The organism is Paenibacillus sp. LS-5 (assembly GCF_056121505.1).
The window spans coordinates 1-55,096 of the sequence record NZ_JBWAVA010000024.1; the positions used below are offsets into that span (position 1 = coordinate 1).

Consider the following 55,096-nt stretch of genomic DNA (forward strand, 5'->3'; position numbering starts at 1 on the left):
ATTGGTATTTAGAAAGAGCGATTGCTCATTTTGAAACATCTGACGAGAATTTGCATTCTCTATTTTGGATCTCACTTTCGTGAAATCCCACTCACTCGTTGTTCAGTTTTCAAAGATCAATGTCTTATTTTTCTTCATCGTCGCTTGTCAGCAGCGACCTTTATAATATATCACAGCGACCAAACATTTGGCAAGTACTTTTTTGAAAAAAGTGTTTTTCGTTTTTCCTCACCACTGGCTACTCTTCATTACATAGAAAAGGAGCGCGAGATATAATTTATCACAGCAGCTCCCTTTTAGTCAACCTCTTTAATTGAAATCGAACTTGCTAATGTTTGGACTGTGAATAACGTCCTCCCCATGCATACTTGGACAGCTCTTTCTGCGGAGCAAAACGAGCATACATCCGGAATACAGTTTTATATCGATTGGCTATGGCATGCCTAATATTTTGGTCCAAGCGTTGATCACTTAAATCAAGGAGCATTTCATCAAGCTCTTTACGAAGAACATAATCCAGCTCCTTGCACTCTTTTTCATTGAACAACATTCCCAACATATGCTTGGCCTCCTTCATCAATTTTAATTCAACAAAGTCCTTTAAATGACGCTACTTGTGCTAAAGAAGAAAGTCCATTGTTTGGGGAAAGCTGCGTTACATATCCACTTACACTAGATTAACCGGAGCATCGCATCTATAACCATAATTAAGAAAATCTTCTGTATGGCTTGCTTTCCTACAATGAAAGGCTTTAATGTTATGCTCATTTCTCTGAATTTTTATGATAATAATGAAAATGTAATTGTACTTTCAATGACCGCTGCTACAAACAGTAGAATAACAATCCAGATGGAAGCTCTTAAGGTTTGGCGCATAAAAGCTGGCCACACACCGCTTCTCTGTTCTCTTGTGGCTGCTGAACTGAATAAATCGGAGATTACATTCCAGCCAAACTGCAGGCCAAATGCGCACGCGATGATAATTGCCGGGATTTCAATAATCCCATGCGGCAATAGTCCTTTTACGATAAGGTCGAACAAATCCGATCCCTGCAATAACGACAAATGAATCAGATAACCAATCACTCCGCCATTTATCAATAAAAATAATGCAGGCAATATTCCAAATAGGGCACCTAAAAAGATTATGAGTACACCTTTGATGCTGTTGTTCAAAAATATAAATTGAAAAAAACTCCATTGTGGATGTGGCGACTCCTTGAGGCTACCACTGATTTTGCTCAAACCTTCTAATTGCTCTGATAAAAGCTTTTGCAGGCTGCCGGTGCCGATCCAACCGATAATCCCTCCCGCCACAAACAATAAGATAGCAAGTAATAATGCTTTACGAATTCTTGATACATCTCTTGCGAAAGCGGGGAAAGACAGCATAATTACCTCCTGAAAGTATAATGGACATATCTAAGGTCATAAGCGCCCTGTACGAGCATACATTTAGAACAAACAAGCATTTCGCATGGGAGAGGAGCGCTAATAATATGAATTCTTTTTATGTATTCAGCGGTAAGAAGATTAAACGGTTCATCTATATCTTTGCCGCTGCGCTTCTTGCTGCCGGTGTCGTCTATGTCGAGAGAGGCAATATTACCGTTTTTTCGGAAACAGCCCCTTCCGCCATTTACAGCGTACCGACAGAGAAGAAGCTCATCGCCTTAACGTTTGACATTAGCTGGGGAGAGAAACGGCCCGAACCGATTCTGAAGGTGCTCGAAGACAAAAAGGTAGATAAAGCGACCTTCTTCCTCTCGTCCCCCTGGAGCAAAACACATCCCGAAATTGTCACCAGCATTAAAGACGCCGGTTATGAAATTGGCAGCCATGGCCACAAGCATGTGAACTACAGTACCTTGAGCAATGAAGAAATAAAGACCCAGATTACGACCGCTCATACAGTGCTGACCGAACTTACCGGCAAAGAGCCAAATTTGATCCGGATGCCGAATGGCGATTTTGACAAAAGAGTGCTTCAGGTTGCAAGTGATCTGGGCTACAAGGTGATACAGTGGGATACAGATTCGCTGGATTGGAAAAACATCGGTGTAGACAATATTGTGAACCGTGTGACCAGTAAGGCCCATCCCGGGGATATCGTGCTTTTGCATGCCAGTGATTCCTGCAAGCAGACCCATGAAGCCCTCCCGCAGATTATAGACAAACTCCGTAGTCAAGGTTATGAATTTGTCACAGTGTCTGAGCTGATTAGCCAAAGCAGCGCCGAGGGCAAGGAAGTTCGCGATTCCGCCATGCTAAATGAAGGTTTAGAGGATGCTGCCGGTATGTAAATACCCAGGTTCATACCAGCAGTCCTTCTTTGGTCAGTCGAACATCCTAATGTCGTGGGGAAATGAGTTCTGAAATATCGGGTGTGGGGTCATCCAGCTTCGGATAGCTCAGATCCAGGCTCTCCAGCGTCTTAACAACAATGGCTAAAGCCAGATAATTGCGATACCACCGGTGATTGGCCGGAATCCAATACCAGGGTGTTGCATCACTACTTGTCTCCCTAAAAACATCTTCGTATGCTTCCTGATAATCATCCCAATATTCCCGCTCCTGCAGATCACTGGCATCAAACTTCCAATGCTTGGTCGGGTCCTGCAGCCGTTCCTGAATCTTTTCAAGCTGCTTATCCTTGGAGATATTCAAAAAGAGCTTGATGATCGTTGTCCCTTCTTCCGCCAGCATGGCCTCAAACTCGCGAATGTAGCGAAAGCGGCGCTTCATTTCTTCTTTTTTGAGATTTCCATGCACCCGGGGTACAAGAACATCTTCATAGTGCGAGCGGTTAAATGCGGCAATATAACCCTTGGGAGGCGTCTTCATGTGCACTCTCCACAGGAAATCATGAGCTTCTTCCTCCAGGGAAGGTTTCTTGAAGCTGGTGACCATAAATCCTTGTGGATTAATACCGGAGAAAATATGCTTGACGGTTCCGTCTTTCCCACTGGAGTCCATACCTTGAAGGATAACTAGCAGGGAGTGCTTTTTCTGGGCAAAAAGAATATCCTGCAGTTCAGCGAGACGTTCTTTAAGCTTTGCCATTTTGGCTTCTGCTTCTTCTTTTGATTTAAAGTCCCCGCTCTCATCGGGGTCAAGATGCTTCAGGACAGATTCCTTTGTGTCTTTTATCATATAGCGCTTGATGTTCATATATTCCCTCCTAGTGGTCTTCAAACGGTTTTTAGTTATGTACACTGTTCTTAAAGATTAACCTGCTGCTTCCGTTTTTAATCGTAGCTTGTATCTATTTCAACAAAACCCCGTCTTCTCTTAAATGAGTAGCGGGGTTATTTGCTGCATAGCTTTATGAGTGTTTGGGTTTCAGAATCCGGTGTAGCATCAAGATTTGGTATGCATTACAGGCAATGAGCGGAACCACAATAAAAACAGTGGCACTGTCTACTCCGATTCGGAGTACACCAATGATCTCCACGATGGTGATAGCTGTCAAAAAGAAAAATGTCGGAATCCAGGCTGATCTATTCGTACTCCGTACTTTGAAATAAGCGACAATAACTGCAGTAAGCAGAATGCCGATACCCAAAAGCAAATCAGAGAGTACATTTCGGCCTCCACCCACGAAGGTACGCAAAAAAATCAGTTCAAGCAGGGCAAGCAAAGATAGAATGATCTGGATATATTGCCAGGCCTTTCGCGGGAAGACCCCGATTCCCATATAGTTCAGAATAAGATACGCAAAGAATCCAAGTTGAGCGTAAACGCTCACAAGCATGCCATAACCAAGAAGTATAAGCGGATAGATCAATGAATCGGCAGTACTTTTGAAATCGATCCTACCGTTAACTACTTGCAGAAGTAGCCCGGCAACAACGGCCCCTCCCGCCCCGATCAGAAGCGTGGTCCAGAACAAATAAAACCATTTCCTTATATTCAGCCTTTTCACCTCCCACATGTCAGATTTATTTTACCAAGCTTACCGTCAAAAAACCATTGCAAGCACAACATAAAAGCCCACCTCTGCGGCATACTACATGCAGGAATCCTATAAAGGAGGGCAGCACCAATGAAGTGGAGAACCTTGTGGACCGGAAGCTTGTTGCTAAGCATGGTTATGACCTTGACGGCTTGTGGCAGTGAACAGAGCGGTTCCTCTTCTGGACAAGTCAGTTATAAGGAAATGAAGACTATGGTTGTAGATATATTGAAAAGCGAAGAGGGAAAGAAGGCAGTCGAGGAGGCACTATCCTCTTCAGGCTCTGAGGGAAGCAGCTCCAGCGGTCTTAGCATGAAAATGATGCCTCTGCAAACCACCGAGCAAATCCGGGTTGCTGTAAAGGACACGATCACTGCACCCGAGTATCAGAAAGAAATTGAAAAAATCATGACAGATCCACAGTTCGCCGGAGACTTCGCAAAAGCAATTAATACCCAAAGCAAAGAGCTCCACCTTCAGTTGATCAAAGATCCGACATATCAGAAATCCGTTGCTGAAATTATGAAATCACCCGAAATGATGAAGATGTTCCTTGATCTTACCAAAACGTCCGATTACCGCAAGCAATCCATGACCATCATGCAGGAAGCAATGCAGAACCCGCTCTTCCGTATGGAGGTACTTGATCTCCTTAAAACAGTGGTTCAAGACGAATTGCAGCCTAAGGTTGAAAAAAAGGATTCGGGTAAAGATCAGGGAAGCGGTGGAGACAGCAAGGATGGTAGCGGTGATTCAGGATCATAACTCTAAAAAAGAGGCCTTCCGGATCAGTTCGGAATCAGCCTCTTTTTTGGGTTATCACTCACTGTTCATATTTGGCAATCAGCTTGTCAGCCATCCCAGCAAATAATTGTGCAGTAGCTGTCTCAGCCTTGTATACAGACGGCGAGAAATCCGGTTCAGAAATATGATTGTCCGGTGCACCCAGAGGGATCTGGGCCAGCAGCTCTGTATGAAGGGTTTCCGCCAATCTCGCTCCGCCTCCACGGCCAAAGATGTAATCCTTCTTCCCGCAGGAGGAACATTCATAATAAGCCATGTTCTCAATGACCCCAAGAATCTCGTGGTCAGTCTGTAGCGCCATAGAACCCGCTCTTGCTGCTACAAAGGCAGCTGTCGCATGTGGGGTAGTAACAATGATCTCCTTACTGTGCGGCAGCATCTGATGGACATCAAGTGCTACGTCACCTGTACCCGGTGGCAGATCGAGCAGCATGTAATCAAGTTCACCCCAGCTGACATCGCTGAAGAACTGGCGAAGCATTTTGCCGAGCATCGGTCCCCTCCAGATAACAGGGCTATTCTCACGGATGAAAAACCCCATAGACATGACTTTTACTCCAAAACGTTCCACAGGAATAATAGTTCCTTCTTCCACAATCGGGCCTTCTTCAATTCCCATCATATCGGGAATGCTGAATCCATAGATGTCAGCATCAATCAGTCCGACTTTCTTGCCTTTTCTAGCCAGCGCCACTGCCAAATTAACCGTGACAGTCGACTTACCAACGCCGCCTTTGCCGCTGGCAACTGCGATGAAGTTCACACCTGAGTTCTCATTGATCAGGTCATGCCCCTCCAGGCCCGCTGCATGCCCTTTTAAAGAGTCTCCCTGTTGTAATTGGGGTTTGTCCTCCGTGCTCTCTCCGCGAAGAATAGCGCGCTCATAATCAGTGGCATCACGCAGCCGGATATGAATATTGCCCGCTCCTCCCTCAGTTAGCAAGTCACGCACACTTTGCTCAAGCTCCATACGGCTTTTCTCTTCGGTATCCAGACACACGATCGACAGTGAGATCCGGTCTTCTTTGACCATGATATCGCGAATCAGCTGTAATTCGATAAGGCTTTTTCCGGATTCCGGGTCAGTAAGCGGCTGCAATAATTCCTGAATTTGTTCCCTGGTCAGCATGGAAAGCACCTCTATTTCCTACCGGATGGGTAAGATACCGGTATTTTTGATCCATTATACATTACCTTTCTGCAAAAGCGTAGTAACCACTCAAGGCCGTTCAGAAGCGTATCGCAGAATCCCGCGATATATGCCGGTGGCAACCTTCCGTTGGTAGACCTCATCCCCTAACAAAGCTGATTCTTGAGGATGGGATAGAAAACCGACTTCCACAAGCGCAGCAGGCATTTTTAGAGCTTTTAACAAATAAACAGTATTCACGGTTTTCGCCACCCTGTCCGTGTTCTCTAGTGTGGTTCTGAGCTCATCCTGCACAAAGTCTGCCAATGCTTTGTTCCCTTCATTGTTCGGATAATAGAAGGTCTGTGCTCCGCTCCAGCGTCCTGAAGGCACACTATTCATATGCACACTTATAAACAGGTCAGCCCTCTTCTCCTCAATACTTCTTACACGTTGCTTCAGATCTTCTGTCTTGCGTTTGGAGTAGCCTTTGGTATCTTGCAGGGCCAAGTCATAATCCCCTTCCCGGGTCATCATCACTATCGCTCCTGACTGCTGCAGATAATCCCGCAGGTATAGAGCAACCGAAAGGTTGATATCCTTTTCAATTAACCCCTCCCGGCTAACTGCCCCACCATCAGGGCCCCCATGGCCTGCATCAATAGCAATTGTTTTACCGGACAATGGCAGGCTCCAGTAATTCAACGTTTTGGCAGTTGGCATATCATAAGCAATAATACAGATCATGACTACTAGCAAAACAGCACCTACCATACTTTTTTTGATGCTGCTCCATGAAATCCAGACCGAGACTTTCCCTTGCTTTCGGCCAGACATAACAAAGACCCCCTCGTCCCGATAGATTCTACTCATCTATATGGGACAAGAGGGCCAATTAGTACTGGCTCTTAGGATTCAGTAATGACTTCTGCGGACATTCCCTCGATAAGAATTTCAGCTACCTCTGGACGCGTGAATTCCGGAGGCGGACATTTCCCATCTCTCAGTAGTGCGCGTACCTTCGTGCCGGACAGGGTCAAATGCTGATCGCTTGGGTGCGGACAGGTCTTACTGGAAGCCATATTGCCACATTTTACACAAAAGAAACTGTGTTCAAAGAACAATGGGGTGATTCCCAGCTCATCTGCCGTAAAATTCGAGAAGATCTCTTGCGCTTCATAAGTGCCGTAATAATCACCTACACCCGCATGATCCCGACCGACTATAAAATGAGTACACCCATAATTCTTACGAACCATGGCATGAAAAATCGCTTCCCTCGGTCCGGCATAACGCATAGCAGCGGGGAATACACCAAGAAAAGTACGGTTTTCTGGATAATAGTTCTCCAATAGTGCAAGATAGCTCTTCATGCGTACATTGGCTGGAACATCATCAGATTTGGTCTCCCCTACCAGAGGATTAAGGAAAAGTGCATCCACAACCTCCATAGCGCACTTCTGGATATACTCATGTGCCCGGTGCACAGGATTGCGCGTCTGAAACCCTACAACGGTTCTCCAACCCTTATCCGCAAAGATTTGGCGTGTCTCTGCCGGATCAAAATAAAATTCTCCAAATTTCTCAGGCTGAGGACGATTCAGAACTGTAATGGGTCCCCCCACATAAGTGGCCGGTCTAGCCAGCAATTTGCTCACACCAGGGTGCGCGGGATCCGTTGTTTTGAACACATTCTTCGCCTCAAACTCCTGATCTACTTTATATATACTTTCAATATCAAGCAGTCCATAAACAACTCCATCCTCCTCACCAATCAGCGCAACTCTATCGCCCACGGCAAGACTAGAAACCACTTCATCTTCTACGGCCAATGTAACAGGGATACTCCATACCGTGCCATTGGAAAGACGCATGCTTTTGACTACAGAGTGGTAATCTTCTTCATTCAAAAAGCCCGTAAGCGGAGAAAACGCCCCTACTCCTATGAGATCTAAATCTGACAAGGTCCATCTATTCACAGTAACTGGTTTGTAGCCTGAAGCCTCCTGAAGCAGTTCTTCTCTCTGTGCCCCTTCAGCTACACGCTGAATAAGTGTTCCTCCATGAGGAAGTATTGAAGTCATCTATGCTCTCTCCTTCTGTGCAATTCGATTTCCACCCTTATTTATGCAATCCGCATTCCGTCTTGTCCGAACCCGCCCATCTTCCTGCACGTGGATCTTCACCTGGCATTACCGCCCGTGTACATTGCTCACAGCCGATGCTCGGGAAATTGCGGTCATGTAGAGGGTTATACACCACATCATTCTCGCGAATATAGTTCCATACATCCTCTGTAGTCCAGTTGGCAATCGGATTAAATTTGACAAGACCGAACTTATTATCGTATTCGACTTTTTTGGCATTGGCACGCGTTGGAGCCTGATCACGACGAATCCCTGTAATCCAGGCATCATATTGCGAAAGAATCCGGGTTAACGGCTCTACCTTGCGGATTGCACAGCACTGGTTAGGATCAGTATTCCATAAAGCCTCTCCATACTGCACAGCTTGTTCCTCAGGGGTAATCTGGGGTGATACCCGGACGAATTCCATACCGTATTTATTTGCCATTACATCTCTTGTCTCATAAGTTTCTTTAAAGTGATAATCTGTATCCAAATAGAAAACATCTGTTGAAGGACTAACTTTCTGGATCATATCTACAAGTACTACATCTTCTGCACCAAAGCTGCAGGCAAAGGTTATATTAGGAAAAGTTTCAACGGCCCAACGTATGATATCCTCAGGTGTTGCGTTCTCCAATTCCTCAGCCTTCACTCTGATTAATTCTTCTTTCTCCAGTAAGTTCATTATTATACTCCTCCATCCTGATATCTCACAAAATACTGAAACATCCATTTCCGTTAATCCCAACTAATCTTATATGGAATAGTATAATGCATTCAGAACTGAAGTCAATGCTTTTATCCATTTTGGGTGAAAGTTTTAAAAGAAGATAAACTCATGCAGCTACTCAAGCATATTCGGACAAAAAAAGGGGCCCTACCGGAAATCGGCAGAGCCAAGATAGGCATGAAATATACATACTAACTCGGGATATGTATAGAATAACGCGGAAATATTAATAGAATATTTGAACTGATGGGGAATTGAATTAAATGTAAAAGAAAAGCCTCCGACCGCGAGGGCCAGAGGCTTGAATTCCTTGATATACAAGAGATATTAACGTTTCGAGAACTGTGGAGCGCGACGAGCGGCTTTGAGGCCGTATTTCTTACGTTCCTTCATACGTGGGTCACGAGTCAGGAATCCAGCTTTCTTCAAAGCTCCGCGATACTCAGGATCAACCTTAAGCAATGCACGGGAGATCCCGTGACGAATTGCTCCAGCTTGACCGGAAATGCCGCCACCATGTGCAAGAACGATTACATCGTAGTTGCCCAGAGTTTCAGTCAGGTTCAAAGGTTGTCTTACGATCATTTTCAGTGTTTCCACACCGAAATATTCGTCCATCTCACGTTTGTTAATGACAATGCGTCCTTCACCCGGTACAAGGCGAACACGTGCTACCGAATGTTTACGACGACCTGTCCCATAGTATTGTACTTGTGCCATGAAACTGTCCTCCTCTATTCTTATCCGCGAAGTTCGTAAACTTCAGGTTTTTGTGCTGCATGTGGATGCTCAGCGCCTGCATATACTTTGAGTCTCAGCTTCATGTGATCCCCTTGACGAGTCTTAGGAATCATACCGTGAACTGCGAATTCAATCATACGCTCAGGTTTAGTCTTGATCAGGTCTTCTGCAACAGTGACTTTCAAACCACCTGGGTGCATCGAGTGACGGTAGTATTTCTTGTTTTGCATTTTCTTACCGGTCAGGTGAATCTTCTCAGCGTTGATAACAATTACGAAATCTCCAGTATCAACATGTGGAGTGAATTGCGGTTTGTGTTTGCCACGGATCAAAGCAGCGGCTTCGCTTGCCAGACGACCAAGTGTTTTGCCTTCGGCATCAATGATGTGCCAATTGCGTTCAACTTCGTTCGGCTTCGCCATATAGGTGGTACGCATGAATGTTTCCTCCTTGTTCTCGTACGAAAATCATCTGTTTCGTATATCTTGTTTCTCATTGGATTACAATTATGTGAGTTAAGAAAAGCTTGTTTGTTGGCATTTCCTTGATCGGGGCTGTGGGATAGCCATCAAGAAAACACAACTTTTATATTACAGCATAAACATAACTAGTGCAAGTGATTTATTACATTCCTTGATTTTTTATTTAAACAAAAACAGAATGTCTAGATCCCCGCTTCATCATATTCTACGCTCCATAGGGCCAATCCATTAGCCACAGCAGTAGGTCCCGCCGCCGCACGGTCACAGGCTGCCAGAATACCAGCAACCGCCTCCGCCCGAATCTTACCTTCACCCACATGAACCAGAGTTCCCATAATTATACGTACCATGTGCTGCAGAAAGCCGCTACCTGTTATATAAGTGTGAATAACTCCCTGATCTGGAGATCCGCTGCGGCACATACTATAGTCTACCTCCATATGAGCTTCAAAAATCGTCCGGACATGGGAAGTCTTTGTAGACTTCCTGGATGCAAACGATGTGAAGTCATGGGTACCAACAATAGCGTACAGGCCTTGCTGCATAGCCGGAATGTCCAGCTTCACTGGATGATGATACTGCCAGCGACGCTGGAACGGGTCAGGGAACCGGTTGCCGTTAATCGTATAACGATAGGTTTTACGCTTGGCACCTCTACGAGAATGGAAATCAAGAGGAACCTCCTGTGCTTCGGTGACCACAATATCCTGCGGAAGCCGAGCATTCAGAGCCAGACACCATCGCTCAAGTGGAATCTTAGAAGAAGTCAGGAAGTTAAACGGTTGACCATAAGCATGTACACCTGCATCAGTCCGTCCTGAACCCGTTATTTTGAGCTTCTCACCGGTCAGATGCAGTATTGCATGTTCAATATGGTCCTGTATCGTATTGCCCTGAGGCTGGGTCTGAAAGCCATCATAGAGGGTACCGTCATAATTGACCTTCATCAATAGATTACGCATTCCGTTCTTCCTTTCAGCGGCTCCATACTCCATAAGCATTGTCTTCAAAAAAAAAGAGCCCCGGCGGGAGCTCCTTCTAGTCTATACAAGGTGATTCCCGCGGATATTGTACAGCAGGGCCTAAATGCCCCTGCAGCACAATAACTTTAAATACTTCTCTGCCCATACTACATAAGTGCATGTGCGTTAAGGGGTACATCCGGAAATCATAACTTGTAATCCTACGCGCGGTCTACCAGTTCAAGATAAACCATAGGCGCAGCATCGCCACGACGAGGTCCCAGCTTCAGGATACGAGTGTATCCACCTGGACGCTCTGTGTAACGAGGAGCAATGTCAGAGAACAATTTTTGGATTGCATCCTGTTCACCGTCTACAGTCTCACGGCGGACAAATGCTGCTACTTGACGACGAGCATGAAGATCGCCTTTTTTCGCTTTAGTGATCAGCTTTTCAGCGATAGAACGAACTTCTTTCGCTTTAGCTTCTGTTGTTTGGATGCGCTCATAAAGAAACAGATCCGTTACCATGTCCCGGAACAACGCTTTACGCGCACTGGAATCACGGCCCAACTTTTGGTATGCCATTTGTTTTCCCTCCTTTACTCAAGCAATCTGCCAGCTATTCTTCTGTACGGAGTCCCAGACCAAGTTCCTCGAGCTTCTCTTGAACTTCTTCCAAAGATTTGCGGCCCAGGTTGCGGACCTTCATCATATCTTCTTCAGTTTTCGTAGTCAGCTCTTGCACGGTATTAATACCGGCACGTTTGAGGCAGTTGTAAGAACGCACAGAAAGATCAAGCTCTTCGATTGTCATCTCAAGCACTTTTTCTTTTTTGTCTTCTTCTTTTTCAACCATAATTTCGGCGTCTTTCGCTTCATCCGTAAGACCTACGAATAAAACGAGGTGTTCGTTCAAAATTTTGGCTCCAAGGCTAACAGCCTCTTCCGGTCTGATACTGCCATCCGTCCAAATTTCCATCGTCAGCTTATCGTAGTTGGTCACTTGACCTACACGAGTGTTGTCGATGCCATAATTCACACGGGAGATAGGCGTATAGATGGAATCCACCGGGATAACTCCGATGGGCTGATCGTCACGCTTGTTACGGTCCGCTTGGACGTAACCACGTCCACGGCCTGCAAAAATTCGCATGTGAAGTCTCGCACCAGGTCCCAGCGTTGCAATATGAAGATCCGGGTTCAGGATCTCAACATCGCTGTCCGCACGGATATCACCTGCGGTAACGATGCCTTCACCTTCAGCATCAATCTCGAACACTTTCTCTTCGTCTGAATGGATTTTCAGGGAAAGAGCTTTAAGGTTCAGAATGATTTCCGTCACATCTTCCATTACGCCAGGAACGGTCGAGAACTCATGCAGAACGCCGTCAATTTGGACCGAAGTCACTGCGGCTCCCGGAAGGGAGGAAAGCAAGATCCGGCGAAGCGAGTTCCCCAGAGTCGTGCCATATCCACGTTCCAGCGGTTCAACTACAAATTTCCCATAGGTTCCATCATCGTTGGCTTCTACGGTCTCAATCTTCGGCTTTTCGATTTCTATCACGAGTGTACCCCTCCTTCAAACGTCGCTCCTATATGAAACTGTCACCCATCAGGTGCATCATGTAGTATGCCTAAACACCTATTATTAGCAGATGCGTCAGAATTATACCACAATCACAATTCTGATTTCACTATACGCGACGACGTTTAGGCGGACGGCATCCATTGTGAGGAACCGGTGTTACGTCTTTAATGAGGTTTACTTCAAGGCCAGCGGCCTGAAGGGAACGGATGGCTGCTTCGCGGCCCGCGCCCGGTCCTTTAACCATAACTTCAACGGACTTCATGCCGTGTTCCATAGCTGCTTTTGCTGCAGTTTCGGCTGCCATTTGCGCTGCGAATGGAGTCGATTTACGGGAACCTTTAAATCCTTGACCGCCGGAGCTTGCCCAGGAAATTGCATTTCCGTGGGGATCCGTGATCGTAACGATAGTGTTGTTGAACGTGGAACGGATATGTGCCACGCCAGACTCGATATTTTTCCGGTCGCGACGTTTAGTACGTACGACTTTTTTCGGTTTAGCCATTGTCTCTTATCACCTCTTCTTATTTCTTTTTGTTTGCTACCGTACGACGCGGGCCTTTACGGGTACGGGCATTCGTTTTAGTACGCTGACCGCGAACAGGCAATCCACGACGATGACGAACACCGCGGTAACAGCCGATCTCAGTAAGACGTTTAATATTCAAGGAAATTTCACGACGAAGGTCACCTTCAACCTTAACTTCTTTGTCGATCGTTTCACGCAGTTTGCTGACTTCATCTTCCGTCAAATCACGGACACGTGTGTTAACGTCAATGCCTGTTTCATTAAGAATTTTCTGGGAAGTCGTTTTACCGATTCCGAAAATATAAGTCAAGGCGATCTCAACGCGTTTATCACGTGGCAAATCCACTCCAGCTATACGAGCCATTTTACGCTACACCCCCTTCTTAACCTTGTTTTTGTTTGTGTTTCGGATTTTCGCAAATTACCATAACAGTCCCTTTGCGGCGGATGACTTTGCATTTCTCGCAAATGGGCTTCACAGAAGGTCTTACCTTCATGTTAATTACCTCCTCAAAGTTTTGCGAAGCAAAACTTTTGTTGTAGTTCCCATCTATTTACGGTAAGTTATACGACCTTTTGATAAATCATAAGGCGATAACTGCACGACCACTTTGTCTCCGGTAAGGATACGGATAAAGTGCATCCGCAATTTCCCGGACACATGGGCAAGTATTTGATGACCGTTCTCAAGCTCTACCTTAAATGTTGCATTCGGCAACGGTTCAATGACCGTACCTTCCACCTCAATGACATCTTCCTTAGCCACAGTTAGTCTCCTTTCTCATAAGCACTTTTTCCAGCTGGTGCACCATACTTCATAACTGCAAAACGCAGCTTTCCGTTCGTGACCCGGCCGGTTTCTTCCAAACTGTTCACAATCTCACTGCTGATGAAGGGTATGAGCTCCAAATGCTGAATATTCTTCTTCTTCGGCGCATCAAACTTGCGTTTGTCTCCATCGGCAATATATACAAATCTGCTATCAACAACTGCGATAACAACGGCAGCCTCTCCGGCATCTTTACCTTTGAGAATTCTCACGATTTGACCAATCTGCGGGCTGCTCCCAGTATTCACGTGAAGATCACCTACGCATTCAGTTTAGTGAAAATTTCCATGCCGTCCGGCGTAACTGCTACTGTGTGTTCAAAGTGAGCACACAATGAACCATCTACCGTAACGACCGTCCAGTTATCTTCCAGTGTTTTGACATATCTATCCCCTGCGTTTACCATCGGCTCAATCGCGAGCACCATACCCGGTTTCAGACGTGGTCCGCGGTCCGTTATGCCATAATTCGGAATTTGCGGTTCTTCATGCAGTTCTGCCCCAATGCCATGACCAACATACTCGCGAACAACGGAGAACCCGGCGTCTTCGATGTATTGTTGAATAGCATGGGAGATTGTAAACAAGCGCACATCCGGTTTGACTAACGCCAGTCCCGCGTACAAGGAGCCTTCCGTAACGTCCAGCAGACGCTGAGCGTGTTCGGAAATGCTGCCAACCCCGTAAGTCCAGGCGGAATCACCGTGATAACCGCGGTACTCTGCACCAATGTCCAGCGTAACGATATCGCCTTCGACCAGTTTTCGCTTACCCGGAAATCCATGCACCAATTGTTCGTTGACTGAAGCGCAAATGCTGGCAGGAAAACCGTTGTAACCTTTGAAAGACGGCACAGCACCTTGACTGCGAATGTATTGATCGGCGATTCTGTCGAGTTCTCCTGTTGTAATGCCAGGCTGGATAGCCTCAGCTATCAAACGGTGACTCTCGGCAACAATTCGACCAGCTTCCCTCATAAAGGCAAGTTCCTGCTCGGATTTACAAATGATCATTACATTAACCTCTCAGCAAAGATACGATTTCGGAAGAAACGACATTGATTTCGTTTTCCCCGTTCACCTGACGCAAAAGACCTTTATTGTCATAAAACGCAAGCAGTGGCGCTGTCTTGTTGTCATACTCATCCAGACGCTTGCCTACACTTTCTTCATTGTCATCCGGACGTTGATACAATGCACCGCCATCAATGTCGCAAATGCCTTCTTGCTTCGGCGGGTTGAAAATCAAATGGTAGGATGTTCCGCAAACGGTACAGATCCGGCGTCCGGTAAGACGCGCCATCAGTAGTCCACGGTCCACATTCAAGTTGATTACATGATCCAATGATCGATTCAAGCGGCTCAAGATTTCTTCCAGCGCTTCCGCTTGCGAAAGGGTTCTTGGAAATCCATCCAATAAGAAACCTTTTTCGCAATCGGACTGCTGCAGCCGTTCTTCAACAATGCCAATGGTCACATCATCAGGTACAAGCAAACCTTGATCGATATAAGATTTGGCCTTAAGTCCTACAGGAGTACCTTGCTTGATTGCCAAGCGGAAAGCATCACCTGTTGAGATATGAGGTATACCCAATTCTTTTACAACTACAGCAGCCTGTGTCCCCTTGCCTGCCCCAGGAGGGCCCATGAATAAAATGTTCACGATTTCTCTTCTCCCCCCAAAAGTTCGCCACCAAGCAAGAAACAGCACAATAGGTGCCGGGAAGTCTGTGAGGCTATGCTTCACCGGAACCTATCGACTATTTATTGATGAAGCCTTTGTAATGGCGTTTGATCAATTGGCTCTCGATCTGCTTCATCGTATCCAGTGCTACACCAATTACGATCAGCAGTGAGGTACCACCAATCTTAACCGAACGGGGTAGACCGGACAAGTTACCAAAGAATACCGGAAGGACAGAGATCAGAGCCAGGAAAATCGCACCTGACATAGTCAGACGAGACATTACCCGAGTCAAGTATTTCTCAGTCGCTTTACCTGGACGAATGCCTGGGATATAGCCACCGTTCTTCTTCATATTATCAGCCATTTGCTGCGGATTCATCTGAACAAACGTATAGAAGAACGTAAATCCGATGATCATGATCACGTAAAGGACCATGCCGAGCGGCTTATCATAATAAAGATTTGCAGTTACCCATTTAGCCCATTCATGACTTGCCCAGAAGCTCGATATAACAATTGGAAATTGAAGCAGTGATACGGCGAAGATAACCGGAATTACACCTGCCGCATTGATTTTAAGCGGAATGTGCGTATTCTGTCCACCGTACATTTTGTTACCGACCACTCGTTTAGCATATTGTACAGGGATTTTCCGAATACCTTGTTGTACAAAGATAACCCCAGTAATAATCGCTATAACCACGATCAGAACAATAACGACTTTAAGAATATTCAGGAACACCTGATCCGGCTGAATAAAACTTGATTGCGCCGTAGTGGTAATATATCCCGGGATGGCGGCGACGATGCCCGCAAAAATCAGGATCGAAATCCCGTTTCCTATTCCCTTTTCTGTAATCTGCTCACCTAGCCACATCAGGAATGATGTACCGGCCGTCAATATGATCGCGATAAGCAGGTAATCCGCAAAGGTTGCATTTGGAATCATCTCGGTGCCATATATCCGGTTAAACCCGATTGATGTAGCAAAAGCTTGAATCAAACCGAGCACAACGGTGCCGTAACGGGTAATTTGCGCCAGTTGTTTTTTTCCGTGCTCCCCTTGTTTAGCCCATTCGGCAAACTTAGGAATTACATCCATCGAGAGTAATTGTACAATGATGGATGCAGTAATGTACGGGTAAATACTGATCGCAAAGATTGAGAAGTTTTTGAGCGCTCCGCCCGAGAAGGTGTTTAAAAGACCCATCAAAGCGTCTCCGCTCTGATTTGTTGATTCCAGAACTTCTTTGTTCACACCGGGAACCGGTACAAACGAACCGATGCGGTAAATGATCAGAACGAACAGGGTAAACAGGATCTTTTTGCGCAAATCTTCAACATGCCATATATTCTTAAGCGTCTTGAACATTAGATCACCTCGGTTTTACCGCCGGCAGCTTCGATTTTCTCTACCGCAGATTGAGAGAACTTATTTGCTTGTACAGTCAATTTAACGGCTAGCTCGCCATTACCGAGAATCTTAATGCCGCTTTTGGAATTCTTGACAACACCAGTTTCCATAAGCAACTGTGGAGTCACTTCAGTTCCTTCAGCAAAGCTGTTCAGATCTTCCAGGTTCACAATCGCATACTCTTTACGGGTAGGATTGATGAAACCACGTTTAGGCAGACGACGATAGAGTGGGTTCTGTCCACCCTCGAAGCCTGGACGAACACCACCGCCGGAACGGGAGTTCTGTCCTTTATGACCGCGGCCGGAAGTTTTACCGTTCCCGCTACTAGGACCACGACCAACGCGGTTGCGTTCTTTGCGTGAACCTGGAGCTGGAGCAAGTTCATGTAACTTCATCGTTTGCACCTCCTTATATTTGTTAATTTATGAGAGGCGATTAGCCTTCAATTTCAGTTACGGATAACAAATGGCTCACTTTGTTGATCATTCCGCGAATTGCAGGAGTGTCATTGTGGACCACAGACGAGTTAGTTTTACGCAGACCGAGCGTCTTAACAGTAACACGTTGTGTTTCTGGACGTCCGATTACGCTGCGTACGAGGGTAATTTGCAATTTTGCCATTGACGTTCCCCTCCTTAACCGCGCAATTCTTCGACAGATTTGCCGCGAAGTTTCGCGACCTCTTCAATGCGTTTCAGACGGGAAAGTCCCTCCAAAGTTGCATTGACCATGTTCATGGAATTCGAAGAACCCAAAGATTTTGTCAAGATGTCGCCAACGCCTGCCAATTCCAATACCGCACGAACAGGACCACCAGCAATAACGCCAGTACCTTCCGATGCTGGTTTCAGCAGCACGCGTCCTGCGCCGAAATGTCCAGTAACCAGATGGGGAATCGAAGTTCCTACGATTGGAATGTGAATCAGGTTTTTCTTGGCGTCTTCAATGCCTTTACGGATGGCATCCGGAACTTCGCCGGCTTTACCGATACCAGCACCGACGTAGCCGTTGCCGTCGCCCACAACAACAAGTGCGCTAAAGCTGAAACGGCGTCCGCCTTTTACAACTTTTGCAACACGGTTAATGTGTACAACTCTTTCTGTCAGCTCTAAACTGTTCGGATCTACACGCAAGTCGTTAACCTCCTTTTAGAAATATTCTAGAATTCAAGACCGGCTTCGCGAGCTGCGTTAGCCAAAGCCTGAATCCGTCCATGGTACAAGTATCCTCCGCGGTCAAATACAACCACAGCATATCCTTTTTCTTTGGCACGCTCAGCGATCAATTGACCTACCTTGCTTGCAGCTTCAACGCTGCCGCCATTTCCGATAGTAGCGCTCAGATCTTTATCAAGTGTCGAGGCGGATACGATAGTAACGCCGGTCACATCATCGATCAGTTGAGCATAGATGTGTTTCGATGAACGGAACACATTCAAACGTGGGCGCTCAGTAGTTCCCTGAATTTTCTTACGAACACGCAGGTGTCTTTTGAGACGAGCCTTGTTTTTATCTTCTTTTGTAATCATGACTTCCCTTTCACTCCCTTCAGTTTGCCGTAAACAGCTTCACTTTAAGATGCACGGGGTATCTTACAATTAAGATAGGGCCGATTATTTCTTCTTACCGGCTTTACCTTCCTTGCGGATGATACGCTCGCCTTCATATTTGATACCTTTACCTTTGTATGGTTCAGGTTCGCGTACGGAACGGATTTTGGCTGCATAAGCGCCAACGCGTTCTTTATCGATACCTTTAACGATGATCTTCGTGTTCGCAGGAACTTCGAACTCGATACCCGCTTCTGGTGAAATTTCAACAGGGTGAGAGTAACCAACGTTCAGTACGATTTTATCTCCGGATTTGCTTGCACGATATCCGACCCCAACCAGTTCCAGAGATTTCGAGAAACCTTCAGTCACACCACTTACCATGTTGTTGACAACGGAGCGGGTTGTGCCGTGAAGTGAACGATGCAATTTGTTGTCCGATGGGCGAACAACGGTGATTTCGTTATTTTCAACTGTAATCTTCATGTCTTTATGAAGTTCACGAGTCAAAGTGCCTTTAGGACCTTTTACTGTAATAACGGTGTTGTCCAAAGTGACATCTACACCGCTAGGTACTGCGATTGGTTTGCGACCAATACGAGACATGTGTTGCACCTCCTTATCTTGTGACGTTTATTACCAAATGTAGCAGACAACTTCTCCGCCCGATTTAGATTGACGAGCTTCTTTGTCGGTCATAACTCCCTTAGATGTGGAGATAATCGCGATTCCAAGGCCGCCGAGTACACGAGGCACTTCATTGCTCTTCGTGTAAACGCGAAGGCCTGGTTTACTGATTCTTTTAAGACCGGAGATAACGCGCTCCTGGTTTGGGCCGTATTTCAAGAAGATACGGATAATCCCTTGTTTGCTGTCTTCAACGAATTCAGCGTCACGGATGAAACCTTCACGTTTCAGAATGTCCGCGATTTGTTTTTTCATTGTCGAAGCAGGCATTTCTACTGTCTCGTGACGCACAGTGTTGGCGTTACGAATACGAGTAAGCATATCTGCGATAGGATCAGACATAGTCATGTGTGTAAACCTCCTTCCCGTTTATAAACTTCTTACCAACTTGCTTTTTTCACGCCAGGAATCTGGCCTTTATAAGCTAACTCACGGAAACAAATTCTGCAAATTTTGAACTTTTGCAGTACCGAATGTGGACGACCGCAACGCTCGCAACGTGTATATGCACGTACTTTGAACTTGGGCTCGCGTTGTTGTTTAACTTTCATTGAAGTTTTTGCCACTTAGCCTGACACCTCCTAAACATTTTCGGAGAAATGGATGAACCGTCCTTATTTTGTGAAAGGCATTCCCAGCTGAGTCAGAAGCTCACGGGATTCCTCATCCGTCTTAGCAGTCGTTACAATAACGATGTCCATACCGCGTGCTTTATCTACTTTATCATATTCGATTTCGGGAAAAATCAATTGATCTTTAAGACCAAGTGTATAGTTACCGCGACCGTCAAATGATTTAGTCGAAACCCCACGGAAGTCACGTACGCGTGGAAGAGTTACATTAAGCAATTTATCAAGGAAGTAATACATGCGATCTCCGCGCAGTGTTACTTTAACCCCGATTGGCATGTTTTCGCGCAGTTTGAAACCGGCGATGGATTTCTTTGCTTTGGTGATTACTGGCTTTTGACCAGCGATCAGTTGCATATCGTTAACTGCAGCATCGAGTACTTTGGAGTTTTGAACAGCATCACCCACACCCATGTTGATGACGATCTTCTCGATCTTAGGCACTTGCATAACAGTTGTATAGTTAAACTTCTGCATCAAAGCAGGTGTAATTTCATTAAGAAAACGTTCTTTCATTCTTGCCGCCATGAAGATTAACCTCCTTTCTTTAGGACTGTATTAGTCGATAATCTCTCCGGATCTCTTAGCTACCCGAACCTTCTTACCGTTATCGAGCACTTTGTAACCAATACGGGTAACTTTACCGCTCTTCGGATCAATGTGCATTACGTTGGACACATGAATCGAAGCTTCTTGCTCGATGATTCCACCTTGTGGATTCAACTGGTTCGGCTTCTGGTGTTTTTTCACCATGTTCACGCCTTCTACCAGTACGCGGTTTTCACGAGGATAAGCAGCGATGACACGGCCTTTTTTACCTTTGTCTTTCCCGCTGATCACAAGTACCACATCATCTTTTTTCACGTGCAGTTTATTGTTATGGGATTCCAGAACTTTTTTCACTCTAGGCATTTATTACACCTCCTATGACACTTTTTGGGGCACGATCAAATCTTTTTGGGTAGTAATTAGATTACTTCCGGTGCCAAGGAAACGATCTTCATGTAGTCTTTATCGCGAAGTTCACGAGCAACTGGTCCGAAGATACGTGTTCCGCGTGGGCTTCTGTCGTCTTTTACAACAACAGCTGCATTTTCGTCGAATGCGATGTACGATCCATCTTTACGGCGAACGGAACGTTTAGTACGCACAACCACCGCTTTAACAACATCACCCTTTTTGACAACGCCGCCTGGTGTTGCTTGTTTAACGGAACAAACGATCAAATCACCGATTGCTGCTGTACGGCGTCCAGTACCACCTAGTACGCGGATACACATCAGTTCCTTCGCACCAGAGTTGTCAGCCACATGCAAACGTGTAAATGGTTGAATCATTATTAATTTCCTCCTTCCGATCAAGCTTCATAGGTCATGTTAGATGATAACCGCTGCTTCTACCACTTCAACAAGTCTCCAACGTTTGTCCTTAGACAACGGACGAGTTTCCATGACTTTCACAACATCACCGATTTTTGCAACATTTTCTTCATCATGTGCCTTGAATTTCTTCGTGGACTTGATGCGTTTGTGGTACAAGTTGTGCTTTTTATAGGTTTCAACAGCAATTACGATGGTTTTATCCATTTTGTCGCTGACTACTTTACCGATCAGCACTTTACGTGCATTACGTTCTTCGCTCATAGTTAGCCTCCTTCCTGATTACGGATTAAGAATCCGCCGTCACTTAACTGATCCCAAGTACTCTTTGATGGATAACGGTTTTAGCACGAGCTATTTCCTTGCGCACGTCACGAATCCGAGTCGGGTTATCCAGTTGGCCAGTTGCCAATTGAAAACGGAGATTGAAAAGTTCCTCTTTGAAACCAGCGATCTTCTGTTCAATCTCGGCAGTGGTTAAGTTGCGAAGTTCATTAGCTTTCATTTGCTTCACCACCCAATTCTTCACGTTTCACAAACTTAGTCTTCACAGGCAGCTTGTGAGCGGCAAGACGCATCGCTTCACGAGCGATTTCTTCCGACACGCCTCCGAGTTCGAACATAATCTTGCCCGGTTTAACTACGGCTACCCATTTTTCAACGTTACCTTTACCACTACCCATACGAACCTCGAGAGGCTTCTGAGTAATAGGCTTATCTGGGAAAATCTTGATCCAAACCTGTCCACCACGTTTGATGTAACGAGTCATCGCAATACGAGCAGCTTCGATCTGACGGTTAGTGATCCATGATGGTTCCAATGCTTGCAGGCCATATTCGCCGAAGTTCAGCTCAGTACCGCCTTTTGCCATACCCTTCATGTGACCGCGTTGTTGCTTACGGTGTTTTACGCGTTTTGGTACCAACATGATTAGTTGCCTCCTTCCTGAGCAGCTTGTTTCTTAGCTGGGGGAAGAACTTCTCCACGGTAGATCCATACTTTCACGCCGATGCGGCCGTAAGTTGTATGTGCTTCAGCCGTTCCGTAGTCGATATCGGCACGAAGCGTATGAAGTGGAACTGTTCCTTCGCTATAACCTTCTGAACGGGCAATCTCAGCGCCGCCAAGACGTCCGCCTACTTGAGTTTTAATTCCCTTTGCGCCGGAACGCATAGTTCTTTGAATCGCTTGTTTCAGTGCACGACGGAATGATACGCGACGTTCCAATTGTTGTGCAATGCTTTCAGCAACCAGAATTGCATCCAGTTCAGGGTGTTTAATTTCATTGATGTTGATGTGAACTTTTTTGCCGCCAGCGATAGTTGTAACTGCGCTGCGAAGTACTTCTACTTCTGCTCCGCCTTTACCAATTACCATACCTGGTTTAGCTGTATGAATTGTAACGTTCACTCGGCTAGCCGCTCTTTCAATCTCGATACGGGATACAGAGGAATCCTTCAACTTACCTTTAAGGTATTCCCGGATTTTGACGTCTTCCATTAAAAGAGTACCGAAATCTTTACCTGCATACCATTTAGATTCCCAATCACGAATAATTCCGATTCGGAGTCCGACTGGATTTACCTTTTGACCCACGTGTTATCCCTCCCTTATTTCTCAGATACCACCAAAGTAATGTGGCTGGTACGTTTATTGATCCGGCTTGCGCGGCCCATGGCGCGCGGACGGAAACGTTTCATAGTAGGACCTTGGTTAACGAAAACTTCGCTAACGAACAAACTGTTCACGTCCATTGAGTAGTTGTGCTCAGCATTGGCGATCGCCGAGTTAAGCAATTTCTCAACTACCGGAGAAGCGGATTTTGGAGTGTGTCGAAGAATTGCAATTGCTTCCCCCACTTGCTTGCCGCGAATCAAGTCAATAACCAGTTTCGCTTTGCGAGCGGAAATCCGCACCGATCTAGCATGTGCTTTTGCTTCCATTGTTTTCCCTCCTCTCAAACGAAGACGTTAATTATCTTCTAGTTTTCTTATCGTCACCCGCGTGGCCTTTGTAAGTACGTGTTGGCGCGAACTCGCCCAACTTGTGACCTACCATATCTTCCGTTACGTATACAGGCACGTGTTTGCGGCCGTCATATACACCAAACGTATGTCCGATAAACTGAGGGAAAATGGTTGAGCGACGGGACCAAGTTTTAACTACAACTTTTTTATCAGCCTCGTTCAAATCCTCAACTTTTTTCAGCAGGTAGCCATCAATAAATGGCCCCTTCTTTAAACTGCGACCCATGTGTGAATCCTCCCTTCATCCGGTTCTTCAAACCGCGAATCGACGCTTCGCGTTAAGCTAACTCACCAGAAGCGTCTTATTTTGTGCGGCGGCGAACGATATATTTATCAGATGCCTTGTTTTTCTTGCGCGTTTTGTAGCCGAGGGTTGGTTTGCCCCAAGGAGACATAGGCGATTTCCGTCCGATAGGAGCGCGACCTTCACCACCACCGTGTGGGTGGTCATTCGGGTTCATTACTACACCGCGCACTTCTGGACGTTGGCCAAGCCAGCGACTGCGTCCGGCCTTACCAATTTTGATCAGCTCGTGATCTTCGTTACCTACGGAACCAATCGTTGCACGGCATACGCTGAGGATTCTGCGTACTTCGCCGGAGTTTAAACGAACAGATACGTATTTTTCTTCCTTACCCAGCAACTGAGCTTCTGTACCAGCAGCACGAACCAATTGTCCGCCTTTACCTGGTTTCAACTCGATGTTGTGGATAATTGTACCTACCGGAATGTTCTCCAGGGGAAGGCTGTTACCAACTTTGATGTCAGCCGCAGGGCCGGACTCAACTTTATCCCCAACTTTCAGACCTTTAGGAGCGATAATGTAACGTTTCTCTCCATCTGCATAGTGGATCAAAGCAATGTTGGAAGTACGGTTCGGGTCATACTCGATCGTAGCAACGCTACCTGGTATGCCGTCTTTAGTCCGTTTGAAATCGATGATACGATATTTACGTTTGTGTCCGCCGCCATGGTGACGAACCGTAATTTTACCTTGGTTGTTACGTCCCGCTTTTTTGCTCAGCGGCGCAAGCAACGATTTCTCTGGCTGGTTTGTTGTGATTTCTTCAAACGTAGACACAGACATGTTGCGTCTTGCCGGAGAGGTCGGTTTGTACTTTTTGATTGGCACTATAGTTTCCTCCTTACTTTAAGAGTATTATTCTACCGCTTCAAAGAATTCGAGCGGCTTGCTGTCCGGGCTAAGCTTAACGATGGCTTTCTTCCACTCCGGAGTATAACCGGAATATTTGCCGTAACGTTTCAGTTTGCCAGGTACGCGCATTGTGTTCACACTAACAACTTTAACTTTAAAAATAGCTTCAACAGCTTTTTTGATTTCGGTCTTGTTAGAACGGATATCCACTTCAAAAGCGTATTTCAATTCGCTCATGTATTCGGATGTGCGTTCCGTAATCACCGGACGCTTGATAATATCACGCGGATCTTTCATTACGCGAACACCTCCTCTACCTTCAGAACTGCTTCTTTAGTGATAATCAGTTTGTCGTACGTCAGTACGTCAAGAACATTGATGCCGTCAGCCGCTACGAATTTCACCCCAGGGATGTTACGAGCGGAAAGCGCTACATTGTCATCATAGCTAGGAGCTACGATAAGGGCTTTGCTGCCCACTTTCAGGTTATTCAGAATAGCTGCGAATTCTTTCGTCTTCGGAGCACTCATTGTCAAGCTATCCAATACGATGATGTCATTCTCAAGTACCTTCGAGGACAACGCGGATTTGATGGCCAACCGACGAACCTTCTTAGGCAATTTCCAGGAGTAGCTGCGTGGTGTTGGTCCGAAGACTACGCCGCCGCCTTTCCATTGTGGAGAACGAATGGAGCCTTGACGAGCACGACCTGTACCTTTTTGTTTCCAAGGCTTACGTCCGCCGCCACGCACTTCAGAACGTCCTTTTACTTTGTGTGTACCACGACGAAGGGAAGCTCTTTGCATAAGCGCTGCTTCATGCAGCACATGTACGTTCGGTTCGATACCGAAAACCGATTCACTCAGCTCAACTTCACCAACTTCGTTACCACTAGTATTAAAAAGTGTTACTTTTGGCATTTCATGTCCCTCCTTTCTTCAGAAATTATTTCTTAACGGTTTGTTTAACTTTCACGAAGCTGTTTTTAGGTCCAGGAATCGCACCTTTAACCAGCAATACATTACGTTCTACGTCAACTCGGATGATTTCAAGCTTTTGAACCGTTACAGTCGCGTGACCCATATGTCCTGGCAGGCGTTTGCCCTTAGGAACACGGTTAGCTTGAATGGAACCCATGGAGCCTGGTCTTCTGTGATAACGCGATCCGTGTGCCATTGGTCCGCGGCTTTGTCCCCAGCGTTTGATGTTACCCTGGAAACCTTTACCCTTCGAAGTACCTGTTACGTCAACAAACTCGCCTTCTGCGAAGATGTCAGCCTTAAGCTCTTGTCCAACCTCGAGTGACCCGAGGTCAACACCGCGAATTTCGCGAACGTAGCGCTTAGGTGTTGCATTTGCCTTTTTGGCGTGACCCTGTTCAGGCTTGTTAGAGCGACTTTCCTTCTTATCGGAAAAGCCCAACTGCACTGCTTCATATCCGTCGATATTCAGGTCTTTCTTTTGCAGTACCACACAAGGTCCAGCTTCGATTACCGAAACGGCAATTACATTACCTTCTGGAGTAAACACTTGAGTCATACCGAGTTTTTTTCCTAAGATACCTTTCAATGTTGACACCTCTTTTCTTTTCTCAATTACTTAATGATAGTATTACAATTTGATTTCGATATCTACACCGGACGGTAGATCCAAGCGCATCAAGGCATCCACAGTTTGTGGTGTTGGATTCACAATATCGATCAAACGTTTGTGAGTCCGTTGTTCAAACTGTTCACGGGAATCCTTGTACTTGTGTACCGCACGGAGAATAGTAATGATTTGCTTCTCAGTTGGCAACGGAATCGGCCCGGATACACCAGCACCCGAACGTTTTGCTGTTTCAACGATTTTCTCTGCGGATTGATCAAGAATTCTGTGGTCGTATGCTTTCAAGCGGATACGAATTTTTTGCTTTGCCATTTTAGTCCCTCCTTCTATCGCCCAATTTATTATCGGACATACTCCGTGAAAATTTTCTGACGTCGACCTCATGGCAAAGGGGCCGGGTGTGTCAGTAACCTCTCACATCATCGCAACGTCTCAGAACAACATTTATTATTATATATAATAGACAGCAACATTGCAAGTGAAAACACAAAAACAGTACGATTTTTTTTCATTAATTGCTTCTTTCTATTATATAGGCTAAACATAGATATATATTGCTCACTGACGGTCTAATCTGCCCTGAAACACACTATAAAATACTAAGATCTTCTATACTAATCCCCCTATACGTAAAAGAGAGTCCATATCAAGTATCTCCACTTTTCTATTGTTTAAAGAAATAATATTCACCTTTATTAATTTGTGCAGTTTACGGCTTAAGGTTTCTGCAGTTGTTCCAATCATGGCTGCGATTTCTTTTTTTGCTGAAGGCAATTCTAGGACATATCTATGGACTTTGTCTGGATCCCCGGCAGTGTTTCCTTGTGCAAATTGTACCAGAAGTCTCGCAAGCCGTTTTTCTACCTCATACATATGCATGACTCCTGCCGTCTCTTCTGCCTGCTGTAGCTGTTCACTCATTGACATTAGAAAACTGAAAGCCAAAGAAGAGTTTTGTTCTAGAAGGGGCAGAAAATCTTCACGCCGCATGTGGCATATACTCCCACTTTCAACAATCTCCGCCGTGAAATTATTCTTTTTATGATGCAGCAATGCAAACTGTCCGAAATAGTCTCCTGGAAAAAGATATCTTACTACATGCTGTTTTCCTTCAGCATTACATTGAGTTAGTTTGATCAAACCGCTCTTCACCACAAACAATGCATCTGATTCTTCTCCCTCCCGAAATACCTGATGCCCTTTATTGTAGTGGTAAGTTTCGATAATAGATTGTATTACGGATAATTCAGCATCTGGAATAGTCTTAAATACTGGAACTCCTTTGACACAGGATAGCGAATCACAAGTATCACATTTCATTGTCTACACATCCCATTCCTTTACTCTTCTCACAAGATATCAAAAATACAAAGGGAGTCGAGTGACTACTCGCACAAAAACCAAAAAACTTGATCCACATCAAGGAAAGTTTCCTTTAAATACTACAAAATATAAATATAAAGAGTTATTAGCAAGAAGGAGATGAAATCAGTGAAGCTGCAATATACCTTTGAAGATATGAAGAAGATGGACCGCTCACAACTAGGAGATATGGTACCCTTGGAGTTATTCCGAACCATTCGCCTTATTGGTTTAAATCAAGGTTTACCGCTCGGCGGCAAGGGAACCACTCTTACAATAGGAAGGAAAATTGGTGAGAGTCTGCCAGCTACCTCCGTCGAGGATCTACTATTACTATTTGAAGCCCTTAAGATTGGTATTCCTCGGATAGTCCACTCTGATAAGCACAAAATAAACATAGCAGTCGAGGATTGCTTCTGCAAAGGTCTTCCCAACCTTGCCGAGGAGAAAATGATTTGTGATCTGGAAGGGGCCATTCTGGAAGGAGCTCTCACCAAAATATTGGGAAGAAAAGTTGCTGTAAAAGAAGTTAAATGTAACGCAACCGGTCATGAGCACTGTGAATATGAGGTTAAGCTGTAATTAGAGCAAATCAAATAATCGAAAGCAGGGAATAACATGGAGAAAAAAAACACAACAGAAGCAATACAGTATCAAGATGAGCGTTTTACCAAGAAAATACTTTTTCAAAAAGGAGAAAGCTTGGTCTTTATACTTAATTTTATGCCTGGTCAGCAGTTACCCGTGCATAAACATCCTGGATCCGATGTATATATTTTAGCTTTAAAAGGTGATGGGACCATTCAAGTGAATGATCTTGACTATCCCTTTAAGGAAGGCGAGACTTTGCATATAGCCGGTGATGAATCTTTCGCTTATAAAAACACCAGCGTCCAGCCCGCAAGCCTGCATGTAGTATTAAGCAAAATCCCTAATTCACAGTACTCCAAAGAGATATAGTATATTGCTCCAGCTCTACTTCCATATTTTCTTGGAAGTAGAGTTTTTTTGCGCAAAAAAGCAGGGACTCTTCGTTAGAAGAATCCCTGCTTTTGTAGTTCAGATCTATCCTAACGGATAGAGCCAAATTATTTTTGGATGGAAGCTACGGAACCGGCACCAACTGTACGTCCGCCTTCGCGAATGGAGAATTTAGTACCTTCTTCAATAGCGATTGGGGAAATCAGGGAAACAGTTACAGTGATGTTGTCACCAGGCATAACCATTTCAGTACCTTCTGGCAGGTTGATGATGCCAGTTACGTCAGTTGTACGGAAGTAGAACTGTGGACGGTAACCAGTGAAGAATGGTTTGTGACGTCCGCCTTCTTCTTTAGTCAGAACGTAGATCTGAGCAGTGAACTCAGTGTGTGGGTTAACGGAGTTCGGCTTAGCCAATACTTGGCCGCGCTCGATCATGTTACGGTCTACACCACGCAAGAGTGCACCGATGTTGTCGCCCGCTTGAGCGGAATCGAGCAATTTACGGAACATTTCAACGCCAGTAACAACGGATTTTTTCTTTTCTTCGTGGATACCAACGATTTCGATTTCTTCTCCGACTTTAACTGTTCCGCGTTCTACGCGACCAGTTGCCACAGTACCGCGGCCAGTGATGGAGAATACATCTTCGACAGGCATCAAGAAAGGCTTGTCAGTCTGACGTTCTGGAAGCGGGATGTACGTGTCGATCGTTTCGAACATTTCAACGATCTTCTGTGCATATTCGCCGTCAGGGTTCTGCAGAGCTTCACGAGCAGATCCACGGATGATTGGAGTATCATCACCTGGGAAGTCGTATTCGCTCAGCAAGTCGCGAACTTCCATTTCAACGAGTTCAAGCAACTCTTCGTCTTCAACCATGTCGCATTTGTTCAGGAATACGACGATGTAAGGAACACCTACTTGGCGGGACAGCAGGATGTGTTCACGAGTCTGTGGCATAGGGCCGTCAGCTGCGGATACAACCAGGATTGCTCCGTCCATTTGCGCTGCGCCAGTGATCATGTTTTTAACATAGTCGGCGTGTCCAGGGCAGTCTACGTGAGCGTAGTGACGGTTAGGAGTTTCATATTCAACGTGAGCTGTGGAAATAGTGATACCACGTTCGCGTTCTTCAGGAGCTTTGTCGATTTGGTCGAATGCTACAGCAGCGCCACCGTATTTTTTGGACAATACAGTAGTGATTGCAGCAGTCAGAGTCGTTTTACCATGGTCGACGTGACCAATGGTACCGATGTTAACGTGTGGTTTGTTACGTTCAAACTTTGCCTTTGCCATTTGAACAGTTCCTCCTTAATGTGGGGTTCCTTATATTTGAGCCGCCCGCTAACATGTAATTCTAGATGACTGAGTGTTGCTATCCGGACGGCAAGTTAAAAATGGATATTATTCTCCGCCTTTGTTCTTGGATACGATTTCTTCTGCAATGGATTTAGGTACTTCTTCATAGTGAGAAAGCTCCATTGAGAATACGCCGCGTCCTTGAGTACCGGAACGGAGGGTTGTGGAGTATCCGAACATTTCGGAAAGAGGCACCTTTGCACGAATAATTTGCGCTCCACCACGAGAATCCATACCTTCGATTCTACCGCGACGGGAGTTCAGCATACCCATAACATCACCCATATATTCCTCAGGGACAGTTACTTCCACTTTCATGATTGGCTCGAGCAGTACAGGTTTGCACTTCTCTTTAGCCGCTTTGAGTGCCATCGAACCGGCAATTTTGAACGCCATTTCGTTGGAGTCAACATCATGATAAGAACCATCTACGATGGTAGCCTTAACGTCTACAAGCGGGAAGCCTGCAAGAACGCCGTTTTTCATTTGCTCTTCAATACCGGCAAGTGCAGGAGCGATGTATTCTCTTGGAACAGAACCACCGACAACTTTACTTTCGAATTTGCTGCCAGTACCTGGCTCGAGAGGTTCAAATTCAACCCATACGTGACCATACTGACCGCGACCGCCGGACTGGCGAACGAATTTACCTTCGACACGTGCTGGCGCTTTGAACGTTTCGCGGTAAGCAACCTGTGGTTTACCCACATTGGTTTCTACTTTGAATTCGCGGCGCATACGGTCGATGATAATATCAAGGTGAAGCTCACCCATACCTGCCAGAATGGTTTGGCCTGTTTCTTCATCAGTATGTGCACGAAGAGTTGGATCCTCTTCAGTCAACTTACCGAGAGCAACGCCCAATTTATCCTGGTCAGCTTTGGTTTTTGGTTCAACTGCGATTTCGATAACCGGATCAGGGAAGTTCATCGACTCCAGGATTACCGGATGTTTCTCGTCACAGAGGGTATCGCCTGTACTTGTGTCTTTCAGACCAACAGCTGCCGCGATATCACCGGAATAAACGATGGAAATTTCTTGGCGGCTGTTCGCATGCATCTGCAGAATACGACCGATACGCTCACGTTTGTTCTTAGTAGCGTTCACTACATAAGAACCAGATTCCAGTACACCGGAGTATACACGGAAGAACGTAAGTTTACCAACATAAGGGTCTGTCATGATTTTAAATGCCAGTGCTGAGAATGGTTCTTCATCCGAAGAGTGGCGAACCGCTTCAGTACCGTCATCCAGATGACCTTGAATAGCAGGTACATCCAGAGGAGATGGCAAGTAATCAACAACAGCGTCCATCATCAGCTGAACACCTTTGTTACGGTAGGAGGATCCGACAATTACAGGGAAGATTTTAACGTCACAAACGCCTTTGCGCAATGCAGCCTTAATCTCATCAACCGTAATTTCTTCGCCTTCCAGGTACTTCATAGTCAGATCTTCGTCAAGTTCAGCAACCTTCTCGATCAGCTCGAGACGGAGTGTTTCAACTTGCTCCAGATAGTCAGAAGGAATCTCCGTAATTTCGATATTTTGACCAAGATCATCTTTGAAGATATGAGCTTTTTGCTCGACCAGGTCAATGATACCAGTGAAGTCGTTTTCGGCACCAATTGGCAGTTGAATTGCAACTGCATTGGCTTGCAAACGATCACGCATGCTTTCTACAACGTTAAGGAAGTCCGCACCGATGATATCCATTTTGTTGACATATGCGATACGGGGAACACCATAACGGTCAGCCTGTCTCCATACAGTTTCAGACTGAGGCTCAACGCCCTCTTTCGCACTGAAAACGCCTACTGCCCCATCCAATACACGAAGGGAACGTTCAACTTCAACCGTGAAGTCAACGTGTCCCGGAGTATCAATGATATTGATGCGGTGACCTTTCCATGCAGCAGTTGTAGCAGCGGAAGTAATTGTGATCCCGCGCTCCTGTTCCTGTTCCATCCAGTCCATTGTTGCAGCACCTTCGTGAACTTCACCGATTTTGTGCGTACGGCCTGTATAGAATAGAATCCGCTCAGTGGTAGTGGTCTTACCAGCATCAATATGTGCCATGATCCCGATATTACGTGTATTTTTCAAGGAGAACTCTCTTGCCATGAAATGGGTCTCCCTTCAAAATATAAGTTATTTGAACGGCTTTAGATCCTACCAGCGGTAGTGAGCAAACGCTTTGTTCGCTTCAGCCATTTTGTGCGTATCTTCGCGTTTCTTAACGGAAGCGCCTGTGTTGTTGGAAGCGTCGATGATCTCAGCCGCCAAACGCTCTTCCATAGTCTTCTCGCCGCGGTTACGTGAATAATTCACGAGCCAACGTAATCCCAGAGCAGTACGTCTCTCAGGTTTAACCTCGATAGGTACTTGGTAGTTAGCACCGCCGACACGACGAGCTTTCACTTCCAATACCGGCATGATATTCTTGATGGCTGCTTCGAAAACTTCCATCGGTTCTTTGCCAGTACGTTCTTGGATCAATTTAAACGAATTGTACAGAATGCTTTGAGCGACACCTCTTTTACCACCCAGCATAATACGGTTGATCAAACGAGTAACCAACTTGCTATTATACAATGGATCTGGCAATACATCTCTCTTAGTAACTGGACCTTTGCGTGGCATGGATATCCCCCTTTCTTAAATGTTTATTATTCAGGTGTTGCAATCTTATTTCTTAGCCTTAGGACGTTTCGCACCATACTTGGAGCGAGCCTGCATCCGGTTAGCTACGCCTGCAGTATCCAGAGCGCCACGTACGATGTGGTAACGAACTCCTGCAAGGTCCTTAACTTTACCTCCGCGCAGCAATACTACACTGTGCTCTTGAAGGTTATGTCCGATCCCCGGGATGTAAGCAGTCACCTCAAGACGATTCGTCAAGCGAACACGGGCATACTTACGAAGTGCGGAGTTTGGTTTACGTGGTGTCATTGTGCCTACACGAGTGCATACACCGCGTTTTTGCGGAGCGCTCAAGTTTGTAGCCTCACGCTTCAGGGCATTGAACCCTTTTTGAAGAGCGGGAGATTTGGACTTTTCGATTTTGGCTTGACGGCCTTTACGAACCAGTTGATTAATAGTTGGCATGTTGTGCCACCCCCTTCCTGAAATGATAATCCATTCACGAACTTTAAGTCCACAGACCCAGGCGGTTCATAAAAGGACAAATGAAAAGTCTTTGCTCCCGAAGTTCACCCCGGTACAAAAACAATTCCCTTGCTATTGTTTTAAGACGGCTGCCATAGCAGCACCAACTTCTATACCGCAGGCCTTGCCCAAATTCAGCATGGTGTCCACATAAGTGATCTTCACACCTTGTTTGTTGCAAAGCATTACAATTCTTGAAGTAAGCCGTTGATCTCCGTCCTCCGCCACATAGACTTCTGCAGCTTGGCCCAATTCAACCGCCTTAACGGTTTGTTTGGTACCGATCTTGACCTGAGCATCCTGCAGTCCCATATCATCAGTCATAATAAAAGATTACCTCCAATGATCAAGAATAACAAGGCTACTCACGCACCTTAGACATATTAGCATTATCATCTTCTGATGTCAAGAAATTCGGTAATAATTTTATTAATATTCACCGCAGACAGCCGCGTCACGATTTAAAAGAATCGTGACGCGGGTATACTGCCAGCGGTGATTATTTTGTTATTCAGCAGGAACCGTCTCTAAAGCTTCCAGCTTGCTTTCTTCATTCGGATCGCTAAGCGTGACATTGCGATAACGGTTCATACCCGTACCGGCAGGAATCAGCTTACCAATCAGAACGTTTTCTTTCAGGCCGAGAAGTTTATCCACTTTGCCTTTGATTGCAGCATCTGTCAGGACACGAGTGGTTTCCTGGAAAGAAGCCGCAGACAAGAAGGAGTCTGTTTCAAGCGAAGCTTTGGTGATACCCAGAAGCACCGGTTTGGCAACTGCAGGCTCTTTACCAGATAGAATGGCTTCCTTGTTGGCAGCCTCATACTCATGAATATCCGAGAAAGCACCTGGCAACAGATTCGTATCACCAGCTTCAATGATGCGGATCTTGCGCAGCATTTGCTTAATCATAACTTCAATGTGCTTATCATTAATTTCTACGCCCTGGTTACGATATACACGCTGTACTTCTTGCAGAATGTAGTTTTGTACCCCGCGAATCCCTTTGATGCGCAGCATTTCTTTCGGGTCGATCGAACCGTCTGTCAGTTCATCCCCAGCTTCGATCTCCTGGCCTTCACTAACACGCAGACGCGAGCCGTAGGTAATAGAATAGGTTTTGGATTCAGCTTCGCCTTGTACCTCGATTTCACGACGGTCCTTGGTTTCGCGGATTTCCTTAATTACCCCGTCAATTTCACTGATTGTCGCTTGACCTTTAGGGTTACGGGCTTCAAACAGCTCTTGAATACGAGGCAAACCTTGCGTGATGTCATCACCGGCTACACCACCGGTATGGAACGTACGCATGGTAAGCTGGGTTCCTGGCTCACCGATGGATTGAGCGGCGATGATACCTACAGCCTCACCAATATCCACGTGTTTGCCAGTTGCCAGATTGCGTCCGTAACATTTCTTGCAGACACCGTGACGAGCACGGCAGCTCAGTACGGAACGAATCTGCAGTTTGGTTACACCTGCGTTCACAATTTCCTCAGCCTTGTCGGAGTCAATCAGATCGTTACGGTTAACGATAATTTCCTTCGTCTCAGGATGACGAACGGTCTCGAAGGAGTAACGACCTTCAATACGGTCGTACAGATCCTCAATAACCTCTTTACCATCCTGAATCCGGCTGACAGTGAAGCCTTTGTCGGTTCCACAGTCTTCCTCACGAACAATAACATCCTGTGCCACGTCAACGAGACGACGGGTCAGGTAACCTGAGTCCGCTGTACGAAGCGCTGTATCGGCCAGACCTTTACGAGCTCCGTGGGTAGAGATAAAGTACTCGAGGACTGTAAGGCCTTCACGGAAGTTCGCCTTGATTGGCAATTCGAAAATCCGTCCTGAAGGTGTGGCCATCAGACCACGCATACCACCCAGCTGAGTGATCTGTGATTTGTTACCACGCGCCTTGGAGTCAACCATGAGCATGATGGAATTGAACCGGTCCATAGACTTAAGCAGGATATTCGTAAGATCATCCTTCGTCTTCGACCAGATTTCAATAACGCGGTCATACCGCTCATCATTGGTAATCAGACCACGACGGTATTGATTAGCAACCACATCAACCTTGGCTTCAGATTCCTTAAGAATGGTTACTTTTTCCTCAGGTACAATTACATCCGATACGGCTACTGTAACACCGGAACGAGTAGAGTACGTGAAGCCGAGTTGTTTGATTTTATCCAAAATCATGGAAGTCTTAGTTGTATGATAAATTTCAAAACAACGCGCAATAATCAGACCTAAATATTCCTTACCTACTGCACTGGCGTCCGGCAGATCCATGAGCAATTCGCGGATATCCGCACCTTTTTCATAAATGAAATATTTCTCCGGTGTACCTTGCAGCAGATTTGCTTTGGTTGCTTCGTTGATATACGGGAAACTGCTCGGATAGATTTCATTAAAGATAATCTTACCGACAGTTGTGATAAGCATTGCATTCTGCTGTGCTTCCGTAAAGCATGTTTTGCCGAGAGCTTTAGCAGGAATAGCTACGCGTGCATGCAGACCTGCAGTGCCACGCTGGTAAGCTGAAACAGCCTCATTCACAGTACGCAGAATCATGCCGCTTCCCTTTTCTTCCTTGTTATCCATGGTTAAATAGAAAGTACCAAGGACCATATCCTGGGAAGGTGTAACTACCGGTTTGCCATCCTTAGGGTTCAGAATGTTGCCGGATGCAAGCATCAAGATACGTGCTTCAGCCTGAGCCTCAGCTGACAGAGGAACGTGTACCGCCATTTGGTCACCGTCAAAGTCGGCATTGTAAGCCGTACATACCAGTGGGTGAAGACGGATAGCATGACCTTCTACCAGGATCGGTTCAAAGGCCTGAATCCCGAGTCTGTGAAGCGTAGGTGCGCGGTTCAAGAGAACCGGATGCTCCTTGATTACATCTTCAAGCACATCCCAAACCTCTGGGCTGACACGTTCTACCTTACGTTTTGCACTCTTGATGTTATGGGCAAGACCCTTGTTAACGAGTTCTTTCATTACAAACGGTTTGAACAATTCGAGTGCCATCTTTTTAGGCAGACCGCATTGGTACATTTTGAGATAAGGTCCTACTACGATAACGGAACGGCCGGAATAGTCAACACGTTTACCGAGCAAGTTCTGACGGAAACGTCCCTGTTTACCCTTCAGCATATGACTGAGCGATTTGAGCGGACGGTTACCAGGACCTGTTACAGGACGGCCACGACGCCCATTATCGATCAAGGCATCCACTGCCTCTTGAAGCATGCGCTTTTCATTTTGCACGATAATATCAGGTGCACCGAGGTCCAACAATCTTTTCAGACGATTGTTACGGTTAATCACACGACGATATAGATCATTAAGGTCAGATGTAGCAAAACGACCACCATCGAGTTGAACCATCGGACGAAGCTCAGGAGGAATAACCGGGAGAACATCCATGATCATCCAGTCTGGTTTGTTACCGGAGTTACGGAAAGCTTCGATGACTTCAAGGCGTTTGATCGCACGGTTGCGACGTTGACCTTGAGCAGTGCGCAGCTCTTCTTTGAGGAATTCCAGTTCTTTATCGATATCGATATCCTGAAGAAGCTTCTTAACCGCTTCAGCACCCATGCCGGCTTGGAATCCGTAACCGTATTTTTCACGATAGCTGCGGTATTCTTTCTCGGACAACAGTTGTTTCTTCTCCAGCGGTGTTTCACCTGGATCAGTTACAACATAAGATGCAAAGTAGATGATCTCTTCAAGCGATCTTGGAGACATATCAAGGGCCAGCCCCATGCGGCTAGGAATCCCTTTGAAATACCAGATATGAGAAACCGGAGCAGCCAATTCGATGTGACCCATACGTTCACGACGAACCTTGGCACGTGTAACTTCAACGCCGCAACGGTCGCACACAACACCTTTATAACGCACGCGTTTGTACTTACCGCAATGACATTCCCAGTCCTTTTGCGGTCCGAAAATGCGCTCGCAGAACAAGCCCTCTTTTTCCGGTTTCAAAGTACGATAGTTAATGGTTTCCGGTTTTTTTACTTCTCCGCGGGACCAAGAGCGAATTTTTTCCGGAGAAGCAAGCCCGATTTTCATAAATTCAAAACTGTTAATGTCCAACAAGGAGCAACCCTCCTTAATCTATATCTTGATTTATTACCGCATAGGCCCTCTCTTGACGGTTAGGTCAACAGAGGGCACGGTTCATTTCATGAAATTATCTTCTAGTGAACTATTCTATACCGACTTCTGCGCCTTCCAAGTTAAGGCTCAGCTTATCGCCTGACGTCTCGTCCTCATCGTCCAGTTCTTTCATCTCAATCTCCTGCTCATCGCCACTGAGGATCTTAACATCCATACCAAGCGACTGCAGTTCCTTGATCAATACTTTGAATGCTTCTGGAACACCAGGTTCAGGTAAGTTTTCACCTTTGACAATGGATTCGTACGTTTTCACACGTCCAACCACGTCATCGGATTTAACTGTCAGAATTTCTTGCAGTGTGTAAGCAGCGCCATAGGCTTCAAGCGCCCAAACTTCCATTTCCCCGAAACGTTGTCCACCAAACTGGGCTTTACCACCGAGTGGTTGCTGGGTAACAAGTGAGTAAGGACCTGTGGAGCGGGCATGAATCTTATCATCAACCATGTGCGCCAGCTTAATCATGTGCATAACACCGACAGTTACTTCACGTTCGAAGCGTTCACCTGTACGTCCATCGTATAGCACAGTTTTACCATTGCGCTGCATGCCAGCTTCTTCCATCGTATCGAAAACGTCATACTCGCGCGCCCCGTCAAATACCGGAGTGGCTACGTGAATACCCAAACGAAGTGCAGCCATACCAATATGAACTTCCAGCACCTGTCCGATGTTCATACGGGAAGGAACGCCCAGAGGGTTCAATACTACCTGTACAGGTGTACCATCCGGCAGGAAAGGCATATCTTCTTCAGGAAGAATACGGGCAACGACACCCTTGTTACCGTGACGTCCGGCCATTTTGTCACCCTCAGAGATTTTACGTTTCTGAGCAATGTAGACACGAACCAATTGATTCACACCCGGAGGCAGTTCATCACCATTCTCACGAGTAAAGACTTTGACGTCAACGATAATGCCATCACTACCATGAGGAACACGCAGTGAAGTATCGCGTACTTCCCGTGCCTTCTCACCAAAGATTGCATGGAGCAAGCGCTCTTCAGCAGTCAGTTCAGTTACACCCTTAGGAGTTACTTTGCCGACCAGGATGTCACCAGCATTGATCTCTGCACCAATACGGATAATACCGCGTTCGTCGAGGTTACGCAGTGCTTCTTCACCGACATTCGGAATATCACGCGTAATCTCTTCAGGTCCCAGCTTCGTGTCGCGCGCTTCGGATTCGTATTCTTCAATATGAATTGAAGTGTATACATCTTCCTTAACAAGCTTTTCGCTTAGCAGGATCGCATCCTCGTAGTTGTAACCTTCCCAAGTCATGAACGCAACCACTACGTTGCGTCCCAGGGCCAATTCACCCATTTCTGTGGAAGGACCATCTGCAAGAATATCACCCTTCTTCACAACGTCGCCTCTTTTAGCCAGCGGACGCTGATTTATGCAGGTACCTTGGTTCGAACGCATAAATTTGTGTAATTTATACTTAACGATATCACCTTTGACTTCTTTGCCTTCAATCATCTCAACCCGGCGCAGCCAGATTTCGTTGGCAGAAGAACGTTCAATAATACCGTCATATTTGGAGACAATACATACGCCAGAGTCCTTAGCGGATTTGTGCTCCATTCCAGTACCGACAAGCGGAGCCTTCGGAATCAGAAGCGGAACGGCTTGGCGCTGCATGTTGGATCCCATCAGTGCGCGGTTGGAGTCATCGTTCTCAAGGAACGGAATGAGTGCCGTAGCGACTGATACAACCTGTTTTGGCGATACATCCATGTAGTCAACACGGTTACTAGGCATAGTGGTGATGTTGTCTGAATCCTTGTTGTAACGAACGATAACCATATCTTCCTTAAAGGTTCCATCTTCATCAATCTGCACGTTCGCCTGAGCAACTACATAGTTATCTTCTTCATCGGCGGTCAAATAATCGATATGCTCGGTCACCTTGCCGGTTTTTGGATCCACCCAACGATATGGAGCTTCTATAAATCCGTATTCGTTGATGCGGGCAAAGGTAGACAAGGAGTTAATCAGACCAATGTTCGGACCTTCCGGCGTTTCAATTGGACACATACGACCGTAGTGACTGTGATGGACGTCGCGAACCTCAAAGCCCGCGCGTTCACGAGTCAGACCACCTGGCCCCAGTGCTGACAGACGACGTTTATGCGTAAGTTCTGCAAGCGGGTTCGTCTGGTCCATAAACTGTGACAATTGGGAGCTACCGAAGAACTCTTTAATGGACGCAATAACCGGACGAATATTGATCAGAGCCTGCGGAGTTATGGCATTCGCATCCTGAATCGACATTCTCTCACGAACTACACGTTCCATACGGGATAAACCGATACGGAATTGGTTCTGCAGAAGTTCACCTACGGAACGCAAACGACGGTTACCCAAATGGTCAATATCATCTGTATTGCCGATGCCGTGCAGCAAATTTATAAAGTAGCTGATCGAGGAGATAATATCAGCCTGTGTAATATGTTTAACGGATTTATCGATATTGCCGTTAGCAATCAGTTTGATAACCCGGCCTTCTTCAATCGGCGAGAATACATCGATCGTTTGCAGCGGGATATCTTCGCTGTCCACGACTCCACCAGTCACACGATAAGTTTTGGCAGCGACTTCCTTCTCGAAATAAGGAATCAACTCATCCAAAAGTCTGCGGTCAACCATTTGTCCGGATTCCGCCAGAATTTCTCCAGTGGATTCATCAACCAATGGCTGTGCCAGCCGCTGGTTAAACAAACGATTCTTAATGTGCAGCTTTTTATTGATCTTGTAACGACCGACATTAGCCAAATCATAGCGCTTTGGATCGAAGAAACGCGCGACCAAAAGACTTTTTGCGTTATCCAATGTCGGAGGCTCGCCCGGACGCAGACGCTCGTAGATTTCAATAAGCGCCTTCTCAGTCGAGTCGGTATTGTCTTTATCCAGCGTATTCCGAATATATTCATCATTTCCAAGCAGTTCCAGAATCTCGGCATCACTGCCGAAACCGAGAGCACGCAGAAGGACGGTAACAGGAATTTTACGTGTGCGATCGATACGAACATACATGATGTCCTTAGCGTCCGTCTCCAATTCCAGCCAGGCTCCACGGTTTGGAATTACTGTGGCGGTGTAGGTTTTTTTGCCGTTTTTATCCACTTTTGTGCTGAAATAGACGCTTGGAGAGCGAACCAACTGGCTGACAATAACCCGTTCCGCACCATTGATAATAAAAGTGCCGGTCTCCGTCATCAGCGGGAAATCTCCCATGAACACTTCCTGCTCTTTGACCTCACCGGTCTCCTTATTGATGAGCCGCACCTTCACACGCAGAGGAGCCGCATATGTTACGTCCCGCTCTTTAGCGTCGTCAACCGTATACTTCGGTTCGCCTAGGCTGTAATCAATGAACTCAAGCACCAAATTACCTGTGAAATCCTGGATTGGCGAGATGTCCTGGAACATTTCACGCAAACCTTCCTCCAAAAACCAATCATACGATTTTTGTTGGATCTCGATCAGGTTAGGGACCTCGAGTACCTCTTTAATTCTCGCATAGCTCCGCCGAGTGCGTCGACCATACTGAACAAGATGTCCTGCCAACTTTACTCACCCCTCATGTCTACTCACTTAAAAATTTGATTGCGAACCCTTGTTTGGACCCGTATAATGGAACCATAACACAAGGACTCAGCCATAAATAAAGAAAAGCCCTTATCGAAATCTTCGAAAAAAGAGCGCATCTTTCCACGGCCAAAATACTCCTTATCCGTAGATTTGCCTAAAACGTAGGTATTATACGTCACCAAGCAACAGTTTATGCGCTATTATCTATTGACCCGGCGACCTTCGCCGTGAAAGGAACATAGAGAACTGAATTCGCAAAAACTTGCCGTACGGCATGCGCTTACCGGCGACAATATATTACTTGACATTTCAGCAAACTAAAGACATGGAGCCTATCTTAATACTGACATTTTATAATAATAACACTATCGACAATACATGTCAACAGGATATATATTTTTATTTCCGCGCTTTAATAATTCGATAACCTTTATCTTTCCCAACTTCTTCTACATCCTCAAACATACTCTCAAGCTTGGCCGCTGCTGAAGGTGCACCCTGTTTTTTCTGGATCACAACCCACAGCGTACCACCCTCATTCAAATGCTCATAGGCTTGTTCAAAAATTTGATGTACGACCGCTTTACCGGCTCGAATCGGAGGATTTGTCAAAATCACATCGAATTTCTGACCCTTCACTGCAGAGAGTACATCGCTCTCCAATACAGTTACATTGTTAATCCCATTGTTCCTGGCATTCTCACGTGCTAGCTCTACCGCCCGGCTGTTAATGTCAATCATCGTGATGTGTCCCTTGGGAGCCAGATAAGCGGCGCTAATCCCAATCGGGCCGTAACCACAACCCACATCAAGCACGGACGTTCCATTCGGAATATCCATTGTTTCGATTAATACACGGCTGCCGTAATCAATGTCTCCTTTAGAAAAGACACCGGCGTCGCTGGTAAAGCGGAGGCTTTTTCCTCTTAGAACCGTATCGATGGTGCGTCTGTCATGACGCGCATCCGGCTGCTGCGAGTAATAATGCTGCGACATATAATCCTCCCTTTCATTCTGCTCATTTCTAGCAGGTATAACTTATACAGCAACCCCCTTGAACAAGTTCAAGGGGGTTGCCAGAACCGGGAGCAGGCAGAATACCTATTCCCGGTACAAAACCATAAAGCTTATATTACTTCACTTCTACAGCTGCGCCTGCTTCTTCCAATTTTGCTTTGGTAGTGTCGGCTTCTTCTTTGCTTACTTTTTCTTTGATTGCTTTTGGTGCATTGTCTACGAGGTCTTTAGCTTCTTTCAAGCCAAGGCCTGTGATTTCGCGAACGATCTTGATAACGTTGATTTTGGAAGCGCCAGCGCTTGTCAAAATTACGTCGAATTCGGATTGTTCTTCTACTACTGCTGCTACTGCGCCACCAACAGCTACTGGAGCTGCTGCAGTTACGCCGAATTCTTCTTCGATTGCTTTAACCAGGTCGTTCAGTTCCAATACGCTCATGCCTTTAATTTCTTCCAAGATTGTTTCTTTGCTCATGATTGAACCTCCATTTTATATTAAAATTATTTTGTGGTAATGATTATGATGCAAGAAGCAAAGGCTTACGCGCTTTGTTCTTCCTTGTCAGCAACGGCTTTAACTGCAAGCGCGAAGTTGCGCATTGGAGCTTGAAGCACGCTGAGCAGCATGGACAGCAAACCTTCGCGGGAAGGAAGCTCAGCCAGTGCTTTTAGTTGGTCCGCATCAATGACACGGCCTTCTACAACGCCACCCTTAAGCTTCAGAGCGTCGTTCTTTTTAGCGAAATCATTCAGAATCTTAGCGGCTGCTACTGCGTCTGTTTCGCTGAAAGCGACCGCTGTAGGGCCAGTCAGAACAGCATCGAGATCAGTCAGTTCAGCCGCAGCTGTTGCACGACGAACCAATGTGTTCTTCAGGACTTGAAAATCCACCCCAGCTTCACGAAGCTGCTTGCGCAGTTCAGTCACTTGGGCAACGTTCAATCCGCGGTAGTCGACAACAACAGTTGATACACTGTTTTGCAGCTTGCCAGTAACGACATCAACCGCATCCTGTTTAGCTTGGATTACTTTTACATTTGCCAATTGTATACACCTCCTGAAAAATTATGTCACGGTGGTTACTTCCGAGGAATCCGCACCGTCCTACGCAGGCATTAGAAAAGCCTCCGCAGATTCACGAAGGCTTGATAAAACGATAGTGGTCAGGCACGCGCCTTACACTTCTTGTTTCTATCACAACACCTCGGTAGGGAATTAAGCCTCTCGGCACCTACTGTCTACGGTAAGCATATTCAAGTTGAAGAATGATCACCTTAAAGTTCACAACTGTTACAGATTATCAAAGATGACTCAGAGAGTCAACCTTTATTTATCTGAATGCAGCTGCATTCACACGAGCGCTTGGTCCCATAGTAGACGAAATTGCGATGCCTTTAAGGTATACACCTTTGGCAGCAGCTGGTTTCGCACGGTTCAGGGCGTCGATCAGGGATTTAAGGTTTTCGTTCAATTGCTCAGCATTAAAAGACACTTTGCCGATAGGCGCGTGAATTTGGCCTGCTTTATCGAGACGGTATTCGATTTTACCAGCTTTAATTTCTTGAACAGCTTTAGTAACATCGAAAGTAACTGTGCCGGCTTTAGGGTTAGGCATAAGACCTTTACCACCAAGAAGACGACCAAGTTTACCGACTTCACTCATCATATCAGGTGTAGCTACGCAGACGTCGAATTCAAACCAGCCCTGTTGGATCTTGTTGATCATATCCTGATCGCCTACAAAATCCGCGCCAGCAGCTTCCGCTTCTTTCGCCTTTTCACCTTTTGCAAATACAAGCACGCGTTGTGTTTTACCTGTGCCGTGTGGCAGGACAACAACACCACGAACTGCTTGGTCTTGTTTACGCGGGTCTACACCCAGACGAACTGCTGCTTCAACGGTTTCGTCGAATTTGGCAGTTGCCGCCTTTTTCACAAGCTCTACAGCTTCTGAAGGCTCGTAAGTCGCTTCGCTATTAATAAGCTTAGCAGATTCTTGGTATTTCTTACCATGTTTAGCCATGAAAATGTTCCTCCTTTGTGGTGTTAGCGGAAATTCCTCCCACATATTGCGGTCATGTAAGACCGGTTCATCGAAAACATATTAGTCTTCGATTGTGATTCCCATACTGCGGGCAGTACCTTCAACCATACGCATTGCAGCTTCGATAGATGCAGCGTTAAGGTCAGGCATTTTTGTTTCGGCGATTTCACGAACCGCTGCGCGGCCCAGTTTCGCTACTTTTTTCTTGTTTGGTTCACCGGATCCTTTTTCTACTTTCGCAGCGATGCGAAGCAGAACAGCAGCCGGAGGAGTTTTGGTGATGAAGGTAAAGGAACGGTCTTCAAACACTGTGATTTCAACCGGGATGATCAGACCAGCCTGGTCAGCAGTACGAGCGTTGAATTCCTTACAGAATGCCATGATGTTGACACCTGCTTGACCTAACGCTGGACCTACTGGAGGCGCTGGATTCGCTTTCCCTGCAGGAATCTGCAGTTTCACCATTTTAATTACTTTTTTAGCCATGAGTGACACCTCCTTGCAAAAATAGTGGTATTCGAACACTATAGAGTGTTCTCCCACAAGAAACCCTTGCGGCTGTTATATTTTCTCCACTTGAGTGAAATCCAACTCCAGCGGGGTTTCCCGTCCAAACATGTTGACATGCACTTTGATCTTGCTCTTATCAGCCAATATTTCTTCCACAGAGCCCACAAAATTCGCAAAGGGACCAACCATAATACGTACGGATTCCTTAATTTCGAAATCAATCTTCGCTTTAGGTTCAACCATGCCCATATGCTTCAGAATCTGTTCAACTTCTTCAGGAAGCAGAGCGGTAGGTTTGGACCCGGAACCTGTCGAACCAACAAATCCGGTAACGCCCGGCGTATTGCGGACTACATACCATGAATCATCAGTTTGAACCATTTCGACCAAAACATAACCAGGGTAAACTTTACGCATGACGGTTTTTTTCTTGCCGTCCTTGTTTACCAGTTCTTCTTCCATAGGAACAAGAACACGGAATATTTTGTCTTCCATGCCCATGGACTCAACGCGTTTTTCCAAATTGGCCTTGACCTTATTCTCATACCCGGAATAGGTATGAACAACATACCATCTTTTTTCCATACCAAGCCACCTGGGACCTCTCTAAATAATCCTTTCGATCACAGCGGAAATACCGATGTCCAGAACCCAGAAGTAAAGAGCGATCACTACAATTGTACCGAGAACGATCAATGTATAGTTTTTCAATTCTTTACGGCTAGGCCAGCGAACTTTTTTGAGTTCACTCCAGCTCTCAGTGAAAAAGGAAAACAAAGACTTGAAACTACGTTTCACGCCGACTACACCTCCAAAGACTATCTGGTTTCGCGATGAGGAGTTTGCTCGTTACAGAACTTGCAAAATTTCTTCATCTCCAAGCGGTCGGGGTGATTTCGCTTGTTTTTGGTTGTCGCATAGTTTCTTTGTTTGCAACTTGTACAAGCCAAAGTGATAATTACCCGCATGATGTGCACCTCCCGAAGACGTCCTTCTAATCATGAAATTAGAAGACGCAAATATTGATCCTAAAAAAAAGCCGCGAATTTAGGCCTACCTAAAACACTTTAGCATAATGTCAACCACTGTGTCAACGAAAGATTTCCCCCATCGCATTGGGTAATTTCGGGTGCTGAAGCCTGATAACGCACGTAGTCTCTGTCCTTAACTTTTCGCGCCAATCGCTGTCCATCCTGTAAGATCAGATTCCATAATTGCATGAACCCTCTTCAGATCCTCCAGGAGAATCTGCCGGTAAACCATCGCTAAAACGAAAGCATTCCTTTTTTTGGGGGAATAACTTATTCATTTCTACTTATCATTATGGGGCATTTGCATTGCGTATAAACCTACTGTCAACGGCAAAGGGCTACAATCTGTCTGTCCATTCATTAGAACACTCTCAAAACACTAAAAAAAGACTCGATGTCCGAGCCTTTCCTGTACAGTATATCATTAATTGTCACGCACTTCCAGATATCTTTCCAATTTCCGCTTCACTCTCTGCAAGGCGTTGTCTATTGACTTCACATGGCGCTTCAGATCCTCTGCAATCTCCTGATAAGAACGTCCGTCCAGATAGAGCATTAGAACCTTACGTTCCAGATCACTCAGAATCTCGGCCATCTTATCTTCCAGACCAATGAACTCTTCCTGGTTAATAATCAATTCTTCCGGATCAAGCACCTGTGTTCCGCAAATGACATCCATAAGCGTCCGATCGGAATCCTCATCGTAAATTGGCTTGTCCAATGAGACATAGGAATTGAGCGGTATATGCTTCTGGCGGGTAGCCGTCTTAATAGCGGTAATAATCTGACGGGTAATGCAGAGCTCGGCAAATGCCTTGAATGAAGAAAGTTTGTCACCTTTGAAGTCACGAATCGCCTTGTACAGGCCTATCATACCTTCCTGCACAATATCTTCACGGTCTGCCCCAATCAGAAAATACGAACGGGCTTTGGCACGGACAAAATTACGGTACTTATTGATTAAATGTTCCAATGCGCCACTGTCGCCACCACGGAAGATCTCGACAATTTCTTCATCGCTTATGAAATCATACTCGGACAGCATTATTTCCTTGAGGTCGACACTCACCAAGAATCCCCCCGGCTGCAACGCAAGACACATCGTTACTTCGCAAATATAGGATCAGTATATATTATGTTACCTTACACCGTCAACCGCAGATTGTCCAAAATCAATCTTCAATAACATTTTATGGTATTTTTCACGAAAACGCTTTAATTCCAGTTATATTACTGACGGCGCCAGTCCTCCAGCCGTTTGCGGACTTCAGGCGGAAGCTTATCTTCCAGTGAGTGCCTAGTGGAACTGATGCTCCCCGGCTCGATTGCCTTCTTAACCTGTTTCTGGTTTTCTTCAATCTCCAGACGCAGCTCACGGGCTGATATCCGCAGTGCTCCTTGTGCAAAGATAACGTGCTGCTCCACAAAGTCGCTGGTCGCCACGTAAATCTGCCGTCTGCGGTGATTAAACTCCCCGACCAACCGCTCTATGCATTCATCTGCTGTTTCTTTTTCCTTGGTGAAGAACACCTGTACTTTCCCCTGCACAAAAGATCTGCCCAATCCCGGCACACGGTAGGCATCGAATACGGCAATGACACGCAGTCCCGAGAATGCCTGATAATCAGCAAGCATATCCAGCAGCCGGTCGCGCGCTTCCTGCATTCCTGTAAGTGATAATTCGGCAAGATCAGGCCAGCCGCCAATCATATTGTAGCCATCCACAAGCAGAATATCGCGCCAGTCGGCCATAACTATCCCTGCTGTTGCCGGCGGCGCAGCACCTCATACATAATAACGCCTGCGGCAACTGAAGCGTTTAGCGAGTTAATTTTCCCGGCCATCGGAAGTTTCAGCAGCACGTCACATTTCTCCCGGATCAGGCGGCCCATTCCTTTATTCTCATTCCCTATCACCACTGCTACCGGACCTGTAAATATATCAGAAGCATAGAGATTCTGATCTGTATCCACATCGGTTCCGACTACCCATACCCCAAGCTCTTTGAGGCGGTCAATCGTCTGTCCTAGGTTGGTTACGCGTGCGACTGGAACATATTCTACTGCTCCTGCAGAGGTTTTGGATACAGTTGCCGTGATTTGCGCAGACCGACGTTTCGGAACAATAACTCCGTGCACACCCGTACAGTCGGCTGTTCGAAGAATAGATCCCAGATTGTGCGGATCTTCGATTTCATCAAGCAGAATCAGAAACGGCGGTTCTCCTTTGGCTTCTGCGGCAGCCAGAATGTCTGCAACCTCTGCATAGGCAAAAGGCGCAGCTTGTGCTACTACTCCTTGGTGCTGTACGCCAGGCGCAAGCTGGTCCAGCTTTCTTTTATCCACATGCTGAATCACAATTCCCGCTTTACGCGCTTCGGCAATAATGGGTGCTGTTAAGTGTTTTTGCGCCGTTTCAGCGATCCATATCTTATTAAGTGTACGGCCGGCACGAAGCGCCTCAAGCACTGAATGCTTGCCCGCCAATACTTCTTCTTCTGTCCTCAATTCTTCCATGTTCATGCCTCCTATTCTAAATATCTCTACCTTACGGCCTTACTTAGGCCGGTTCATCATATATTGGATGCTGCTGTCAACGAGTTCTTGGATGCGGGCTTGCTGGCCTGTGTAATACAAATGACCAATTAGGCACTCAAAGGCTGTAGCATGCCTATATTCCAGCACATCCGCATTCTTGGGAATGGTCCCGGATTTGGCATTCCGCCCCTGCCGGGCGACATCCTTCTCTTCATCCGTAAGCATCGGCTCCAGAAAGCCAAGGATTGTGCTCTGTGCTTTGGCTGAGACCAGTCCGGTCGCTGTACGGTGTAAATGATTCGGACGCAAATTCGGCAGCGAGATCAAATATTGGCGAACTGCCACTTCATAAATAGCATCTCCGGCATACGCCAGTACCAATGGAGAAAGGAGACGTGCCGGTTTGGAGGGCTCGTAGGGGAACCAGGCACTCTCCGGATTAAATGGCCCGCTCATTTACGCCGCCACCGCATTCCTTGCGGAGTATCCTCAAGCAGTATGCCCATTGCACTTAGCTCATCGCGGATCTCATCGGAACGTCCCCAATTCTTGTTCTTGCGTGCTTCGGCACGTTCAGCAATCAGTCTCTCCACTTCTTCTCCAGCAACCTCCTCCTTAATCTCCGGGGTCAGTCGCAGCACAGTGTTCATTTCGGCAAAAGCTTGCAGTAACGCCGCGAAGTCCGCAGACGGCACTTCTGAGTTCGCAAGTGTATTATTCGCAAGGCTTACCCAGTCAAAAATTGCTGTAATGGCATCTGGAGTGTTAAAGTCATCCTGCATCTTGGCATGGAAATTGCCTGTAATCGCAGCCAAACGTTCTGTGATCTGTTCGCTTGCCTGACCTTTGGCACCTTCCGGATCAAGCTCAAGGCGGTGCTTCACGTTGCTCTCCGCAAGTGCAATACGTTCAGCGCTTTTTTCAGCGGACAGCATGGATTCTTCAGTGAAATTCAGCGGATTGCGGTAATGGGTCGAGAGCATGAAATAACGGATCGTTGCCGGTTTGAAGCGCTGGCGGATATCCTTTACCAGCAGACCGTTGCCGAGCGATTTCGACATTTTTTCATCACCGATATTAATAAACCCGTTGTGCATCCAGTAGTTAGAAAGCGGCTTACCGCTTAAAGCTTCCGTCTGAGCACATTCGCACTCATGGTGCGGAAACTGGAGATCCTGTCCACCGCCATGAATATCAATAGTATCGCCAAGAAACTCACGGGCCATGGCCGAACACTCGATATGCCAACCAGGACGTCCGTCTCCCCATGGACTGTGCCAATGAATTTCTCCAGGCTTCGCTGCTTTCCAGAGGACAAAATCCTCGGGCTTTTCTTTACGTGAATCAACTTCCACCCGGATGCCGAAATGCAGCTCCTCCAGATTCTGGCGGGAAAGCTTGCCGTAATCAGTAAATTTGGCTGTACGGTAATAGACGTCACCTCCATTTTCGTAGGCGTAGCCTTTTTCTTCAAGCTCCTTAATGAACTCGATAATCAGCTCCATGCTCTGCGTAACCCGGGGGTTCATCGTCGCTGGTTTTACACTAAGTCCTGCAAGATCCTCCCAGTAGGCTTTGATAAACGTTTCCGCAACCTCTGCTACAGTAGTATTCATCTCTTCTGCCTTGCGGATCAGTTTGTCGTCTACATCCGTAAAGTTGGTAACATAATTGACTTCATACCCTATCTGTTCCAGATAGTTCCGGACGATGTCAAAAACAATCACCGGTCTGGCATTGCCTATATGCATGTAGCCGTAGACGGTTGGACCGCACACGTACATTTTAACCTTGCCTGATTCCTGTGGGACAAATTGTTCCTTACTGCGCGTCATTGTGTTATAGATTTGCAATGCCATGTTTGCTCCCAATCCTTTCTATTTGACCGCGGATTCTGTTGAATACCGGTATGCTCAGATTTCGTAATCACCGATATACTGCTGGCTCTCCAGGCGTCTCTGCTCCTGCTTCTGATGGTCCTCTGTACCCAGCTTTTCTCTGATTTCTTCGATCTCTTTCTGTAAAAAACGCAGGGAATCGACCAGGGGATCCGGCATTTTGGTGTGGTCAAGCCTGTCAGATACCCGTTCACCATTCCGTTTGACCACCCTTCCAGGGTTGCCCACCACTGTACTGTTGCTTGGCACTTCACGGAGAACAACCGAATTGGAACCGATATTGCAATTATCGCCGATCCGGAACGATCCCAATACTTTTGCACCGGAGCCGATCACAACATTATTGCCTACGGTCGGATGACGTTTCCCTTTTTCTTTACCCGTTCCCCCGAGTGTGACTCCTTGATAAATAATCACATCATCCCCGATTTCGCAGGTTTCTCCAATCACAATGCCCATTCCATGGTCAATGAATAAGCGGTTGCCAATCGTTGCCCCTGGATGAATTTCAACACCGGTCATAAATCTGCTAACTTGGGAAACGATACGTGCAAGCGTAAACCAGCGCCGTTTATAAAAAGAATGAGCTATCCGGTGTGCCCAAATAGCGTGAAGCCCGGCGTAGGTGAAGACAACCTCAAACCAGCTGCGGGCTGCGGGATCGTTGTCGAATACTGCCCGTATGTCCGACTTGACATGCTTAAACATCACGGTTCCCCTCTTCTTTGACTTCCTCGCCTCCTGTTAACAGGTACGCATAAGGAAGGTATTATCTACAGCCCACGTTCTCTTTATATACATGCATTTCAACAAAAAACGCCCCTGCAGCATAATGCTGCAGAGACGTTTAACCGCGGTCCCACTCTGCTTGGACGTTGCATGATTCACCGGATTCACCATTCTCAGCCAGTAAGTGCTTCTGTCCCTCTTGGCGTCTGTAACGGCAACGTCCCCGGCACTGTCTAATGTCCCATGAAGGAACACTCAACCGTGCAGCTCACAGGCGCATGTTCAGCGGCAGACAAATGAATAACTCCCAGCCTGCAAAGGAACAGTCCCTTGGCGGTTATTCTCTCTGGCAATTGTCTTTGTGCGCTTACTTTTCCTGATCCCAGCTATTATTGTATGCTTCTATCTTAGCTAAAAGACAACAGACTGACAAGGGGATGCCCCTCCTGTTACTTCTTCTTAGGCCCCTTTGATCTGCGACTTCAGACGATCGATGACCCGGTTACGGCCCAAAAGAACTATTGTCGCATTCAGATCACGGCCATGTGTCTGTCCGGTTAAAGCAACACGGATTGGCATAAACAGCGCCTTACCCTTATGTCCGGTTTCTTTCTGGACTTCTTTAATCAGGACGGCCATGTTGCTGGCGGTAAATTCATCTGTGGCTTCTACCTTGCTCAGGAAAGCGGACAAGACTTCAGGCACCTGGTCTTCGGCCAGAATCTGGGCAGCTTCTGTCTCGAGCTCTACATGACTGCGGAAAAACAGCTCGGACAGCTCTACGATGTTCGATGCAGAAGTCATCTGCTCCTGGTATAGAGCAACCAGACTTTCCGCCCATGCCTGCTGCTCTTCATTCAGTGCTTCCGGCAATCTTCCTGCTTTTTGCAGATGGGGAATAGCTAACGCCGCGATCCGCTTAGGATCTGCATGCTTGATATAGTGGTTATTCAAATGCGACAGCTTGTTGGTATCGAATACGGCAGGACTCTTGGATAGCCGGTTTGCATTGAAGATAGAGATCAGCTCTTCTTTGCTGAAAATCTCCTCTTCTCCCTCCGGCGACCAGCCCAGCAATGCAATAAAGTTGAACAATGCCTCTGGCAGATAGCCCAGCTGATCGTACTGCTCAATGAACTGAATAATGGATTCATTACGTTTGCTCAGCTTCTTGTGGTCATCCCCAACAATCAGGGTCATGTGTCCAAATAGCGGCGCTTCCCAGCCCAGTGCTTCATAAATCATCAATTGGCGAGGTGTATTCGAGATATGGTCTTCCCCGCGCAACACATGGGTAATCTCCATCAGATGATCATCCACTGCAACAGCGAAGTTATAGGTTGGTATTCCATCCTTCTTCACAATGACAAAGTCGCCCATCTCCTTGGAATTAAAAGAAATACTGCCCTTAACGATATCATCAAAGGTATAAGTGCGATCCTCTGGCACACGGAAGCGGATACTTGCTATACGTCCTTCTGCTTCATAAGCCTGGCGCTGATCTTCAGTCAGGTTCCGGTGTTTGCCGGAATAACGCGGAGTCTCGCCTCTAGCGGTCTGCTCTTCACGTTCAGCTTCAAGCTCTTCTTCTGTGCAGTAGCATTGGTACGCTAGTCCCCGGTCAAGCAGGTCCTGCCAGTATATGCGGTAAAGATCCAGACGTTCCGTCTGGCGGTAAGGTCCGTATTCACCGCCGACATCGACACTCTCATCCCAATCCATTCCCAGCCATTTCAAATATTTGAGCTGGCTTTCTTCCCCTTCAGCAATATTACGTTTTACGTCCGTATCTTCGATACGGATAATAAATTTGCCTCCCAGATTACGGGCAAATAAATAATTGAATAACGCCGTTCTGGCATTTCCGATATGTAAATGTCCCGTAGGGCTTGGTGCGTAACGCACCCGGACTTGATTAGCCATGTCATTCCCTCCGCTTCATAATGGTTAAAATTAGGCTGTTAACAGCCATCTCAAGATGATATCACATCTTGCAACAGACAGACAATAGATTGTGCCGCAATACCTTCTCCGCGTCCGGTAAAGCCCAGCTGTTCAGTAGTGGTTGCTTTTACATTCACCTTCGATGTCTCCGCTCCCAGTGCCTTAGCGATTACCTCGGTCATTTGCGGGATATAAGGGGCCATCTTAGGCTTTTGGGCAATAATAGTAGAATCAATGTTACCAAGTTTATAGCCGCGTTCACGGGCGAGAGCCCATACATGCTCCAACAGCTTCAGACTATCCGCATCCTTAAAGGCCGGGTCCGTATCGGGAAAATGTCTGCCGATATCGCCAAGTCCCAGGGCGCCCAGAATAGCGTCGCTCACTGCATGCAGCAATACATCCGCGTCGGAATGCCCAAGCAGTCCCTTTTCATAAGGAATCGTGACCCCGCCAATAATGCACGGCCTGCCTTCCACCAGCTGGTGTACGTCAAAACCTTGTCCTACAGCAATCATATTTGTACCTCTCCCCTGTTTCTTTGTGTAAATTCAGCGAAATCCAGATCCTCCGGTGTGGTGATCTTAATGTTTGCGTAGCTTCCCTCCACGACAGCAACCGGAATACCGCTGCGCTCCGCGAGACTCGAGTCATCGGTGCCAAGAAACCCATCACGCTCTGCCGACTCATACGCCATAATCAGCTCGGACAGACGAAAAGTCTGCGGGGTCTGAATCGCCCACAGACTTCGCCGATCCGGTGTGGACAACACTTTGCCATCCTTGTCCACCTGCTTGATCGTATCTTTTACCGGTACAGCAAGCACTGAGGCACCATTCTCCTTGGCATGCTCATAACAGGCAGTAATTTCTTGCTCCTGCACAAAGGGTCGGACACCATCATGAACCATTACCCAAGTGGTCCCCAGTTTTCTCAGTCCCAGGTGAACAGAATGCTGGCGTTCGGATCCTCCGGTTACTACAGATGACACTTTGTCGAGCTTGTAGTCCTTTATCCACTCCAGGCAGCGTTCCACATCCTCTTGGCCCGTAACCAGTACAATCTCAGAGATAAGCGGATGCTGCTGAAATATCTCCAGGGTATGAACGATAATCGGTTTCCCCTGCAGCAGCAAATATTGCTTGCTCTCCGCAGTCCCCATTCTTGTTCCTTTGCCCGCTGCTACGATCACGACACCTACACTGTTTGACATTCTGCCCTACTCCTGTCTTTCACGTATACTCCCATCATAACGTGTTTAGCGGGCATTTCCAACCCATTAGCCAAGCTTTCAGCGTTCCAAAACCGTTTATTGCGCTTTCTCCATCAGTTTCGGCTTGGCAAAGATCATGCGTCCCGCCGAAGTCTGCAGCACGCTGGTTACCAGAACTTCCATGGTTGTACCGATGTATTCACGTCCGCCCTCGACCACAATCATCGTTCCGTCATCGAGATAGGCAACGCCTTGTCCATGCTCTTTGCCATCTTTAATAACCTGGACAATGATTTCTTCACCAGGCAGCACCACCGGCTTTACCGCATTGGCCAAATCGTTAATGTTGAGAACTGACACTCCCTGCAGTTCACACACCTTATTAAGATTAAAGTCATTGGTTACCACCTTACCCCGCAGCACCTTAGCCAGTTTAACCAGCTTGCTGTCCACTTCAGAGATTTCTTCGAAATCACCTTCGTAGATCAGCACTTTTACATCCAGCTCTTTTTGGATTTTGTTGAGGATATCGAGTCCGCGCCGGCCGCGGTTGCGTTTCAGCAGATCTGATGAATCGGCGATATGCTGCAGCTCCTCCAGAACGAATTCTGGAATTACAATGGTACCCTCAATGAACCCCGTTTTGCAGATATCTGCGATCCGTCCGTCAATAATGACACTTGTATCCAGAATCTTATGCTCTTCCAAACCGCGTCCTTCCGGCTCCGGAGCCTGCCCCCAGCGTCCGGTTGTCCATAGAGAAGCCAACTCTTCTTTCTTTTCCAATCCAATCCGTAGACCCAGGTATCCAAACGTAAGCGTTGCAGCGACCTGCAGCAGCTCTCCTGCCTTTCCAAGCCAATCCATGGTTGGATATAGCAACAGGGACAAGAGAAGGCCTCCCGTAAGCCCAGCAGCGCCTGAAGCCAATTCGTTCATAGGGATGCGCGAACAATACAGTACCGCCTCCCGCAGTTTTGAACCTCCCCATTCCGCGCACAAAGTCCCCGCAAACAAAAAAATAATGGCTCCCAGCACCGCAAACAAAAGGCTTCCTTGCACAGGCAAGCTATCACCCAGTTTTCCCATTCCCTCCGGGAATCCTCTTTCTGCCGCATGGTATAGCGTATAACCTGACCAAGCTCCGCATAGGGCGGCAAGCATCAAAATCATTTTTTTCCACATTACCTCAGGCACCTCCTTTTATTCATCCTAAAATGATCTATACCTCTCCAGTATGTTCCAATTTTCAGGACGGTAATCCGGGGGAGCTTTATTTTTTCTGACACTGAATATATTCGTTGCTGTAAAGACAAACGGAAACTTCTATTACTGGTTGAAAACGGGGGAAGGACTGACATATAATGAACTCAATTACGAACCCAGGGGTGAATGGAAAATGAGCGCACCAAGTTTACAGGCCTTCCAGGATCAAGTCTCCGAACTGCTGCTCCGTCACCGTAGTCTTCTGGATGTAATGTCCAAGA

At 46.4% G+C, this 55,096-nt stretch carries 73 protein-coding genes and 1 other annotated feature (1 of these 74 cut by a window edge); of the genes, 5 read left to right on the forward strand and 68 right to left on the reverse strand.

Annotation, left to right across the window (positions count from 1 at the left end):
• Nucleotides 1-328: 328 nt before the first annotated feature.
• Both AC0MA3_RS24115 and AC0MA3_RS24120 read right to left on the reverse strand, forming a co-directional pair.
• Nucleotides 329-559, reverse strand: coding sequence for a hypothetical protein (locus AC0MA3_RS24115; protein WP_025706563.1), 231 nt, complete (start codon nt 557-559; stop codon nt 329-331).
• 221 nt (nt 560-780) lie between these two features.
• Entirely contained in the window at nt 781-1,389 is a 609-nt protein-coding gene (locus AC0MA3_RS24120; RefSeq protein ID WP_474658131.1) for a stage II sporulation protein M, read from the reverse strand.
• Nucleotides 1,390-1,499: 110 nt separating this feature from the next.
• On the opposite strand from AC0MA3_RS24120, the gene pdaB reads away from it, so the two are divergent.
• Nucleotides 1,500-2,303 (forward strand): polysaccharide deacetylase family sporulation protein PdaB, encoded by an 804-nt coding sequence (pdaB, locus tag AC0MA3_RS24125; protein WP_474658112.1) that lies wholly within the window; start codon nt 1,500-1,502, stop codon nt 2,301-2,303.
• Between the two features lie 46 nt (nt 2,304-2,349).
• On the opposite strand, the gene AC0MA3_RS24130 is transcribed toward pdaB, so the two are convergent.
• A complete protein-coding gene (locus AC0MA3_RS24130; RefSeq protein WP_474658113.1) occupies nt 2,350-3,171 on the reverse strand; it encodes a PPK2 family polyphosphate kinase in 822 nt (273 codons plus the stop codon).
• Between the two features lie 154 nt (nt 3,172-3,325).
• The gene (locus AC0MA3_RS24135) at nt 3,326-3,916 is read right to left on the reverse strand and encodes a KinB-signaling pathway activation protein (RefSeq protein ID WP_379163925.1); all 591 of its coding nucleotides are present in this window, start codon (nt 3,914-3,916) and stop codon (nt 3,326-3,328) included.
• 129 nt (nt 3,917-4,045) lie between these two features.
• Here AC0MA3_RS24135 and gerD point away from each other — a divergent pair, with 129 nt between their 5' ends.
• The gene (gene gerD, locus AC0MA3_RS24140) at nt 4,046-4,720 is read left to right on the forward strand and encodes a spore germination lipoprotein GerD (RefSeq protein WP_474658114.1); all 675 of its coding nucleotides are present in this window, start codon (nt 4,046-4,048) and stop codon (nt 4,718-4,720) included.
• 58 nt (nt 4,721-4,778) lie between these two features.
• On the opposite strand, the gene AC0MA3_RS24145 is transcribed toward gerD, so the two are convergent.
• From AC0MA3_RS24145 to AC0MA3_RS24335, 39 genes are all read right to left on the reverse strand, one after another.
• Complete coding sequence (locus AC0MA3_RS24145) at nt 4,779-5,888, reverse strand: Mrp/NBP35 family ATP-binding protein (RefSeq protein ID WP_474658115.1); 1,110 nt, start codon at nt 5,886-5,888, stop codon at nt 4,779-4,781.
• Nucleotides 5,889-5,978: 90 nt separating this feature from the next.
• Nucleotides 5,979-6,725, reverse strand: coding sequence for an N-acetylmuramoyl-L-alanine amidase CwlD (gene cwlD / locus AC0MA3_RS24150; protein WP_379163790.1), 747 nt, complete (start codon nt 6,723-6,725; stop codon nt 5,979-5,981).
• Nucleotides 6,726-6,796: 71 nt separating this feature from the next.
• The gene (gene sat / locus AC0MA3_RS24155; RefSeq protein WP_474658116.1) at nt 6,797-7,972 is read right to left on the reverse strand and encodes a sulfate adenylyltransferase; all 1,176 of its coding nucleotides are present in this window, start codon (nt 7,970-7,972) and stop codon (nt 6,797-6,799) included.
• A gap of 37 nt (nt 7,973-8,009) precedes the next feature.
• A complete protein-coding gene (locus AC0MA3_RS24160) occupies nt 8,010-8,702 on the reverse strand; it encodes a phosphoadenylyl-sulfate reductase (RefSeq protein ID WP_379163796.1) in 693 nt (230 codons plus the stop codon).
• 372 nt (nt 8,703-9,074) lie between these two features.
• Entirely contained in the window at nt 9,075-9,467 is a 393-nt protein-coding gene (rpsI, locus tag AC0MA3_RS24165; RefSeq protein WP_042140127.1) for a 30S ribosomal protein S9, read from the reverse strand.
• A 20-nt stretch (nt 9,468-9,487) separates the two neighbouring features.
• Entirely contained in the window at nt 9,488-9,925 is a 438-nt protein-coding gene (gene rplM, locus AC0MA3_RS24170; protein ID WP_042140128.1) for a 50S ribosomal protein L13, read from the reverse strand.
• A 227-nt stretch (nt 9,926-10,152) separates the two neighbouring features.
• Complete coding sequence (truA, locus tag AC0MA3_RS24175; protein WP_474658117.1) at nt 10,153-10,932, reverse strand: tRNA pseudouridine(38-40) synthase TruA; 780 nt, start codon at nt 10,930-10,932, stop codon at nt 10,153-10,155.
• A 221-nt stretch (nt 10,933-11,153) separates the two neighbouring features.
• Nucleotides 11,154-11,519, reverse strand: a complete 366-nt coding sequence (gene rplQ, locus AC0MA3_RS24180; protein ID WP_019908254.1) for a 50S ribosomal protein L17 — start codon at nt 11,517-11,519, stop codon at nt 11,154-11,156.
• 34 nt (nt 11,520-11,553) lie between these two features.
• Complete coding sequence (locus AC0MA3_RS24185; protein ID WP_379163802.1) at nt 11,554-12,498, reverse strand: DNA-directed RNA polymerase subunit alpha; 945 nt, start codon at nt 12,496-12,498, stop codon at nt 11,554-11,556.
• A 130-nt stretch (nt 12,499-12,628) separates the two neighbouring features.
• Nucleotides 12,629-13,024 carry a 30S ribosomal protein S11 gene (gene rpsK, locus AC0MA3_RS24190; RefSeq protein WP_020427052.1) on the reverse strand — a complete coding sequence of 132 codons (396 nt, stop codon included), beginning with the start codon at nt 13,022-13,024 and terminating at the stop codon, nt 12,629-12,631.
• A 19-nt stretch (nt 13,025-13,043) separates the two neighbouring features.
• A complete protein-coding gene (rpsM, locus tag AC0MA3_RS24195; RefSeq protein WP_036721817.1) occupies nt 13,044-13,412 on the reverse strand; it encodes a 30S ribosomal protein S13 in 369 nt (122 codons plus the stop codon).
• 19 nt (nt 13,413-13,431) lie between these two features.
• Nucleotides 13,432-13,545: a 50S ribosomal protein L36 gene (rpmJ, locus tag AC0MA3_RS24200; RefSeq protein WP_003322638.1), complete on the reverse strand. Its 114-nt coding sequence runs from the start codon at nt 13,543-13,545 to the stop codon at nt 13,432-13,434.
• Nucleotides 13,546-13,598: 53 nt separating this feature from the next.
• Entirely contained in the window at nt 13,599-13,814 is a 216-nt protein-coding gene (infA, locus tag AC0MA3_RS24205) for a translation initiation factor IF-1 (protein WP_018753971.1), read from the reverse strand.
• Nucleotides 13,815-13,816: 2 nt separating this feature from the next.
• Nucleotides 13,817-14,125: a hypothetical protein gene (locus AC0MA3_RS24210; RefSeq protein WP_474658118.1), complete on the reverse strand. Its 309-nt coding sequence runs from the start codon at nt 14,123-14,125 to the stop codon at nt 13,817-13,819.
• Between the two features lie 11 nt (nt 14,126-14,136).
• Nucleotides 14,137-14,889, reverse strand: coding sequence for a type I methionyl aminopeptidase (gene map, locus AC0MA3_RS24215; protein ID WP_474658119.1), 753 nt, complete (start codon nt 14,887-14,889; stop codon nt 14,137-14,139).
• Nucleotides 14,890-14,893: 4 nt separating this feature from the next.
• Entirely contained in the window at nt 14,894-15,538 is a 645-nt protein-coding gene (locus tag AC0MA3_RS24220) for an adenylate kinase (protein ID WP_379163812.1), read from the reverse strand.
• A gap of 97 nt (nt 15,539-15,635) precedes the next feature.
• Complete coding sequence (secY, locus tag AC0MA3_RS24225) at nt 15,636-16,934, reverse strand: preprotein translocase subunit SecY (RefSeq protein WP_379163815.1); 1,299 nt, start codon at nt 16,932-16,934, stop codon at nt 15,636-15,638.
• The gene (gene rplO, locus AC0MA3_RS24230) at nt 16,934-17,374 is read right to left on the reverse strand and encodes a 50S ribosomal protein L15 (protein ID WP_379163818.1); all 441 of its coding nucleotides are present in this window, start codon (nt 17,372-17,374) and stop codon (nt 16,934-16,936) included. The genes secY and rplO overlap by 1 nt, the downstream gene beginning before the upstream one ends.
• A 40-nt stretch (nt 17,375-17,414) precedes the next feature.
• Nucleotides 17,415-17,600, reverse strand: coding sequence for a 50S ribosomal protein L30 (rpmD, locus tag AC0MA3_RS24235; RefSeq protein WP_019908243.1), 186 nt, complete (start codon nt 17,598-17,600; stop codon nt 17,415-17,417).
• Nucleotides 17,601-17,614: 14 nt separating this feature from the next.
• A complete protein-coding gene (rpsE, locus tag AC0MA3_RS24240; protein WP_036652980.1) occupies nt 17,615-18,112 on the reverse strand; it encodes a 30S ribosomal protein S5 in 498 nt (165 codons plus the stop codon).
• A gap of 26 nt (nt 18,113-18,138) precedes the next feature.
• Nucleotides 18,139-18,507: a 50S ribosomal protein L18 gene (rplR, locus tag AC0MA3_RS24245; RefSeq protein ID WP_379163821.1), complete on the reverse strand. Its 369-nt coding sequence runs from the start codon at nt 18,505-18,507 to the stop codon at nt 18,139-18,141.
• A gap of 84 nt (nt 18,508-18,591) precedes the next feature.
• Entirely contained in the window at nt 18,592-19,134 is a 543-nt protein-coding gene (gene rplF / locus AC0MA3_RS24250; RefSeq protein ID WP_379163824.1) for a 50S ribosomal protein L6, read from the reverse strand.
• A 30-nt stretch (nt 19,135-19,164) separates the two neighbouring features.
• Nucleotides 19,165-19,563: a 30S ribosomal protein S8 gene (gene rpsH / locus AC0MA3_RS24255; RefSeq protein WP_019908239.1), complete on the reverse strand. Its 399-nt coding sequence runs from the start codon at nt 19,561-19,563 to the stop codon at nt 19,165-19,167.
• 32 nt (nt 19,564-19,595) lie between these two features.
• Nucleotides 19,596-19,781 carry a type Z 30S ribosomal protein S14 gene (locus AC0MA3_RS24260; protein WP_036589425.1) on the reverse strand — a complete coding sequence of 62 codons (186 nt, stop codon included), beginning with the start codon at nt 19,779-19,781 and terminating at the stop codon, nt 19,596-19,598.
• Between the two features lie 48 nt (nt 19,782-19,829).
• On the reverse strand, nt 19,830-20,372 hold the full coding sequence (rplE, locus tag AC0MA3_RS24265; protein ID WP_074086530.1) for a 50S ribosomal protein L5: 543 nt from the start codon (nt 20,370-20,372) through the stop codon (nt 19,830-19,832).
• 30 nt (nt 20,373-20,402) lie between these two features.
• Complete coding sequence (gene rplX, locus AC0MA3_RS24270) at nt 20,403-20,756, reverse strand: 50S ribosomal protein L24 (protein WP_019908235.1); 354 nt, start codon at nt 20,754-20,756, stop codon at nt 20,403-20,405.
• Nucleotides 20,757-20,812: 56 nt separating this feature from the next.
• On the reverse strand, nt 20,813-21,181 hold the full coding sequence (rplN, locus tag AC0MA3_RS24275; RefSeq protein WP_019908234.1) for a 50S ribosomal protein L14: 369 nt from the start codon (nt 21,179-21,181) through the stop codon (nt 20,813-20,815).
• Between the two features lie 39 nt (nt 21,182-21,220).
• On the reverse strand, nt 21,221-21,487 hold the full coding sequence (gene rpsQ, locus AC0MA3_RS24280) for a 30S ribosomal protein S17 (RefSeq protein ID WP_379163828.1): 267 nt from the start codon (nt 21,485-21,487) through the stop codon (nt 21,221-21,223).
• A gap of 43 nt (nt 21,488-21,530) precedes the next feature.
• On the reverse strand, nt 21,531-21,728 hold the full coding sequence (gene rpmC / locus AC0MA3_RS24285; RefSeq protein ID WP_019908232.1) for a 50S ribosomal protein L29: 198 nt from the start codon (nt 21,726-21,728) through the stop codon (nt 21,531-21,533).
• Nucleotides 21,718-22,152, reverse strand: coding sequence for a 50S ribosomal protein L16 (gene rplP, locus AC0MA3_RS24290; protein ID WP_039298647.1), 435 nt, complete (start codon nt 22,150-22,152; stop codon nt 21,718-21,720). The genes rpmC and rplP overlap by 11 nt, the downstream gene beginning before the upstream one ends.
• Before the next feature lie 2 nt (nt 22,153-22,154).
• Nucleotides 22,155-22,820 carry a 30S ribosomal protein S3 gene (gene rpsC / locus AC0MA3_RS24295; protein WP_019908229.1) on the reverse strand — a complete coding sequence of 222 codons (666 nt, stop codon included), beginning with the start codon at nt 22,818-22,820 and terminating at the stop codon, nt 22,155-22,157.
• A gap of 14 nt (nt 22,821-22,834) precedes the next feature.
• Entirely contained in the window at nt 22,835-23,167 is a 333-nt protein-coding gene (gene rplV, locus AC0MA3_RS24300; RefSeq protein ID WP_154970576.1) for a 50S ribosomal protein L22, read from the reverse strand.
• A 31-nt stretch (nt 23,168-23,198) separates the two neighbouring features.
• Nucleotides 23,199-23,477 carry a 30S ribosomal protein S19 gene (rpsS, locus tag AC0MA3_RS24305; RefSeq protein WP_039298640.1) on the reverse strand — a complete coding sequence of 93 codons (279 nt, stop codon included), beginning with the start codon at nt 23,475-23,477 and terminating at the stop codon, nt 23,199-23,201.
• A gap of 76 nt (nt 23,478-23,553) precedes the next feature.
• Entirely contained in the window at nt 23,554-24,384 is an 831-nt protein-coding gene (gene rplB / locus AC0MA3_RS24310) for a 50S ribosomal protein L2 (RefSeq protein WP_474658120.1), read from the reverse strand.
• A 27-nt stretch (nt 24,385-24,411) separates the two neighbouring features.
• On the reverse strand, nt 24,412-24,705 hold the full coding sequence (rplW, locus tag AC0MA3_RS24315) for a 50S ribosomal protein L23 (protein WP_039298634.1): 294 nt from the start codon (nt 24,703-24,705) through the stop codon (nt 24,412-24,414).
• Entirely contained in the window at nt 24,705-25,328 is a 624-nt protein-coding gene (rplD, locus tag AC0MA3_RS24320) for a 50S ribosomal protein L4 (RefSeq protein WP_379163837.1), read from the reverse strand. The genes rplW and rplD overlap by 1 nt, the downstream gene beginning before the upstream one ends.
• A gap of 25 nt (nt 25,329-25,353) precedes the next feature.
• Nucleotides 25,354-25,977, reverse strand: coding sequence for a 50S ribosomal protein L3 (gene rplC, locus AC0MA3_RS24325; protein ID WP_315414043.1), 624 nt, complete (start codon nt 25,975-25,977; stop codon nt 25,354-25,356).
• A gap of 42 nt (nt 25,978-26,019) precedes the next feature.
• Nucleotides 26,020-26,328 carry a 30S ribosomal protein S10 gene (gene rpsJ, locus AC0MA3_RS24330; protein ID WP_017692074.1) on the reverse strand — a complete coding sequence of 103 codons (309 nt, stop codon included), beginning with the start codon at nt 26,326-26,328 and terminating at the stop codon, nt 26,020-26,022.
• A gap of 297 nt (nt 26,329-26,625) precedes the next feature.
• A complete protein-coding gene (locus AC0MA3_RS24335) occupies nt 26,626-27,336 on the reverse strand; it encodes a Crp/Fnr family transcriptional regulator (RefSeq protein WP_474658121.1) in 711 nt (236 codons plus the stop codon).
• Nucleotides 27,337-27,498: 162 nt separating this feature from the next.
• On the opposite strand from AC0MA3_RS24335, the gene AC0MA3_RS24340 reads away from it, so the two are divergent.
• Nucleotides 27,499-27,960 (forward strand): V4R domain-containing protein, encoded by a 462-nt coding sequence (locus AC0MA3_RS24340; RefSeq protein ID WP_379163844.1) that lies wholly within the window; start codon nt 27,499-27,501, stop codon nt 27,958-27,960.
• Nucleotides 27,961-27,996: 36 nt separating this feature from the next.
• A complete protein-coding gene (locus AC0MA3_RS24345) occupies nt 27,997-28,338 on the forward strand; it encodes a cupin domain-containing protein (protein WP_474658122.1) in 342 nt (113 codons plus the stop codon).
• Between the two features lie 128 nt (nt 28,339-28,466).
• Here the strand turns inward: AC0MA3_RS24345 and tuf are convergent, their stop codons facing one another.
• The 25 genes from tuf to AC0MA3_RS24470 form a co-directional block, all read right to left on the reverse strand.
• Complete coding sequence (gene tuf, locus AC0MA3_RS24350) at nt 28,467-29,657, reverse strand: elongation factor Tu (RefSeq protein WP_474658123.1); 1,191 nt, start codon at nt 29,655-29,657, stop codon at nt 28,467-28,469.
• Nucleotides 29,658-29,765: 108 nt separating this feature from the next.
• Complete coding sequence (gene fusA, locus AC0MA3_RS24355) at nt 29,766-31,844, reverse strand: elongation factor G (protein WP_379163853.1); 2,079 nt, start codon at nt 31,842-31,844, stop codon at nt 29,766-29,768.
• A gap of 48 nt (nt 31,845-31,892) precedes the next feature.
• Complete coding sequence (gene rpsG / locus AC0MA3_RS24360; protein WP_020427074.1) at nt 31,893-32,363, reverse strand: 30S ribosomal protein S7; 471 nt, start codon at nt 32,361-32,363, stop codon at nt 31,893-31,895.
• 45 nt (nt 32,364-32,408) lie between these two features.
• The gene (gene rpsL / locus AC0MA3_RS24365) at nt 32,409-32,828 is read right to left on the reverse strand and encodes a 30S ribosomal protein S12 (RefSeq protein ID WP_020427075.1); all 420 of its coding nucleotides are present in this window, start codon (nt 32,826-32,828) and stop codon (nt 32,409-32,411) included.
• A 132-nt stretch (nt 32,829-32,960) separates the two neighbouring features.
• Complete coding sequence (locus tag AC0MA3_RS24370; protein WP_020427076.1) at nt 32,961-33,212, reverse strand: ribosomal L7Ae/L30e/S12e/Gadd45 family protein; 252 nt, start codon at nt 33,210-33,212, stop codon at nt 32,961-32,963.
• A 183-nt stretch (nt 33,213-33,395) separates the two neighbouring features.
• A complete protein-coding gene (gene rpoC, locus AC0MA3_RS24375; protein ID WP_379163858.1) occupies nt 33,396-37,007 on the reverse strand; it encodes a DNA-directed RNA polymerase subunit beta' in 3,612 nt (1,203 codons plus the stop codon).
• A gap of 109 nt (nt 37,008-37,116) precedes the next feature.
• On the reverse strand, nt 37,117-40,662 hold the full coding sequence (gene rpoB, locus AC0MA3_RS24380) for a DNA-directed RNA polymerase subunit beta (RefSeq protein WP_379163861.1): 3,546 nt from the start codon (nt 40,660-40,662) through the stop codon (nt 37,117-37,119).
• Between the two features lie 423 nt (nt 40,663-41,085).
• On the reverse strand, nt 41,086-41,682 hold the full coding sequence (locus tag AC0MA3_RS24385) for a class I SAM-dependent methyltransferase (protein ID WP_474658124.1): 597 nt from the start codon (nt 41,680-41,682) through the stop codon (nt 41,086-41,088).
• 136 nt (nt 41,683-41,818) lie between these two features.
• Nucleotides 41,819-42,178, reverse strand: coding sequence for a 50S ribosomal protein L7/L12 (gene rplL / locus AC0MA3_RS24390; RefSeq protein WP_379163867.1), 360 nt, complete (start codon nt 42,176-42,178; stop codon nt 41,819-41,821).
• A 65-nt stretch (nt 42,179-42,243) separates the two neighbouring features.
• Nucleotides 42,244-42,747 carry a 50S ribosomal protein L10 gene (rplJ, locus tag AC0MA3_RS24395; protein ID WP_379163870.1) on the reverse strand — a complete coding sequence of 168 codons (504 nt, stop codon included), beginning with the start codon at nt 42,745-42,747 and terminating at the stop codon, nt 42,244-42,246.
• Between the two features lie 64 nt (nt 42,748-42,811).
• Nucleotides 42,812-42,965, reverse strand: a sequence feature (ribosomal protein L10 leader region).
• Between the two features lie 68 nt (nt 42,966-43,033).
• A complete protein-coding gene (rplA, locus tag AC0MA3_RS24400) occupies nt 43,034-43,726 on the reverse strand; it encodes a 50S ribosomal protein L1 (RefSeq protein WP_074086516.1) in 693 nt (230 codons plus the stop codon).
• An 81-nt stretch (nt 43,727-43,807) separates the two neighbouring features.
• Nucleotides 43,808-44,233, reverse strand: a complete 426-nt coding sequence (rplK, locus tag AC0MA3_RS24405) for a 50S ribosomal protein L11 (protein WP_020427083.1) — start codon at nt 44,231-44,233, stop codon at nt 43,808-43,810.
• 75 nt (nt 44,234-44,308) lie between these two features.
• Nucleotides 44,309-44,842 carry a transcription termination/antitermination protein NusG gene (gene nusG, locus AC0MA3_RS24410; RefSeq protein WP_020427084.1) on the reverse strand — a complete coding sequence of 178 codons (534 nt, stop codon included), beginning with the start codon at nt 44,840-44,842 and terminating at the stop codon, nt 44,309-44,311.
• A 21-nt stretch (nt 44,843-44,863) separates the two neighbouring features.
• Nucleotides 44,864-45,055, reverse strand: a complete 192-nt coding sequence (secE, locus tag AC0MA3_RS24415) for a preprotein translocase subunit SecE (protein ID WP_019908206.1) — start codon at nt 45,053-45,055, stop codon at nt 44,864-44,866.
• 20 nt (nt 45,056-45,075) lie between these two features.
• Entirely contained in the window at nt 45,076-45,225 is a 150-nt protein-coding gene (gene rpmG / locus AC0MA3_RS24420; RefSeq protein WP_074086515.1) for a 50S ribosomal protein L33, read from the reverse strand.
• Nucleotides 45,226-45,712: 487 nt separating this feature from the next.
• Nucleotides 45,713-46,357, reverse strand: a complete 645-nt coding sequence (gene sigH / locus AC0MA3_RS24425; protein WP_019908203.1) for an RNA polymerase sporulation sigma factor SigH — start codon at nt 46,355-46,357, stop codon at nt 45,713-45,715.
• A gap of 161 nt (nt 46,358-46,518) precedes the next feature.
• Nucleotides 46,519-47,040 (reverse strand): NYN domain-containing protein, encoded by a 522-nt coding sequence (locus tag AC0MA3_RS24430; protein ID WP_379163874.1) that lies wholly within the window; start codon nt 47,038-47,040, stop codon nt 46,519-46,521.
• 2 nt (nt 47,041-47,042) lie between these two features.
• The gene (rlmB, locus tag AC0MA3_RS24435; protein ID WP_379163877.1) at nt 47,043-47,804 is read right to left on the reverse strand and encodes a 23S rRNA (guanosine(2251)-2'-O)-methyltransferase RlmB; all 762 of its coding nucleotides are present in this window, start codon (nt 47,802-47,804) and stop codon (nt 47,043-47,045) included.
• A gap of 39 nt (nt 47,805-47,843) precedes the next feature.
• Nucleotides 47,844-48,281 (reverse strand): Mini-ribonuclease 3, encoded by a 438-nt coding sequence (locus AC0MA3_RS24440; RefSeq protein WP_474658125.1) that lies wholly within the window; start codon nt 48,279-48,281, stop codon nt 47,844-47,846.
• On the reverse strand, nt 48,278-49,684 hold the full coding sequence (gene cysS / locus AC0MA3_RS24445) for a cysteine--tRNA ligase (RefSeq protein ID WP_379163883.1): 1,407 nt from the start codon (nt 49,682-49,684) through the stop codon (nt 48,278-48,280). The genes AC0MA3_RS24440 and cysS overlap by 4 nt, the downstream gene beginning before the upstream one ends.
• 54 nt (nt 49,685-49,738) lie before the next feature.
• Nucleotides 49,739-50,431, reverse strand: coding sequence for a serine O-acetyltransferase (cysE, locus tag AC0MA3_RS24450; RefSeq protein WP_379163886.1), 693 nt, complete (start codon nt 50,429-50,431; stop codon nt 49,739-49,741).
• 480 nt (nt 50,432-50,911) lie between these two features.
• Nucleotides 50,912-52,375 carry a glutamate--tRNA ligase gene (gene gltX, locus AC0MA3_RS24455; RefSeq protein WP_474658126.1) on the reverse strand — a complete coding sequence of 488 codons (1,464 nt, stop codon included), beginning with the start codon at nt 52,373-52,375 and terminating at the stop codon, nt 50,912-50,914.
• Nucleotides 52,376-52,425: 50 nt separating this feature from the next.
• Complete coding sequence (ispF, locus tag AC0MA3_RS24460; protein ID WP_379163892.1) at nt 52,426-52,914, reverse strand: 2-C-methyl-D-erythritol 2,4-cyclodiphosphate synthase; 489 nt, start codon at nt 52,912-52,914, stop codon at nt 52,426-52,428.
• Complete coding sequence (ispD, locus tag AC0MA3_RS24465) at nt 52,911-53,609, reverse strand: 2-C-methyl-D-erythritol 4-phosphate cytidylyltransferase (RefSeq protein WP_474658127.1); 699 nt, start codon at nt 53,607-53,609, stop codon at nt 52,911-52,913. Before ispD ends, ispF begins: the two co-directional genes overlap by 4 nt.
• Nucleotides 53,610-53,705: 96 nt before the next feature.
• Nucleotides 53,706-54,794, reverse strand: coding sequence for a PIN/TRAM domain-containing protein (locus AC0MA3_RS24470; RefSeq protein ID WP_379163898.1), 1,089 nt, complete (start codon nt 54,792-54,794; stop codon nt 53,706-53,708).
• A 214-nt stretch (nt 54,795-55,008) separates the two neighbouring features.
• On the opposite strand from AC0MA3_RS24470, the gene AC0MA3_RS24475 reads away from it, so the two are divergent.
• A protein-coding gene (locus AC0MA3_RS24475; protein WP_074086506.1) for a nucleoside triphosphate pyrophosphohydrolase family protein crosses the window boundary here: on the forward strand, nt 55,009-55,096 show its start. 308 nt of this gene lie beyond the right edge of the window; 88 of the gene's 396 nt are visible here — the first part of the coding sequence; it begins with the start codon at nt 55,009-55,011; the stop codon falls past the right edge of the window.

Excerpts from the sequence above, each read along its gene's own strand:
- AC0MA3_RS24115 (WP_025706563.1), bottom strand. The coding sequence starts at position 559 with ATGTTGGGAATGTTGTTCAATGAAAAAGAGTGCAAGGAGCTGGATTAT.
- pdaB (WP_474658112.1), top strand. The coding sequence starts at position 1,500 with ATGAATTCTTTTTATGTATTCAGCGGTAAGAAGATTAAACGGTTCATC.
- AC0MA3_RS24130 (WP_474658113.1), bottom strand. The coding sequence starts at position 3,171 with ATGAACATCAAGCGCTATATGATAAAAGACACAAAGGAATCTGTCCTG.
- gerD (WP_474658114.1), top strand. The coding sequence starts at position 4,046 with ATGAAGTGGAGAACCTTGTGGACCGGAAGCTTGTTGCTAAGCATGGTT.
- AC0MA3_RS24145 (WP_474658115.1), bottom strand. The coding sequence starts at position 5,888 with ATGCTGACCAGGGAACAAATTCAGGAATTATTGCAGCCGCTTACTGAC.
- cwlD (WP_379163790.1), bottom strand. The coding sequence starts at position 6,725 with ATGTCTGGCCGAAAGCAAGGGAAAGTCTCGGTCTGGATTTCATGGAGC.
- sat (WP_474658116.1), bottom strand. The coding sequence starts at position 7,972 with ATGACTTCAATACTTCCTCATGGAGGAACACTTATTCAGCGTGTAGCT.
- AC0MA3_RS24160 (WP_379163796.1), bottom strand. The coding sequence starts at position 8,702 with ATGAACTTACTGGAGAAAGAAGAATTAATCAGAGTGAAGGCTGAGGAA.
- rpsI (WP_042140127.1), bottom strand. The coding sequence starts at position 9,467 with ATGGCACAAGTACAATACTATGGGACAGGTCGTCGTAAACATTCGGTA.
- rplM (WP_042140128.1), bottom strand. The coding sequence starts at position 9,925 with ATGCGTACCACCTATATGGCGAAGCCGAACGAAGTTGAACGCAATTGG.
- truA (WP_474658117.1), bottom strand. The coding sequence starts at position 10,932 with ATGCGTAATCTATTGATGAAGGTCAATTATGACGGTACCCTCTATGAT.
- rplQ (WP_019908254.1), bottom strand. The coding sequence starts at position 11,519 with ATGGCATACCAAAAGTTGGGCCGTGATTCCAGTGCGCGTAAAGCGTTG.
- rpsK (WP_020427052.1), bottom strand. The coding sequence starts at position 13,024 with ATGGCTAAACCGAAAAAAGTCGTACGTACTAAACGTCGCGACCGGAAA.
- rpsM (WP_036721817.1), bottom strand. The coding sequence starts at position 13,412 with ATGGCTCGTATAGCTGGAGTGGATTTGCCACGTGATAAACGCGTTGAG.
- rpmJ (WP_003322638.1), bottom strand. The coding sequence starts at position 13,545 with ATGAAGGTAAGACCTTCTGTGAAGCCCATTTGCGAGAAATGCAAAGTC.
- map (WP_474658119.1), bottom strand. The coding sequence starts at position 14,889 with ATGATCATTTGTAAATCCGAGCAGGAACTTGCCTTTATGAGGGAAGCT.
- secY (WP_379163815.1), bottom strand. The coding sequence starts at position 16,934 with ATGTTCAAGACGCTTAAGAATATATGGCATGTTGAAGATTTGCGCAAA.
- rplO (WP_379163818.1), bottom strand. The coding sequence starts at position 17,374 with ATGAAGTTACATGAACTTGCTCCAGCTCCAGGTTCACGCAAAGAACGC.
- rpmD (WP_019908243.1), bottom strand. The coding sequence starts at position 17,600 with ATGGCAAAATTGCAAATTACCCTCGTACGCAGCGTAATCGGACGTCCA.
- rplR (WP_379163821.1), bottom strand. The coding sequence starts at position 18,507 with ATGATTACAAAAGAAGATAAAAACAAGGCTCGTCTCAAAAGACACCTG.
- rplF (WP_379163824.1), bottom strand. The coding sequence starts at position 19,134 with ATGTCTCGTATTGGTCGCAAACCAATCGCAGTACCTAGCGGTGTAGAT.
- rpsH (WP_019908239.1), bottom strand. The coding sequence starts at position 19,563 with ATGACTATGTCTGATCCTATCGCAGATATGCTTACTCGTATTCGTAAC.
- rplE (WP_074086530.1), bottom strand. The coding sequence starts at position 20,372 with ATGGCGGCAAGAATGAAAGAACGTTTTCTTAATGAAATTACACCTGCT.
- rplX (WP_019908235.1), bottom strand. The coding sequence starts at position 20,756 with ATGCCTAGAGTGAAAAAAGTTCTGGAATCCCATAACAATAAACTGCAC.
- rplN (WP_019908234.1), bottom strand. The coding sequence starts at position 21,181 with ATGATTCAACCATTTACACGTTTGCATGTGGCTGACAACTCTGGTGCG.
- rpsQ (WP_379163828.1), bottom strand. The coding sequence starts at position 21,487 with ATGAGCGAAGAACGTAATGCACGTAAAGTGCTGATCGGTAAAGTAGTC.
- rpmC (WP_019908232.1), bottom strand. The coding sequence starts at position 21,728 with ATGAAAGCTAATGAACTTCGCAACTTAACCACTGCCGAGATTGAACAG.
- rplP (WP_039298647.1), bottom strand. The coding sequence starts at position 22,152 with ATGTTGGTACCAAAACGCGTAAAACACCGTAAGCAACAACGCGGTCAC.
- rplV (WP_154970576.1), bottom strand. The coding sequence starts at position 23,167 with ATGGAAGCAAAAGCACATGCTAGATCGGTGCGGATTTCCGCTCGCAAA.
- rpsS (WP_039298640.1), bottom strand. The coding sequence starts at position 23,477 with ATGGGTCGCAGTTTAAAGAAGGGGCCATTTATTGATGGCTACCTGCTG.
- rplW (WP_039298634.1), bottom strand. The coding sequence starts at position 24,705 with ATGAAAGATCCGCGTGATATTATCAAGCGTCCGGTGATTACGGAACGC.
- rplD (WP_379163837.1), bottom strand. The coding sequence starts at position 25,328 with ATGCCAAAAGTAACACTTTTTAATACTAGTGGTAACGAAGTTGGTGAA.
- rpsJ (WP_017692074.1), bottom strand. The coding sequence starts at position 26,328 with ATGGCAAAGCAAAAAATTCGTATCCGCTTGAAAGCATACGACCACAGA.
- AC0MA3_RS24335 (WP_474658121.1), bottom strand. The coding sequence starts at position 27,336 with ATGAAATGTGATACTTGTGATTCGCTATCCTGTGTCAAAGGAGTTCCA.
- AC0MA3_RS24340 (WP_379163844.1), top strand. The coding sequence starts at position 27,499 with ATGAAATCAGTGAAGCTGCAATATACCTTTGAAGATATGAAGAAGATG.
- AC0MA3_RS24345 (WP_474658122.1), top strand. The coding sequence starts at position 27,997 with ATGGAGAAAAAAAACACAACAGAAGCAATACAGTATCAAGATGAGCGT.
- tuf (WP_474658123.1), bottom strand. The coding sequence starts at position 29,657 with ATGGCAAAGGCAAAGTTTGAACGTAACAAACCACACGTTAACATCGGT.
- fusA (WP_379163853.1), bottom strand. The coding sequence starts at position 31,844 with ATGGCAAGAGAGTTCTCCTTGAAAAATACACGTAATATCGGGATCATG.
- rpsG (WP_020427074.1), bottom strand. The coding sequence starts at position 32,363 with ATGCCACGCAAAGGTCCAGTTACTAAGAGAGATGTATTGCCAGATCCA.
- rpsL (WP_020427075.1), bottom strand. The coding sequence starts at position 32,828 with ATGCCAACTATTAATCAACTGGTTCGTAAAGGCCGTCAAGCCAAAATC.
- AC0MA3_RS24370 (WP_020427076.1), bottom strand. The coding sequence starts at position 33,212 with ATGACTGATGATATGGGACTGCAGGATGCTCAGGTCAAGATCGGTACC.
- AC0MA3_RS24385 (WP_474658124.1), bottom strand. The coding sequence starts at position 41,682 with ATGTCGCAGCATTATTACTCGCAGCAGCCGGATGCGCGTCATGACAGA.
- rplL (WP_379163867.1), bottom strand. The coding sequence starts at position 42,178 with ATGAGCAAAGAAACAATCTTGGAAGAAATTAAAGGCATGAGCGTATTG.
- rplA (WP_074086516.1), bottom strand. The coding sequence starts at position 43,726 with ATGGCTAAACATGGTAAGAAATACCAAGAATCTGCTAAGCTTATTAAT.
- rplK (WP_020427083.1), bottom strand. The coding sequence starts at position 44,233 with ATGGCTAAAAAAGTAATTAAAATGGTGAAACTGCAGATTCCTGCAGGG.
- nusG (WP_020427084.1), bottom strand. The coding sequence starts at position 44,842 with ATGGAAAAAAGATGGTATGTTGTTCATACCTATTCCGGGTATGAGAAT.
- rpmG (WP_074086515.1), bottom strand. The coding sequence starts at position 45,225 with ATGCGGGTAATTATCACTTTGGCTTGTACAAGTTGCAAACAAAGAAAC.
- AC0MA3_RS24430 (WP_379163874.1), bottom strand. The coding sequence starts at position 47,040 with ATGGCCGACTGGCGCGATATTCTGCTTGTGGATGGCTACAATATGATT.
- rlmB (WP_379163877.1), bottom strand. The coding sequence starts at position 47,804 with ATGGAAGAATTGAGGACAGAAGAAGAAGTATTGGCGGGCAAGCATTCA.
- AC0MA3_RS24440 (WP_474658125.1), bottom strand. The coding sequence starts at position 48,281 with ATGAGCGGGCCATTTAATCCGGAGAGTGCCTGGTTCCCCTACGAGCCC.
- cysS (WP_379163883.1), bottom strand. The coding sequence starts at position 49,684 with ATGGCATTGCAAATCTATAACACAATGACGCGCAGTAAGGAACAATTT.
- cysE (WP_379163886.1), bottom strand. The coding sequence starts at position 50,431 with ATGTTTAAGCATGTCAAGTCGGACATACGGGCAGTATTCGACAACGAT.
- gltX (WP_474658126.1), bottom strand. The coding sequence starts at position 52,375 with ATGGCTAATCAAGTCCGGGTGCGTTACGCACCAAGCCCTACGGGACAT.
- ispF (WP_379163892.1), bottom strand. The coding sequence starts at position 52,914 with ATGATTGCTGTAGGACAAGGTTTTGACGTACACCAGCTGGTGGAAGGC.
- ispD (WP_474658127.1), bottom strand. The coding sequence starts at position 53,609 with ATGTCAAACAGTGTAGGTGTCGTGATCGTAGCAGCGGGCAAAGGAACA.
- AC0MA3_RS24470 (WP_379163898.1), bottom strand. The coding sequence starts at position 54,794 with ATGTGGAAAAAAATGATTTTGATGCTTGCCGCCCTATGCGGAGCTTGG.